The sequence below is a fragment of the Nostoc sp. genome, assembly GCF_036916735.1.
Lineage (GTDB): Bacteria > Cyanobacteriota > Cyanobacteriia > Cyanobacteriales > Nostocaceae > Nostoc.
This window is the reverse complement of record NZ_JBALFV010000094.1, coordinates 230686-288356: the sequence shown is the minus strand read 5'-3', so window position 1 is coordinate 288356 and position 57671 is coordinate 230686. Positions and strand designations below refer to the sequence as shown.

At 41.8% G+C, this 57671-nt stretch carries 47 protein-coding genes, 1 tRNA gene and 1 riboswitch (2 of these 49 only partly in view); of the genes, 26 read left to right on the top strand and 22 right to left on the bottom strand.

The window, feature by feature from the left end; genetic code table 11:
• From V7L20_RS21495 to V7L20_RS21485, 3 genes are all read right to left on the bottom strand, one after another.
• A protein-coding gene (locus V7L20_RS21495; protein ID WP_334746022.1) for an iron-siderophore ABC transporter substrate-binding protein crosses the window boundary here: on the bottom strand, positions 1-362 show its 5' end (the start). 475 nt of this gene lie to the left of the window's left edge; 362 of the gene's 837 nt are visible here — the first part of the coding sequence; it begins with the start codon at positions 360-362; its stop codon lies beyond the left edge, outside the window.
• 166 nt (positions 363-528) lie between these two features.
• On the bottom strand, positions 529-3213 hold the full coding sequence (locus tag V7L20_RS21490) for a TonB-dependent siderophore receptor (RefSeq protein WP_334746021.1): 2685 nt from the start codon (positions 3211-3213) through the stop codon (positions 529-531).
• Between the two features lie 999 nt (positions 3214-4212).
• A tRNA-Val gene (locus V7L20_RS21485) sits at positions 4213-4286 on the bottom strand.
• 107 nt (positions 4287-4393) lie between these two features.
• Positions 4394-4551, top strand: a riboswitch (cobalamin riboswitch).
• Positions 4552-4573: 22 nt separating this feature from the next.
• Here V7L20_RS21485 and V7L20_RS21480 point away from each other — a divergent pair.
• Together V7L20_RS21480 and V7L20_RS21475 are read left to right on the top strand one after the other, a co-directional pair.
• Entirely contained in the window at positions 4574-4990 is a 417-nt protein-coding gene (locus V7L20_RS21480) for a DUF1636 family protein (RefSeq protein ID WP_334746020.1), read from the top strand.
• Between the two features lie 2 nt (positions 4991-4992).
• Positions 4993-5736 (top strand): cobalt-precorrin-6A reductase, encoded by a 744-nt coding sequence (locus V7L20_RS21475; RefSeq protein WP_334746041.1) that lies wholly within the window; start codon positions 4993-4995, stop codon positions 5734-5736.
• A gap of 66 nt (positions 5737-5802) precedes the next feature.
• Here V7L20_RS21475 and V7L20_RS21470 read toward each other — a convergent pair whose 3' ends face one another.
• From V7L20_RS21470 to V7L20_RS21460, 3 genes are all read right to left on the bottom strand, one after another.
• Positions 5803-6945, bottom strand: a complete 1143-nt coding sequence (locus V7L20_RS21470; RefSeq protein WP_334746019.1) for a BMP family ABC transporter substrate-binding protein — start codon at positions 6943-6945, stop codon at positions 5803-5805.
• Between the two features lie 1067 nt (positions 6946-8012).
• Entirely contained in the window at positions 8013-8789 is a 777-nt protein-coding gene (locus V7L20_RS21465) for a WecB/TagA/CpsF family glycosyltransferase (RefSeq protein ID WP_334746018.1), read from the bottom strand.
• Positions 8790-8840: 51 nt separating this feature from the next.
• Positions 8841-9917: a glycosyltransferase family 4 protein gene (locus V7L20_RS21460; protein WP_334746017.1), complete on the bottom strand. Its 1077-nt coding sequence runs from the start codon at positions 9915-9917 to the stop codon at positions 8841-8843.
• Positions 9918-10141: 224 nt separating this feature from the next.
• Here V7L20_RS21460 and V7L20_RS21455 point away from each other — a divergent pair, with 224 nt between their 5' ends.
• A complete protein-coding gene (locus tag V7L20_RS21455; RefSeq protein WP_334746016.1) occupies positions 10142-11644 on the top strand; it encodes an acyl--CoA ligase in 1503 nt (500 codons plus the stop codon).
• A 49-nt stretch (positions 11645-11693) separates the two neighbouring features.
• Here the strand turns inward: V7L20_RS21455 and V7L20_RS21450 are convergent, their stop codons facing one another.
• A complete protein-coding gene (locus tag V7L20_RS21450; protein ID WP_334746015.1) occupies positions 11694-12485 on the bottom strand; it encodes a DUF3598 family protein in 792 nt (263 codons plus the stop codon).
• A gap of 92 nt (positions 12486-12577) precedes the next feature.
• Between V7L20_RS21450 and V7L20_RS21445 the strand changes: the two genes are divergently transcribed.
• On the top strand, positions 12578-12808 hold the full coding sequence (locus V7L20_RS21445) for a hypothetical protein (protein ID WP_334746014.1): 231 nt from the start codon (positions 12578-12580) through the stop codon (positions 12806-12808).
• Between the two features lie 99 nt (positions 12809-12907).
• The gene (locus V7L20_RS21440; RefSeq protein ID WP_334746013.1) at positions 12908-13297 is read left to right on the top strand and encodes a hypothetical protein; all 390 of its coding nucleotides are present in this window, start codon (positions 12908-12910) and stop codon (positions 13295-13297) included.
• A 55-nt stretch (positions 13298-13352) separates the two neighbouring features.
• Here the strand turns inward: V7L20_RS21440 and V7L20_RS21435 are convergent, their stop codons facing one another.
• A complete protein-coding gene (locus V7L20_RS21435) occupies positions 13353-13592 on the bottom strand; it encodes a helix-turn-helix domain-containing protein (RefSeq protein WP_334746012.1) in 240 nt (79 codons plus the stop codon).
• Between the two features lie 120 nt (positions 13593-13712).
• On the opposite strand from V7L20_RS21435, the gene V7L20_RS21430 reads away from it, so the two are divergent.
• Positions 13713-13925, top strand: a complete 213-nt coding sequence (locus V7L20_RS21430) for a hypothetical protein (RefSeq protein ID WP_334746011.1) — start codon at positions 13713-13715, stop codon at positions 13923-13925.
• A 208-nt stretch (positions 13926-14133) separates the two neighbouring features.
• A complete protein-coding gene (locus V7L20_RS21425) occupies positions 14134-15243 on the top strand; it encodes a DNA-methyltransferase (RefSeq protein ID WP_334746010.1) in 1110 nt (369 codons plus the stop codon).
• Positions 15244-15254: 11 nt separating this feature from the next.
• Here V7L20_RS21425 and V7L20_RS21420 read toward each other — a convergent pair whose 3' ends face one another.
• Both V7L20_RS21420 and V7L20_RS21415 read right to left on the bottom strand, forming a co-directional pair.
• A complete protein-coding gene (locus V7L20_RS21420; RefSeq protein WP_334746040.1) occupies positions 15255-15881 on the bottom strand; it encodes a restriction endonuclease in 627 nt (208 codons plus the stop codon).
• 44 nt (positions 15882-15925) lie between these two features.
• Positions 15926-16180, bottom strand: coding sequence for a helix-turn-helix domain-containing protein (locus tag V7L20_RS21415; RefSeq protein ID WP_334746009.1), 255 nt, complete (start codon positions 16178-16180; stop codon positions 15926-15928).
• Between the two features lie 170 nt (positions 16181-16350).
• Here V7L20_RS21415 and cobJ point away from each other — a divergent pair, with 170 nt between their 5' ends.
• Both cobJ and V7L20_RS21405 read left to right on the top strand, forming a co-directional pair.
• On the top strand, positions 16351-18078 hold the full coding sequence (gene cobJ, locus V7L20_RS21410; protein ID WP_334746008.1) for a precorrin-3B C(17)-methyltransferase: 1728 nt from the start codon (positions 16351-16353) through the stop codon (positions 18076-18078).
• A 171-nt stretch (positions 18079-18249) separates the two neighbouring features.
• Positions 18250-18741 carry a DUF4174 domain-containing protein gene (locus V7L20_RS21405; RefSeq protein WP_334746007.1) on the top strand — a complete coding sequence of 164 codons (492 nt, stop codon included), beginning with the start codon at positions 18250-18252 and terminating at the stop codon, positions 18739-18741.
• A 530-nt stretch (positions 18742-19271) separates the two neighbouring features.
• Here the strand turns inward: V7L20_RS21405 and V7L20_RS21400 are convergent.
• The 6 genes from V7L20_RS21400 to ssuD all read right to left on the bottom strand — a co-directional run bounded on the left by V7L20_RS21400 (position 19272) and on the right by ssuD (position 28570).
• Positions 19272-19619: a cupin domain-containing protein gene (locus V7L20_RS21400; protein WP_334746006.1), complete on the bottom strand. Its 348-nt coding sequence runs from the start codon at positions 19617-19619 to the stop codon at positions 19272-19274.
• Positions 19616-22510: a glycerol-3-phosphate acyltransferase gene (locus V7L20_RS21395; RefSeq protein ID WP_334746005.1), complete on the bottom strand. Its 2895-nt coding sequence runs from the start codon at positions 22508-22510 to the stop codon at positions 19616-19618. The genes V7L20_RS21400 and V7L20_RS21395 overlap by 4 nt, the downstream gene beginning before the upstream one ends.
• 720 nt (positions 22511-23230) lie before the next feature.
• Entirely contained in the window at positions 23231-24181 is a 951-nt protein-coding gene (locus V7L20_RS21390) for a D-2-hydroxyacid dehydrogenase (protein ID WP_334746004.1), read from the bottom strand.
• A 1320-nt stretch (positions 24182-25501) separates the two neighbouring features.
• On the bottom strand, positions 25502-26272 hold the full coding sequence (locus V7L20_RS21385) for an ATP-binding cassette domain-containing protein (RefSeq protein WP_334746003.1): 771 nt from the start codon (positions 26270-26272) through the stop codon (positions 25502-25504).
• A gap of 124 nt (positions 26273-26396) precedes the next feature.
• Positions 26397-27224 carry an ABC transporter permease subunit gene (locus tag V7L20_RS21380; RefSeq protein ID WP_334746002.1) on the bottom strand — a complete coding sequence of 276 codons (828 nt, stop codon included), beginning with the start codon at positions 27222-27224 and terminating at the stop codon, positions 26397-26399.
• 197 nt (positions 27225-27421) lie between these two features.
• Positions 27422-28570, bottom strand: coding sequence for an FMNH2-dependent alkanesulfonate monooxygenase (ssuD, locus tag V7L20_RS21375; protein ID WP_334746001.1), 1149 nt, complete (start codon positions 28568-28570; stop codon positions 27422-27424).
• Between the two features lie 240 nt (positions 28571-28810).
• Between ssuD and V7L20_RS21370 the strand changes: the two genes are divergently transcribed.
• The 3 genes from V7L20_RS21370 (at position 28811) to V7L20_RS21360 (ending at position 33238) form a co-directional block, all read left to right on the top strand.
• Entirely contained in the window at positions 28811-29521 is a 711-nt protein-coding gene (locus tag V7L20_RS21370; RefSeq protein ID WP_334746000.1) for a TVP38/TMEM64 family protein, read from the top strand.
• Between the two features lie 90 nt (positions 29522-29611).
• On the top strand, positions 29612-30628 hold the full coding sequence (locus V7L20_RS21365) for a glycosyltransferase family 2 protein (protein WP_334745999.1): 1017 nt from the start codon (positions 29612-29614) through the stop codon (positions 30626-30628).
• A 795-nt stretch (positions 30629-31423) separates the two neighbouring features.
• Positions 31424-33238 (top strand): iron uptake porin, encoded by a 1815-nt coding sequence (locus V7L20_RS21360; protein WP_334745998.1) that lies wholly within the window; start codon positions 31424-31426, stop codon positions 33236-33238.
• 216 nt (positions 33239-33454) lie between these two features.
• On the opposite strand, the gene V7L20_RS21355 is transcribed toward V7L20_RS21360, so the two are convergent.
• Entirely contained in the window at positions 33455-33688 is a 234-nt protein-coding gene (locus tag V7L20_RS21355; RefSeq protein WP_334745997.1) for a hypothetical protein, read from the bottom strand.
• 670 nt (positions 33689-34358) lie between these two features.
• On the opposite strand from V7L20_RS21355, the gene V7L20_RS21350 reads away from it, so the two are divergent.
• Genes V7L20_RS21350 through V7L20_RS21340 form a run of 3 tightly spaced genes read left to right on the top strand, consistent with a single transcriptional unit; the run spans position 34359 to position 37370 of the window.
• Positions 34359-35978: an FAD-binding protein gene (locus tag V7L20_RS21350; protein WP_334745996.1), complete on the top strand. Its 1620-nt coding sequence runs from the start codon at positions 34359-34361 to the stop codon at positions 35976-35978.
• Positions 35975-36304, top strand: a complete 330-nt coding sequence (locus V7L20_RS21345) for a ferredoxin family protein (RefSeq protein ID WP_334745995.1) — start codon at positions 35975-35977, stop codon at positions 36302-36304. The genes V7L20_RS21350 and V7L20_RS21345 overlap by 4 nt, the downstream gene beginning before the upstream one ends.
• A 19-nt stretch (positions 36305-36323) precedes the next feature.
• Positions 36324-37370, top strand: a complete 1047-nt coding sequence (locus tag V7L20_RS21340) for an ABC transporter substrate-binding protein (RefSeq protein ID WP_334745994.1) — start codon at positions 36324-36326, stop codon at positions 37368-37370.
• Here the strand turns inward: V7L20_RS21340 and V7L20_RS21335 are convergent.
• Positions 37341-37958, bottom strand: coding sequence for a hypothetical protein (locus V7L20_RS21335; protein WP_334745993.1), 618 nt, complete (start codon positions 37956-37958; stop codon positions 37341-37343). The genes V7L20_RS21340 and V7L20_RS21335 overlap by 30 nt on opposite strands.
• Before the next feature lie 68 nt (positions 37959-38026).
• Here V7L20_RS21335 and V7L20_RS21330 point away from each other — a divergent pair, with 68 nt between their 5' ends.
• The 5 genes from V7L20_RS21330 to V7L20_RS21310 all read left to right on the top strand — a co-directional run bounded on the left by V7L20_RS21330 (position 38027) and on the right by V7L20_RS21310 (position 43996).
• Entirely contained in the window at positions 38027-39508 is a 1482-nt protein-coding gene (locus tag V7L20_RS21330; protein WP_334745992.1) for an amidohydrolase family protein, read from the top strand.
• A 163-nt stretch (positions 39509-39671) separates the two neighbouring features.
• The gene (locus tag V7L20_RS21325) at positions 39672-40166 is read left to right on the top strand and encodes a hypothetical protein (protein ID WP_334745991.1); all 495 of its coding nucleotides are present in this window, start codon (positions 39672-39674) and stop codon (positions 40164-40166) included.
• Positions 40167-40483: 317 nt separating this feature from the next.
• The gene (locus V7L20_RS21320) at positions 40484-41665 is read left to right on the top strand and encodes an acyl-CoA dehydrogenase family protein (RefSeq protein WP_334745990.1); all 1182 of its coding nucleotides are present in this window, start codon (positions 40484-40486) and stop codon (positions 41663-41665) included.
• Positions 41666-41751: 86 nt separating this feature from the next.
• Positions 41752-42573: a class I SAM-dependent methyltransferase gene (locus tag V7L20_RS21315; RefSeq protein ID WP_334745989.1), complete on the top strand. Its 822-nt coding sequence runs from the start codon at positions 41752-41754 to the stop codon at positions 42571-42573.
• A gap of 316 nt (positions 42574-42889) precedes the next feature.
• Positions 42890-43996 (top strand): aliphatic sulfonate ABC transporter substrate-binding protein, encoded by a 1107-nt coding sequence (locus tag V7L20_RS21310; RefSeq protein WP_334745988.1) that lies wholly within the window; start codon positions 42890-42892, stop codon positions 43994-43996.
• A gap of 312 nt (positions 43997-44308) precedes the next feature.
• Here the strand turns inward: V7L20_RS21310 and V7L20_RS21305 are convergent, their stop codons facing one another.
• Complete coding sequence (locus tag V7L20_RS21305) at positions 44309-48232, bottom strand: PAS domain S-box protein (RefSeq protein WP_334745987.1); 3924 nt, start codon at positions 48230-48232, stop codon at positions 44309-44311.
• 27 nt (positions 48233-48259) lie between these two features.
• Complete coding sequence (locus V7L20_RS21300; protein WP_334745986.1) at positions 48260-48382, bottom strand: hypothetical protein; 123 nt, start codon at positions 48380-48382, stop codon at positions 48260-48262.
• 463 nt (positions 48383-48845) lie between these two features.
• Here V7L20_RS21300 and V7L20_RS21295 point away from each other — a divergent pair, with 463 nt between their 5' ends.
• The 4 genes from V7L20_RS21295 (at position 48846) to rnhA (ending at position 53257) form a co-directional block, all read left to right on the top strand.
• A complete protein-coding gene (locus V7L20_RS21295) occupies positions 48846-49130 on the top strand; it encodes a hypothetical protein (RefSeq protein ID WP_334745985.1) in 285 nt (94 codons plus the stop codon).
• A gap of 152 nt (positions 49131-49282) precedes the next feature.
• Positions 49283-51481 carry a CHASE2 domain-containing serine/threonine-protein kinase gene (locus tag V7L20_RS21290; RefSeq protein ID WP_334745984.1) on the top strand — a complete coding sequence of 733 codons (2199 nt, stop codon included), beginning with the start codon at positions 49283-49285 and terminating at the stop codon, positions 51479-51481.
• Positions 51482-51952: 471 nt separating this feature from the next.
• Positions 51953-52297 (top strand): hypothetical protein, encoded by a 345-nt coding sequence (locus tag V7L20_RS21285; RefSeq protein WP_334745983.1) that lies wholly within the window; start codon positions 51953-51955, stop codon positions 52295-52297.
• 51 nt (positions 52298-52348) lie between these two features.
• Positions 52349-53257, top strand: a complete 909-nt coding sequence (rnhA, locus tag V7L20_RS21280) for a ribonuclease HI (RefSeq protein ID WP_334745982.1) — start codon at positions 52349-52351, stop codon at positions 53255-53257.
• A 75-nt stretch (positions 53258-53332) separates the two neighbouring features.
• Here rnhA and cruG read toward each other — a convergent pair whose 3' ends face one another.
• Positions 53333-54565 (bottom strand): 2'-O-glycosyltransferase CruG, encoded by a 1233-nt coding sequence (gene cruG, locus V7L20_RS21275; protein ID WP_334745981.1) that lies wholly within the window; start codon positions 54563-54565, stop codon positions 53333-53335.
• Positions 54566-54919: 354 nt separating this feature from the next.
• Positions 54920-55831 carry a gamma-carotene 1'-hydroxylase CruF gene (cruF, locus tag V7L20_RS21270; protein ID WP_334745980.1) on the bottom strand — a complete coding sequence of 304 codons (912 nt, stop codon included), beginning with the start codon at positions 55829-55831 and terminating at the stop codon, positions 54920-54922.
• Positions 55832-56254: 423 nt separating this feature from the next.
• On the opposite strand from cruF, the gene V7L20_RS21265 reads away from it, so the two are divergent.
• Together V7L20_RS21265 and V7L20_RS21260 are read left to right on the top strand one after the other, a co-directional pair.
• Positions 56255-57340, top strand: a complete 1086-nt coding sequence (locus V7L20_RS21265) for an ABC transporter substrate-binding protein (protein ID WP_334745979.1) — start codon at positions 56255-56257, stop codon at positions 57338-57340.
• A 95-nt stretch (positions 57341-57435) separates the two neighbouring features.
• On the top strand, positions 57436-57671 hold the 5' portion of the coding sequence (locus V7L20_RS21260) for an ABC transporter permease (RefSeq protein ID WP_334745978.1). Its footprint extends 652 nt past the window's final position; only the first 236 of its 888 coding nucleotides appear in the window; the start codon lies at positions 57436-57438; its stop codon lies off the right edge, out of view.

The following is a 57671-nucleotide window of genomic DNA, read 5'->3' as shown; positions in this document are numbered from 1 at the left end:
GCTATTTGTTTTGCTTTTTGTGTTTGACCTAATGCTTGGGCTAGTTGCATAAATAATCTTTTCCAGCCTGCTACATCTTTGGTAATTTGGTATACAACAGTAGGCGCAATATGCGACCATAAACTGTAGCTTTCTAAAAAACCGAAATCGATGCTTACGATCAAATCGGGCTTTAAAGAGAGAACTTTCTCAAAGTTAGGTGGCAAGCCAATGTCTACAGCATCAGAACGCCGCAATGATGCTGGTATTTCTCTTTGAGGATAGCCGAAGAGTTTTACTCCCAAGCTAATAGCTACTTCCGTCGATTGGGGATCTAGTGAAATAATCTTTTGGGGGTGCAGGGGAACTGCTGTTTCACCCATTGTATGTTTGACTATGTGAACATCTGCTTGGGATGGTAATTTAAGTAAGGGGTTGTGTAGGTGTGAAAACAAGCTGCAAGCACACAATGACAAAAGGCAAAAAACAGAAATAACGCGGATAAGCATAACTATTGGTAGCGGCTGACCGTTAATTGTCAATGGTCAATCAAAATTTCCATCCCAATGTCAGAGTAACAGTGAATGGACTACCATAAGTCACTGATGTGTTATTACCACTTTCAAAATATGCAAGGTCAAATAAATTCTCGAAGTTGAGGGTTGCATCAAATTTAGAATGACGGTAGAACAAAGCAGCATCAGTTCTGACATAACTGGGTACTTTCAAAGTATTAAGGGTATCGATAAAGCGATCGCCAACATAAAACACCCCAATACCACCCCCTAACCCTTGCAGATTACCCTGGGGAATCGTGTATGTCGTCCAGAGACTAGCTTGATTCAATGGCACTTCGGTTTGTGCTTTGCCGACAGGCGAAGGAGTACTATTATTTTTTGTAATTCGAGGATCGGCGTATGCATAGGAACCAATGACATTCCAGCCTGGTAAAATCTCACCTGTAACAAACAACTCCACACCCTGAGTGTTGACCTCTCCTACGGGGATATAATAATCAGGATTGTTTAGATCGACCGTAGGAACGTTAGATTCAGTTAGCTGAAAAAGAGCTAAGTTAGCTGAAAGTTTATCACCGAGCAAATCAGCTTTGACACCGACTTCGTATTGAGTTCCGCGATCGGGTTTAAACAACTCGTTATTAGCAGTGCGACTAGTCTGGGGAATAAAAGAGCGGCTGTAGCTAGCATAGAGCGAAAGCGGTTTAATCGGTTGATAGACTATACCAAGGTGAGGACTAAAAGCTTCGCTCGCTGATGAATTTGAAGAGGGAGAACCAAATAAGTCAAAGACCGTATAGCTTGTTTGCGATGACCAGTCATAACGACCGCCTAAAACTAGTTTCAGGTTTTCAGACAAGGCAATCAAATCCTGAGCGTATACACCCAAGTTATCCACTTTGGTTCCACTTCCATTGGAACTAAGAAGTTTACCAAGTGTTGTATTCCCATAAACAGGATTGAAAATATCAATAGAAGCGAAATCATACCTGTTTTGAACACCATAAAACTGGTTCCAAGCATACTCTGTCCCGAAAACAACTTGATGTTCAATATTTCCAGTTTTAAACCGCCCTGCAACGTGAGTATCTAAATCATAAACATAGTAGTTGACACCTCCTGGATTAGTAAATACATCTCGTCTTAAGGTTCTGTTGTCTGGTAATAGCTCTATGGGACGTGTTTTCAAATCATTACTATATTTGGTAAAAATTGCTTGGAAAGCATTCTGCAAAGACCAGTTATCATTGAAGCGATGCTCTAGTCTGTAACTCAATCGAGTGTCTGAAGTGTCTTGGTTTTCTTTGTCTGGTTCACCCAAAAATCGAGTTCGAGGGAGTTTACCCAAGGGATTAAAAAACAAAGTTCCTTTTGTAGCTATCCCTTGATAGTAAGCGCTACGACTAAAATCGGCATAGCTTGTATAGAAAGTCAGTTTCGTGTTAGTGCCAATATTCCATGCTAGCGCCCCGGCAATCTGCGATCGCTGCTGGCTATAAAAATCAACAAAACCGTTGGAACTTAGGTAGGAACCATTGAGGCGATACAAAACACTTTTATCGGTTGTCAGCGGTCCAGATAAATCAAGTGTGCCTTGATAAGTGTCGTAATTACCCACAGAAAAAGAAGCTGCATAAAAAGGATCTATTAAAGGCTGCTTGGTGACTAAATTAATTGTTCCGCTTAGGTCTCCTTGTCCGTAAAGTACAGAAGCCGGGCCTCGCAGCACCTCAATTCGCTCAACATTGCCAATGCTAGTTAGGTCTCTGGCCCCAGCAAAATAATTCCTCAAACCGTCGGTAAGAATATTAGTAGTACCAGAGCCTCGAAGAATTAATCTGTCTGACTGAGCAAAAGTACCTCCGCCTACTACACCAGCATTTCTTAACGCTTCCCCAATGGTGAGAGCGCGTTGGTCTTTGATAACCTGTTGAGGAACAACATTAATTGTCTGAGGAATGTCGCGTAGCGGTGCATTAGTTCGAGTTCCCACATTTGCATCAGTAGGGTTGTAGCCTGTATCCGGCGATCCTATCACCTCTAGTTCAATCGGTGCTTGGTTTTCACTATTTGGCGGTTTTTGCTGTGAAGGTATTGGTTGCTGTGCTGTGGATGTGGTACTTGTCACCCCAATAACTAATCCTTCAGGACTGTCAAACAACTCTACTGCTGGTACACCCACTTCACCTGTAACTGTCACCCGTATGGTATTAACATTAATGTTAGTAACAATCACCTCGGTAATTCCTGGTGCTGGCTTTGATTGCCGAAATGTATTACCACTAGTCAAGCGCAACTGAGCATTAGGGATGTCTGCAACATAGGAATTACCCTCAGTTTTTGGAGTTAGCTGCAAGCGTTGGCTGTTGACATCGGTCTGTAAAATCACCTCTAAACCCTTACTTGTACTATTGAACTTCACTGCCGTTACTGGTATAACTTGTGCTTGTTCGGAGGGTATAGGTGACGACTGTACTAACTTTTGGGCATCGGTAAACAGATGCTCTATTTGCTTGAAACTGCGAATTTTTCTGATAGGTACAACTGAGTTTGTGATTGTTTCTTGAGGTAATAGTTGCTGCTGATAATCTGATATTTCTGCCGTTCTAATCGATCCAGCGATCGCAGGTGGAAGTTTCCCTATAAACATTCCCATTACCGAAGTAATTAATAATACAATATATCGAAAAAAATAGTTTAATCTCTGCGGCTTCATTGAAACTTCCTCACACACACTTGCTCATCTATTACTGACTACGCGCTTTGAGTCAAGGTATAAAAGATAAGTGAAAAACCTATCACCCTTTATCCAAAACTCTGTAACAATCTCACTTCAAGATAAATGTTTCTTTAATTGGGGTTGTGACATCAGGTACATTATTGAACTTAGATTGAATATTACCAACAAAGTTGAGAAAAATCTAAAAAAGATTTTTGCTTTCAATCTCAACAAATCTTCTGGCTACACAGACGATAACTGTTTATGTACTTGCTAAAATCACGGAATCAAGCTACTTGCAATGATTTTCATCAAGTCAACTACTATTTGATAGGAGCAAGTGCTTTGTCAGAGTATCTTTACCAAGGACAGGACAAACTAGCCAATATTATTGGTAATATCATCGCATATAACTTACATCTCTATTTGTAAGGTGATGTCTACGACAAGCCTTTACGGTCTACGCCATTCGTGAGGAGGAAACAAAGCCATGCGATCGCTCCAAAGTTCAACTTTTAAAGCGGCGTTGCTAGCAAAGACCGCTTTGTAGCTATGATTTTGCGATTAATTATCCTTGCGTTGATAAAGCTCTTATGGAGAATATAGCTCTTAAAACCCAACATCTGGTCCAGATTTCTCACCACATCTCTCAAAGTCTGCGCTTATGCTCTTCAGCAGGGGAGAGTTATTGTACAAGTTCTTTTTCCCCTCAAGCTTGTGAGAAATGCAGGAATACCTTTTAGAAGCTCGTGTGTCTGAAATAATGGCTCATCCTGGATATCTCCGTTACAAACAAGTTCGTGCCGCTTTAAATGAAACACGACGTGAAATTGGAGTGTAAAGCCATTAAACTTAAAAGGGCAGACTTAGTTAGCTTCTTTCTCTACAGATGTAGAATTAGAAGCATAACTTTGCCGCCCCTTATTGGAACAATAAGGGGCGGCAAAGTTACGGGCAAAGTCACAATGACAAATAATTAGCACTCTACAGCAAAAATGGACGTAACTGGATTCGAACCAGTGACCTCTACGATGTCAACGTAGCGCTCTAACCAACTGAGCTATACGTCCTTAACCACACAATTATCTATAATAACACATACTTTCTTGATAAAGCAAGATAAAGTGTGTAAATCCATCTTATAAGAGAAGTACCATTCGACTAGGGTGTATGATCGATAAGGTTATTCGGTTCTGGTGGGGAGCAGCTACCAGAGGTAACCCTTAAAGTTCGGTGTAAATCCGGCGCTGTCCCGCAACTGTAAACCCATTTGAGATGCCATCTAAAATCCCAAATTGAGTAAGTCAGGATGCCTGCCGAGATAGATTTATCAGTTCCACATATCTGCGAGGTACAGATGACTACTACTGTAAATATTTCCCCGACTAGTCCCTTGGGTGTTGCTGACCATACTTTATTTGTTTGCAAAACTTGTGCTAGCGTTTGGCAAGATAGAAAACGCTTAGGTGAAAGTGGCGGTCAAAAACTTCTATCTCAACTTCAGCAGCTTGCACAAGATTGGGACTTACGAGATCAATTTCCAATTCAGGAAGTTGAATGCATGAGTGCTTGTAATCGTTCCTGTGTAGTTGCTTTTGCTGCCAAGGGCAAATTAACATATTTATTTGGTGATTTAGCTGTCGATGACAGTGCATCTGCGATACTAGAATGTGCTAGTCAATACTATGCCAAAGCAAATGGTTTACTGCCTTGGTCAGAGCGTCCTGAAGCGCTGAAAAAGGGCATTTTGGCAAAAATTCCACCTTTATCTTAATGATGCGCGTTTTGATTCTGGGTGGAACGGGAGATGCCGCAGAACTAGCTGCTAAAGTGGCGACTATCCAAAGGTTAGAAGCAATCACGTCTCTAGCTGGGCGCACCCGTGAACCATCAGTACCGTTAGGCGATTTACGGGTTGGAGGCTTCGGTGGTGTGGCTGGATTGGCTAGCTATTTGCGTCAAATGCAAATCGACTTATTAATTGATGCAACCCATCCTTTTGCTACTCAGATTTCTTTCAATGCGGCAGATGCTGCAACCGAAGTCGGAGTACCCCGTCTGATGTTAATACGCCGCCCTTGGGAAAAAGGAAGTGGCGATCGCTGGATTGAAGTTAACAGTGTTGAAGCCGCAGCCGCATCTGTGCAAAACCATGCACAGCGAGTATTTTTGACAGTTGGCAGGCAAGAACTCGCCGCCTTTGCTCACCTAGATAAAATTTGGTTTCTGATGCGGATGATTGACCCTCCTAGTGATGATGCTTTAGTGCCACTAGGAATGATATTGTGCGATCGCGGACCCTTTACCCTCAATAATGAAAGGCAAATCCTGATTCATAACAAGATTGATACCATAGTAAGTAAAAATAGCGGTGGCGATGCAACAAAAGCCAAGATTATTGCAGCGCGAGAACTCGGCGTAAACGTTGTTATGGTAAATCGTCCAGCCATACCACCAGGAGAGCAGGTTACTGATGTTAATGGTGCTTTGGCATGGCTATTTGACAAGTTGCACCACTAGTGAGGTAAGGCAAAAGTCAACCCCAACTCTTGGAGACGCTACACAAATGGGGAATTCAAAGCAGTACTAAGATTTTCCTTTTGGAATTGACCCTTCAATTCCCTCAACATACCAATCCATCGCCAGTTGTCTCTGGTCCTCCAAAACTTTACCTTTTGGCACTCGCACCACCCCATTTTGATCTTTCACTGGGCCATCAAAAGGATGTGCAGTACCCTGAATAAACTCATCGCGCTTCGCATTCACAAGTTGTTGCACATCCTCTGGAATTTCCTGATTCATTGGGGAAATATCCACCATTCCTTGACCAATACCATCCCAAACCTCTTGTGACTTCCAAGTATTAGTCATTACAGCCAAGGCTTTATCTGTATAGAATTTGCCCCATTTGTTAATAGCTGATGTCAGGTGGGCTTTTTGACCAAACTTACTCATATCAGTGTTGTAGCCAAAAGCATAAATACCTTTTTCTTGTGCCAGTTGGACAACAGCACTAGAGTCGGTATGCTGTGTCAGTACATCTGCACCTAAATTCACCAAAGCTTGAGCCGCTTCTTTTTCTCTAGCTGGATCGTACCAACTTTGTACCCAAAGTACCTTAACTTTTGCTTGAGGATTTGTTAACCTTACTCCTTGGGTGAATGCACTGATTCCCCGAATTACTTCTGGTATTGGGTATGCGCCAATAAAACCAACTATATTTGATTTTGTCATTTTGCCAGCAATCATGCCGGTTAAGTAACGCGGTTCTTCAAAGCGTCCCAGATAAGTGCCGACATTGGCAGCACGTTTGTATCCTCTACAGTGTTCAAATACAACATCATTGAAGTCTTTGGCAACTTTAATTGTTGGGTTCATGTACCCGAAGGAAGTTGTAAAAATCAATTTATTACCATCTAATGCAAGTTGGCGAATCACTCTTTGGGCGTCAGTACCTTCGTTGACATTTTCTACAAAGGTAGTTTTTACCTTATCTTGAAGATTAGCTTCCATGTCTCTGCGACCTAAATCATGGGCATAAGTCCAGCCAAAATCACCCACAGGGCCGGCATAAACAAATCCCACCTTAAGAGGTTCATTTACCGCAACAGGCGATGCTGAGGGAAATACTTCACTCTGCGCTCTGGAATTTTTGCCTTGAGAACAACTAGTTAAGGTAAAGCTAGATCCTGCTAAAGTGACATACTTTAGAAAATTCCGACGATCCATATTTTATTAATAGGTTTACCTGTTAATAAGATTTTTATGATTGCTGATAATGGCAAACATGGTTTAGATTAGCTATTTACTTAATTTTAACTTTTTATTGAAAGCGACGGGAAACTCCATCCCCGGACTTCATCTTGCTACGCACTCCGTGGGTGGACGAGGTTGTTCTCCCCGTCGCTTAGGCCAAGCAGGGTATAGTGGCAGTACGATCTTCCCCATGCCCAAAAACTCCACGCCACTTGCGGAATGGAGTTTTTTATTTCTGTCGTCAACTTACTTGAGAAAAAAGGCGATTAATGATATGTTATACTAGATACTCACTACATTTTTCATAAAGCGGATATTTAAAGCCAGGTTTTTGATAAAACCGCGATCGCAGACCGATAAAGTTTGATTGGCTGACAAGCAAAAGTGAATAAAAAAGGGAGAGAGCAGCAATAAACTGTTTCCAAAGACTATTGCACAAAAAATGTTCTTCGGTTGATGCAAGTTCTTAGCAATTGGGTTGTAGAAATAACTAAAGCTAACTCAGAGCAGAGTCAGGACCGGATAATCAAGGTCGTTGGCGATTCTACAAGCCTGATCATGTCTCAGAGGATGCAATGCAAGCTGAAGTTTGCACTAACATTGGTCTTGGTGGTGCGAGTTGGCGCTGTCCTCGCCAGAAGATTAAGGTAGAAGTGGATAACAGACCCTAAAATTAAGGGTTTGGAATACTTGACTGTCTTATCGCTCTTTCATCACTCTGGTCAAAGAAAAATTTCAGCCAACTTTTAAACAAGGCACAGAAACTGGGTTTGTCGCTTTATTTTCTAACATTATGGCTAAAATCATATCTTTTGTCTGAAAGCTCTATTAGTGCTTCGTTGTCAGAAACTGATGACACAGCATGATTTTATCTCTGGTCTAACTTACTACCGCTAGTGGCCAAAAACAAGGGCATCTTAATTATAAGTGATTATCCGAACTTGATATTACTTATACCCTGAGCAAATAATTATTAATTCATAATTAATAAATGGGTAGCGCAGTCTACACTCAATTATCAATTATGAATTATATTTTTTTTAGCGATTTGCTACCAATTTTTGAGCGATTTTTTGCTTAAATAGACGATAAAAAAACAATGGATTACCTATAATATAACGATCCCATAGACGAGTCGGTTCGGTAACTAAGCGTGTTAACCACTCGAAGCCACTATTCGTTAGCCATTCTGGACCACGATATGTAGAATTAGTATAAAAATCTAGACATGCGCCTAAGGGTAAAAATACACGAGCTTCAATTTTATTGAAGTTATCTAAAATCCACCGCTCCTGTAATGGCATACCAAAACCAATATATAAAATATCGGGTCGAAAATTATTAATTTTTTCTATAATTAAATCATTTTCTTTTCCTGATTTCTCAAAGTAACCATGATGCCCACCTATCCGAAGGTTTGGTGCAATTGATCCTAACTTTGTAATTGCTTCATCCACTACGCCGGGTTTTCCAGCTAATAAAAATAAAGAAACATTTTCTTTTTCACATTTTAATGCTAAATCTTCTATATAATCTGGTGCTGTCATCCGATGTGCAGAATTCAGCGAATAACCGCTTAAGTTAGCTGCTAACAATACACCAAATCCATCGCAAAATACTAAATCTGCATTATTTAAAAAATCTCGATACCAAGATTTTTCATAAGCGAAATTCATCGCTCTAATATTCACATTTTCGACAATTGTCTTCTTAGGACTTTTGACTGCTTCTACTAAATAATCGATTAATTCTTGTACTTTAACTTTATGGAATCTTGTATCAAACAACTTTATTTCAGGGAAAGTTTTAGTATGCATTGTTATTTCCTTTTTGTTTAATTTAGACAAGCTTTTTTCAGAATATGGCTCTTAACCTACGACTGATGCATAAATATATTTTAAGGATGCAAGATAATTGTTTATATCCAAATGTTTAACACTTATCCGTGCATTATTTCCTAGAGATATTCTCAAATTTTTATCGGCAATTAAAGATTGTATTGCCTCTGACAACTGTTGAATATCACCCGGATTAAGTAATAAACCATTCTGATTTTGAGTCACTACTTCCGGTATTCCTCCTACTTTAGTAGTTATGACAGCTAAACCCCAGCTCATTGCTTCTAGTAGTGCCATTGGTAAACCTTCGTTGTAAGAAGGTAAAACAAATACATCAGCTTTAGCTAAAAGCTCGTCGCGTTTTTCTTTGTCTACCCAGTCAAGGATAGTGATGTAGTCAACAAGATTTAGACTTTGAATCAAACTACGAGCTTTTTCTACCTCTCCATCCCCTGCCATAACCAACTTTGCTTTACTTTTCTCTTGGGCAGGTATAGAAGCGAATGCGTTAATTAAATCAAATGCACCTTTGCGCTGACCAATACGCCCTAGAAATAAGAAAAATACTTGGTCTGAATCTATACGTTGTGGAATTTGGGCAGGAATTCTTACCGCGTTAGGAAGAACAATAACTTGCTCTGGCTTTAAACCAAGATTTTCAATATAGAATTTTTTCCAGCTATCTGATAAAACGATAAAACGGGTACATTTACTAAAAGACCAACTGAGCCATTGCTTAAGCAATTGAGGAAGCTCAGAGTAAAAAAGATGAAAGTCAGCACTATGAGCATGAATAATTAGCGGTTTTTGAAATAGCCAACTAACAAGACTAGTGATTGAGTGACGAAAAGCACTACCTCTCTCTGAAACATGAACGTGGATTAAGTCGGCTTTTTTATTTAATAAATTCCAAAATAACTCCCCTATTGCCTGCACAAACACCAATATTTTCTGGAGGGCAGAGCCATTCGGTAAAGTAGTTATATGTGTAAATTTAATATCAGAAGTAGCTTCAGTAGCTTCTTCAAGGATGAGCTTTTGCACGGAAACTATTCCACCTTGCCGCTCCAAGCCTTCGCCTAACATAGTAATCTTTATAGGACTCATAACAAAAGAGCTTATTTAGGGTAGATAAATTTATCAAATATTTATGTGCCGCACACCCTATTTAAACTATGATTAAGTTATGTATTTGTCAATGATAGTAATTAAAAGTTTTAATGTAATAAAGATTACCATGTTGCAAAGGACGGGCTAAACGTTGTTTACCCGTGGCGTGTACTTTATTCTTAAAACTGATTGAATCATTTGTTGACAGACCGAAAAAACTAATGAACATATTTGAGCTTTTAGCAGGGGAAGACAATCATTTAGCCCTTGTTACACCTGAGGGGCGATCGCTAACCTATAAGCAATTGCGCGAGAATATTGTTGGACTGGTATCCCAACTCAATAGCTTTGGATTGAAACGGGGCGAACGCATTGCCATTGCCATGACTAACGGTTCACCAATGGCTATTACTTTTTTGGCTGTCGCCCTGTGTGGCACTGCTGCACCCTTAAATCCCAAATACAAACAAGAAGAATTTGCCTTCTACTACGAAGATATCCAAGCAAAAGCACTGATTACGTTGTCTGAGTCGCCAAAAGCAGCCATTGCCGCCATCACACTCGACATGATGCTGATTAATGTCAAGGTAAACACTGACGGTACACTGAGCTTTGAATTAGTTAAAACAGGCTCAGAACCAGCAGAATCCTCGAATCCCATAGCCCCCAATGCCGATAATCTGGCGATGATTCTCCACACTAGCGGCACTACCAGCCGTCCCAAACGTGTGCCGATTCGTCATCGCAACTTAATCGCCTCAGCCAACAACATCATTGGTGCTTACTCACTCACAGCAGCTGACACTACACTTTGCCTAATGCCCCTGTTCCACATTCACGGATTGGTGGGCTGTCTGCTGGCAACTCTAGCATCCGGCGGCACATTAATTTGTCCCAATGGTTTTAATGCCCTGGAGTTTTGGAAACTGGTAGATACTTACAAACCTACCTGGTACTCCGCAGCGCCAACCATGCACCAGACAATTTTGGCCCGCGCTAGCCGCAACACAGAAATTGTCAAAGCTAATCGCTTTCGCTTCATTCGTTCTAGTAGCGCTCCCTTGCCCCCAATTATTATTGAACAACTAGAGGCAACTCTTAATGCTCCCGTGGTGGAATCTTACAGCATGACTGAAGCATCTCACTTAATGACCACCAACCCCCTACCGCCAAAAGTGCGGAAACCAGGTACTGTAGGTTATGGCTTTGGTGTGGAAGTCGGCATTATGGACTCTGAAGGCAACTTATTATCTCAAGGAAGCTTGGGCGAGGTGGTGGTAAAAGCACCCAATGTCATAGATGGCTACGAAAACAACCCAGAAGCTAACGCCACAGCTTTTGTAAACGGTTGGTTCCGCACAGGCGATCAGGGTACACTGGATGCAGACAGCTACCTCCGCTTGACTGGACGCATTAAAGAATTGATTAACCGGGGCGGGGAAAAAATTTCTCCTTTAGAAGTAGATGATGTTTTGCTGCGCCATCCCGCCGTCGCCGAAGCCTTAGCCTTTGCCGTCCCCCACAAATCTTTAGGAGAAGATATCCATGCTGCTGTTGTCCTCAAAGCAGAAGTCGGCGAAAAAGAACTTTTAGCTTATTGTTCAACCATGCTGGCAGACTTCAAAGTTCCTAAGCAAATTCACATTTTGGATCAACTACCTCGTGGTGCTACCGGCAAACTGCAACGGTTGGGTATGGCGAAATTGCTGAATATAGGGCAGTAGGGAGATGAGCCTTTGAGATTGAAAGTTGAGGCTTGACCCTTGTTTGGTTTTATTGTTTTTGTAGCCTAAAAATTTCGGAAATCAACATGGCGAATGCTCCTAAATTATCATATTTAGCTGTCAGTCTTCTATACTCGTTTTTCGTAACCAGCTTACCAGATACTATCTCAATTTCTTTTCCAATATTCACCTTTTCAGGTACATTGACAGTAATATCATTTGGGAAATATATCGTCTTATTTTTTTGTTCTGTTGGCTCTAACACAAGCTCTTGATTTTCTGCTGAAGCCGATATTTGTAAATCACTATTCATATACTCTTTTTGTCCGCTCCATTTTCCAGACAACTTTTCTATTTCTGCTTTGGCTGGTCTATTGGAAAAGCTATTTAGATGCTCGCTAATTATCGTAATTTTCTCTAAATCGCCGCTCTCAGCATAGATAATAGCTACACTAGTTCGCCAATCTTGATATCGGAAAAATAACTCTGTAGCAAATTTTTTTCCAGCTTCCAGTTTTTTTGATACCCAGGCACTGTTACCCTCACCAAAGGACACTGCCCTCATAGACAAAAATGTTGGGTAAATGACTCCATCAGGTTGACTACAAATTTGCTTTTCTATCTGCCAGGTTTTTTCTGATTCGCTTCCATCAGAATAGCTGTATTTATTAGTTTGGGTAATCAATGTTTTCTCTTGATTAGCTTGAAATTTTCTGATAGCTTTAAATGAATTTAGAACTTCTTTATCTGGAGAATACACCGTCCATATTCCGTGCCAAGCACCACCTTCTGTCGTGATATGTCCAAATAAATTTTCCCAGTTTTTATCTTGTGAATTCATCGTTTTTCTAATTGATAAGTTGACAAAAGCTTTTTAGTATTCCTATTCTACGATGTCTACAGGCGTTAGATATTCCTTCGCTCTCATCAGGGGTGTGGTGGACTGCGATCGCCCCTGATGCTCTCCACACTGCTACCTCTTTCAAAATCGCCTACAATGCTCCTCATTCTCACCAATGGATGGCTACCTTTTCCTTGACATCGATTTTGGGCATTGGTGCGATCGCAACGACAGCAAGCTACGCAAGTGATGGACGCGAGAAAATCGCCACGTTTCTTTTCCTACGAACCCTTGTTTACCGTTGTGGATGGGACCATTTTTAACAGTTCGAGAAGAGGCACAAATGAGGCAGGCTGTTATAAGATAAGTAATTTTGCCAAAAGTAAGCGATACACTAAGAGAAATTCCTTGAGGAAGCTTTGATGGCACGGTCAAACGGGGTTAAAACTGAAATGTCTGCACAGGAATTGCCTACAATATCAGATGAAGATACAGTGACAATTGAAGATTTACCGGAAGCAGTAGAGGATGTGCAGGATATTGATGACATCTTGAACTCACTCAAAACCTTACTGAGTAGCCTAGAAAAACTCCAAAAAGTCCGCCAGGAAGTGGGCGACATCAAACCGTTAATTGGGCGAATGCTGGATGGTGAACTGGTTGCTGGTGAAGAACTTGAGCAACTCAAGACAGGTGTGAGCAGTCTTTCTCGCCTTGTTCGGGCTTATAATGACCATCAAATAGCGTTGGCTAAAGCACAATCTGCTAGAAACTTGCTAGATCAAGTCCTTAAAGAGCGTAAAGCTAATTGAAACAAGAAGCGATCGCATTTTTTTTGAAGAGGCGATCGCTATATACATCCTCAAATTACGACTGTTCCTCGTCTAAATCTCCCCAGAACAGCTTGACAAACTCCTCAGCCGCAGCAGGCTCAATTTCCTGTAGTGCTTTGCGAATTTTTACTACTGTATCACCTGGTGGATCTGCAACCTCATTCACCCACCCAAAAACACTAGAACGATTGACTTTCATAACTACAGCCAATCGATTTTGGGTGATCCTATAAATTTCTAGAACCTGTTTGAGGGCTTTTCCTGCTTTTGCCATGCCTCCGATTTTGTCAGAGGCTTATAACCAAGTAAATGTTTGTAATTACGAACAAGATGGTAAGCTAGTTATGTTTGTAATCACGAACATAACTTTTAGTAACAATTTGGGTCAACTCTAATGAACAAAAGCTCTGTACCTTCCATACAAATAGATTCAGACCGAGAACCTGTTAGTTTTCTTGTTATTGGTTTGCGCCAGACTGTAACCAATACTATCAACACACTCTATAAAATCGGTTTTGCACAAATTAGTGAGTGGAGTCCACTTTTACCTGCTTCTGAACCAGGCAAAGTGATGAAGATTTTAACCCGAAGCGTTCCAACAGTGTGATAATTGTATTTATAATTGTGTTGCGTTAGCGTAGCTCACCGTAGGTATCACCTTGAAATATGTCCACGGCAGCAAGATAGATCATTAAAGTAAATAGAGAGGGTATTGTACTCTACTTACTATTAATATTTTGCTGAATAATTGGTCAATAACCTAAAATAGGTTATGCTCACTTAATTCTAGTATTACTTGTAAGGTAGGTATCGTAATGAAGACTAATAAAGAGAATCTACCCTTAGACCAGATTCTCTTAGAGGATAGTTTACAACTGCTTAGTAATCTGCCAGATGAATGTGTTGACTTAATTGTATCCTCTCCACCTTATAATCTAGGCAAAGAATACGAATCAAGGCAGGCTCTTGAGATTTATTTGGCAGAACAAACAGCCGTTTTGCTTGAATGTAGCCGGATTCTCAAAAATACAGGTTCGCTATTTTGGCAAGTTGGTGCTTTTTCTGACCGAGGAATGCTGATTCCTCTGGATATTCGCTTTTTTCCGATTTTAGAGTTATGCAGATTAATTCCTCGCAACAGAATTATATGGGCTAGGCAACATGGTCTTCATGCCCAAAAAAAGTTTTCTTGTAGACATGAAACTATTCTTTGGTTTACTAAATCGAATAACTATAAATTTCATCTAGATGCTATTAGAGTTCCGCAGAAGTATCAAAATAAGAAACATTATCAGGGAAATCGGAAAGGTGAACTTTCATGCAATCCAGAAGGGAAAAATCCTGGTGATATTTGGCTATTTCGGAATGTTAAACACAACCATGAAGAACAGACTATACATCCCTGCCAATTTCCAGAAGACTTAGTAGCTCGAATTATATTAGCTACAACTAACAAAAATGATATTGTTTTAGATCCATTTATAGGTTCTGGTACTGTGGCAGTGGTTGCGAGAGATCATGAACGCCATTTTATTGGGTCAGAAATTGAACCAAAATATCATCAAGTTGCGTTGCATCGTCTTAGTGGCAATCCAGATAAAAATGGTTGTTTTCCAAATTTAAAAACCTTGCGCGATTATGTTGAAAAAACTGGTCAATCTATTGATAAATTTAAGTTTGATGTGCAAGTAGGAAATAAAGCTTCAGAACGCAGCAAAGCAAAAATTTATCCAGAAGAGCATCACTTGCAAGAAATGGAAGATAGATTAATCTATGAAGAATCTGCTTTTACAGCTAATCTAAGAGGTGAAGAAATTCCAGTAGATCCAAAGCTTAATGGGAATGGCAAAAAAACCTCTTTACAAAATCAAATAGTAAAACCAGTAGAAGATGTAGAACAAATTGAATTGAGATTATGGAGTTAATAGATTAATTCTTACAATAAGTTAAGTAGACAACGACTACGGGCTGAACGTCCAGCAACAATTTGACATTGGCGATTAACTCTAGTATTCACCGTTCGAGAATATCTTTTAGACGAATACTCAGTCCAGATGATAGGCACTATTGTATTTTGTTGTTCAAATAATCCAACCAGTCTGATTGGTACATCAAAAACTTGGTATTTAGTCAAAGCTGTTAACTGATTAACAGCTTGCTCGTAATAAAGAGTGCTGTTGGAAGCAGGAAACATCAGAGCCTTTGTCACCAGAATTACCAGATTAGTTGGGTATCCAACAAATTCAGTTTTAGCTTTGAAGAACAATTCTGAGCGCAAAGTGTTATTCAGTAGGAAGGGATAATTAGAAAATTGAATTTCAATGATAATGCCAGCTTTGGCAAAATCAACCTCTGTACCCAAAAATCTGTAAGCTACTGGAATAGGTATATTTGATTGCCAACCATCATGAATAAAGGCAGCTTTAATGTATTCGTTTGTACCTACTGGATCGAATATTGCATTACCCTGAATTCCAGCTTGATCTGAAGCCTTGATGTGCAAAGGCATTCTAGTGAGAGTAGTAATAATCTCATGCCATTCGTTCTGGTATTGGGTATTAATGATTGTATCTGCTGTGTTAAAGTCAATATATTGAATAATGATTATTATGTCTCCTTTTGGTATTTCAGCAGTTCTTCGATAAAAGCAAGCGGGTCTATTTCAAAGACTTGAGCAACTTGTAAAAATTCAATCACGTCAAGACGACGCTCTCCACGTTCATACTTTGATACATAGGATTGCGGAAGCTCTAACTTTGCCGACAACTCTGCTTGAGTGAGCTTGGCAGCTTTCCGGGCTTCGATAAGTAGCTGGCGAAACCAATTGTACTCTTCGCTGAAAACTGATTTAGGCACTTTCACTTGCCTTTTTTCTGGCGATGGTTTATTCGATCTCAATGGGAGTTATGAAATATTGCTGAACTCAGTTAAATTCTGAAACCTAATATGGGATAAACCCAAAATAGGTTTTTGAGCAGATTTAAATCTGTGCTTTCATTTGAAGGATATCAAATTTTGCAAGATATCTACTTATGTTGATGAACGTTGCACCCGCCATTGTAATACTAGGTCAAAATAGCGTGACAGTAGCACGCAAAATCATCACAGTCCTACCAGGGGCGACATTATACGGTCTAGCGGGTCGCACATCGGGAGTTGATGTCAGCTTTACTAACTTTGGCGAAACGTTGCGCAAGTTATTTGCCCAAGGAACGCCGCTAATTGGGATTTGTGCCGCCGGCATTTTAATTAGGACGCTAGCTCCCATACTCTCAGATAAACAACAGGAACCACCAGTGTTAGCTGTGGCTGAAGATGGTAGTGCTGTTGTCCCTCTGTTGGGCGGACTTGGTGGGGTAAACGATTTGGCCCGTCGCATTGCCGAAGCGCTTGATGTCAAACCTGCAATCACGACCACAGGCGATTTACGTTTGGGCACAACGCTGTTATCTCCTCCCCCCGGATACCATTTAGCAAACCCAGACGATGCTAAGAAATTTATCTCAGATTTGCTAGCCGGGGCACAAGTCAAACTAGAAGGTATAGCATCTTGGTTGAGCGATAGTAAACTGCCCATAAATCCAAAGGGAGATTTGACCATCCAAGTTACGGAACGTTTGGTGATTCCTACAGCCAACTGCCTTGTCTACCACCCAGCAACTATAGTGATCGCAATTAGTGACATCATTGATGATGCAGTAACTTTAGTACAGCAGCTACTAGCTGATGCTGCACTAGAAAGAGCATCAGTCGCCGGGATATTTGCACCCATCACCGCCGCAGCCGATCCCGCAATCCACGCCGTAGCTAGCGCCTTGGGAGTGCCTGCCCGCTTTTTTACCCCAAATCAGCTAGAAAGTCTGTTATCACAAGGTTATAGCCTCGCCCAAGCAGCTGCGATCGCCGCCACAGGCACATCCCCCATTACTTCCTCATCTCCCGATATAGCGATCGCCATTGCCCCCCAACCAATTGACCCCAACACCATCGGTCAACCACGCGGACGGTTAGCGATTATTGGCACGGGTCCTGGTGGATCGCAGTGGATGTCTCCAGAAGTGAAGGAGATACTCAAGTCGGCAACTGACCTAGTGGGTTATAAAACTTATTTAGATTTAGTCGGTTCTCTGGCTGATGGTAAGCAACGGCATGAGTCTGACAACCGCCAAGAAGAAGCACGGGCAAAAATGGCCCTTGATTTGGCAGCATCTGGGCGATATGTAGCTGTAATTTCATCTGGCGACCCAGGTATCTATGCAATGGCAACAGCAGTTTTTGAAGTATGCGATCGCTATGCCTTACCCGAATGGAACACTATCGACATTCATGTAGCACCAGGTATTTCAGCCATGCAGGCAGCCGCCGCCGCCATTGGTGCGCCCCTTGGACATGACTTCTGTGCTATTTCCCTCTCTGACATCTTAAAGCCTTGGTCTATGATCGAACAACGAATTGCTGCTGCTGCTGAGGCTGATTTCGTAATTGCTTTCTACAATCCTGTTTCCAAAGAGCGTACCTGGCAACTGGCAGAAGCGAGAAATATTTTGCTGCGACATAGAACACCGGATACCCCAGTAGTGTTGGCCCGGAATCTCGGTAGACCAGGACAGACAGTAAGAGTGATTACACTTGACCAGTTAGCACTAGCAAGCGCTGATATGCGGACAATTATTCTCGTTGGTTCCACAAAAACCCAAACCATCAAGCGCAGCGATGGAAATATCTGGGTTTATACGCCGCGTCGCTATACCGAACAGTAAGCTAACAAAATGTTTGGCGTGATTAAGAAGTGTAATTTTGATAAACTATCAGGCTGCTATAATTTGAGTAATTCTCACCGACCTACTTACCTAATACTAAACCATCAACAGATAGAGAAAAATTGGGGATAATGATAGGTTGAGAGGATAGAAAACAAATAAGAACGCATTGTGAATAATTCAGTATTAATTGCCCTGACCCTATTAGTGTGTATAGTCCTGTCGCCAGTTAGCAAAGCTGATACTGTCCAAGGTTCAACCAATCATGCTATCAAAATGTCTTCATTCAACCTCAGTTCCCAAAAATGGAAAAACCGTGTGCTACTAGTCTTTGCACCATCTGTTGATAACCATATCTATCAGCAGCAAATGCAACTATTGCAAAAGCATAACAAGGATTTTGCAGATCGGGATTTAGTTCTCGTTCAGGTTTTGGCAACAGATGAAAGTTATGCCAACAGACAGCCAATAGATGACTCTTCTGCTGCCAAGTTGCGCGATCGCTTTGGGGTTGACAAAGAAAATTTCCGTGTGATTTTGGTGGGTAAAGATGGTGGGGTTAAGCGCAGTGATGCTACACCAGTGCAGGCGACAGCAATTTTTAAGGAAATCGATGCTATGCCCATGCGTCAGCAAGAAATGCAAGAGCGACGCAGAAAGTAAGCTGTTAGGCAAATAAAATTGTATATTTACTCGTAAGAGTTGTCATTAGTCAAAAGTCACTTGTACTGACTTGTACGCTCGCTTGTCTTGAGCGACTTGTACTCTTGGTAGTCGAAGTAAGTCGAAAGGTGCAGCCGAAGTAGCGTAGTCGAAGTATTAGTCATTTGTATTTAAAAGGACAGATGACCATTGACTGCATGAGAGTCTTAACAATTGCAATGTACAATCTAGACGCGCATCAGTTTAACTAGTACTATGTCAAGCCAAAATTGATGGTCGAGGCAGGTAGGGGAAGCATATTCCTGATAAAGGCTCCCATGCTGGAGTTCAATGATGAAGAAAGCAATGTGGCAATCAACTTATTTGGCTGCGATTGTCCTGCTTGTATAAATTCTTTACGTCAAATGCGCGGCGCGACACCCTTGGTATATTAGGATTGTACAAATTTATCTTTGTTTATAAGCAACATCCGAAACTTTTATGAGAGCATAACAATTTTGTGCCCTCACTCTATCTTGTATTCCAAATAATTACGCTGATTTTTCCACTCGCAAACCAAAGTAGGTTAAAACAAGCTCAGTTGAGCCACTATTAACAACTTCATGTACTTCTCCCGGTTCTATCGCTACGCAGATCCCTGGAAGCAAGGGATATTGTGTACCATCAATATGAATTACTCCCGAACCAGCTTCCACAAAGAATATTTCGCACATATCTTGATGCGCGTGTGCTGGTGCGGTTTGTCCAGGAGCAAAACGTGCTTGAGAAAAGTTAGTTAGGTGAGGCAAATCACCGAAGCGTAGCATCACCTTTTTCTTGATTTCGGCATTGTGAGAAACAAATTCTTCTGGTAGGTCTTTGAGAGAAGTGGTAATCATTCGGGTCTTAAATCGTTAGATAATTCCACAATACCTCTAGAGCCATCAATCCTTACCCGTTGACCATCTTGCAGTAGCCATGTAGCACCTCGAACATCCATTATTGCGGGAATTCCATACTCACGAGCAACGATCGCACCGTGAGAAAGCCGTCCACCAGCTTCGGCAATTAATCCTCCAGCCCTTAATAACAAAGGTGCCCAGCCGGAATCTGTGTAAGGTACTACCAGAATCGTATCTCGATCAATTTCCGGCACGTTTTGTAAATTTCGCAACACTTTTATCCTGCCTTCAGCTTGTCCCTGGCTGGCTCCAATCCCTTGTAATATTTGGTCAGAGTAAAGTTCAGAGGGAGCTAAGGGGTGAGGGGGTGTATTGCCGTAGACTAAAAGGGGTACTTGAATGATCTCACTATCTTGGGCAAATTGCGATCGCCTCAATTCCACTAACTCATCTAACTCCTCAATTAACCTAGAATCGTCATCCACAATTAAACGCCGTACTTGATCAAATTCTAGAAAAAAGATATCTCCTGTTTTCTTGAGTAAACCTGACTTTAACCAAATCTTCTCTAAAGCTACAAAACTCCACCGCAATTCAGCCAAAAGCCGTGAATAAACTTCGCTAACTCGTCCCTTGATATCCACACGCCGTTGCACAAATCCACGTTTGCGTTTACCAGCAAAAATGCTATTAATTGCGTCTTTAGCGCCTGATTGTGGTTCGTTCCCTTGCATTAACTGCACAAACATCTGCTTAATCATCTGGGGATTTTCCCGCCAAGTAGGAACGGAAATATCTGTTCCCACTTCACTTAAATAACCGTAATCCTGAAGCAATTCGTCAAATTCTCGCAGGATCTTTTCTCCCTCTGGGGTTTGCTTTAATTGCTTAAATACTTGTTGTGGCTCAAACTCAACCAATACTTGCTTGGCATCTGTTGCTAAAGCACTTAGCGATCGCAATGCCGCTACCTCTGGAGTAACGCTATTATCAATTTGCCCATCCTTCACCCGAAAAATCCCCTGGCGGAGGGCAGCACTCAAGGGAGCTAAAATACTGTAATATGTTCCATGACGTAGCAACTCTAGAATAAAGTCAATTCTTTTTAGCAGCTTGGCTGGTTCCCAGTTATCTATATCTTCCTCGGCTAACTGCGACAATCCAGGAATGAAACGTTTGTGATAATCCTGCTTGAAGTCTTTTTCTAAACTTAATTCCTGCCTGAGCAACTTCCCTAGTCCTGGCAAATTCTGCAAAGTTGACTGTAAGGATGGTTTACTTAATTTAGCTCCTCTGGTTAAAAATTCCAAACTTTCCGGCGGCAATCCCATGCGGAGAAAAATATCTCCTAAGAGGGATGCATTAAAGTAGGCTCTGGAATAATGCAGAGTTGCTGTTTCTGTGAAATCTAATCCTAAAGCGCGTTCGCCTAAAACTAGAGTAAAAAATTCTCCCCAAACTCCACAAGTTAAAGGACGATTAATCGACCATGTTAAGGGATGAATTACTCCAGGAATCACTTCGGCGGCAATTTTGCGTGTCCAGATGGGTAGTAGAGTGGTGATCGGTCGAGATTGCAACACCCAGAGTGTTTGACCGTCATAACTCCATTCGATATCTTGAGGAGTGCCATGATAACGTTTTTCGAGTCGATAAGCTAAGTATGCAACTTGCTTAATTAATGCTTGTGGGACTCGTCCTTGACCCTCTAGTTGTACAGAGGAAGAATTTTCTGTTTCAATTACAAAAGCGCGATATTGTTCTGGTGTGACTTTTCCCGAAACGACTTGCGTGGGGCTACCTGGAAGGGCTTCAATAACGATCGCATCACCTTGCTGAGTAATGGGATCGCGGCTGAAAGCTACGCCAGAATATACACTCTGGACTTGTTGTTGAATCAACACAGCCATTGCTGTATCATTTAAGCTGCGATTGCGCCGATATTGCACGGCAGATGGTTGATTGTAGGAAGCTTGAACTTGAGCGATCGCTGATTGTAATGCCTCTGGACTGGTAACATTTAAAACTGTTTCATACTGTCCAGCCGCAGAAGCTTGAAATGAATCTTCTCCAATGGCAGAAGAACGCACCACCAAGGGAGATAATTCTGATGGCTGGAGAAATTCTATCAACACTTGGGGATCGTCGATTGGGGCGAGTACCCATCCCTTAGGGACTGGATAGCCCCAGCGCTTAATTTGAGATAATATAGCGGCCTTTTCTCCGACAATGGCAGCATCTAACTCTTCATCTAGAGAAACCATCGCGCGATCGCCGCGTAAAAATTCCAACATCGCAAGAGATTCTGTTTGTGCCTCTTGGGTTGGCAGATTCATATCATCAGGAATTTTAGTATAAATCCAGCCCATTAAACCAGCTAAGGCTATAGCAGCAACCATTCTGGGGATATCACTAATGTGGAGAAGTGCCACAAACAGAGGAAAGAGAAGCAAAACTCCAAATTTTACTACCTTTCTTGATTGCAGAATTGTAAAGCTAATTCCTGCAAAGAAGGATACAAATATTGCCACAAGAGGATCATGTACGACAAATCCCCAGACTACATTTGTCGTACCTGCCCCTCTACCTATCCAGTATCTACCTATTACCAGAGCGATCAGGGCGATCAATTCCCAAGACGATCCCTCTGGGAAGAAAACGCGGCTGAGTAAAACTGCCGCAACTCCTTTAAAAGCTTCTGACAAGACTGCCAGAATTCCTACAAATTTACCACCATGATAAAAGGCAGCTGATACACTAATGTTTTTTGTACCAACTTGTGATAATTGCTTGCCTGTTAGCGTGTAAGTGATCCATGCAATCAGGGGTAATCCGCCCAAGAGGGGGCAGACAATTAAAATAACTAAGACACCCCAAGGTTCAAACATTCTGGATTTTGGACTTTAGATTTAAATTTTCCATCTAAAACCTTAAATCTAAAATCTAAAGTTTTTCTAAATTTTTAATAATAATTAGGGCGTTTTTATCAAAAAGAATAAAGGCGCCAGTCGTCAGAATTCAGAATGGATTAGAGTATGCCTAAGAGATGAACACAGGGGTTTTCAGCGCTCCAAATTATAGATTTAGAAGTCTACAATTAGGTGTTGATTTGAATCCCCAAAGGAAAAGTATTCTGGATTCTGGATTCTAGATTCTGGATTCTTATTCAATTACTAGTTGCTGAATGGACACTTGGCTACGACGGCAACCGTTTTTGCCAGTGTCCTTCTAAGCTACTAATGGTTTTAGTTTAGCGCATAGGCCGCTTGCAGCGCCCAGATTATGAGAGCAGCGATCGATCCCAGAAGCAACACGGTAGAGATAGTGACTACTTTTGGGGAATCTGCACCATCAAATTTCATAATTCCGCGATTTAAGTCGGACATAGCTTTGTAATCCTCTTATATTGGAGCATGAAACATTTGTCCGTTTTGATTGTAGTCCTTCTCTTTGCGGATGATGTTAAATTCCTAATATTATTTTGTTTCAGCTTGGCAATTTTTCCATCACCAAAATTGCTTACTTCTTTAGAGATATTTAGTCTTATTTATACAAATGTGGGGACTGGGGACTGGGAAAGAGTTTCTCAATCCCCAATCCCCCATATTTTAGTATCCTGCTTGCTTGTCTACAACATTCTGCAAGGGCTGACCAGTTTGGTAGCGTTTGAGATTCTCGATAAATAGTTGTGCTATTCGCTCTTTGAGGCGTGGCGAAAGGGCTGAACAATGGGGGGTGATAAAGGCGTTTGGCAACGACCACAAGGGACTTTCCGGCGGCAGAGGTTCTGTAGCTACTGTATCTAATCCAGCACCCGCAATCCATCCCTCACGTAGTGCAGTGAGTAATGCGGCTTCATCTACGATCGCACCACGAGCGATGTTAATTAAGTAAGCAGACTGACGCATAGAGCGCAATGCAGCTTCATCGATCAAGCCTTTGGTTTCTGGAGTTAATGGTGTAGCAATAACTACATAATCTGCTGCTGGGAGCAGTGATCGCCACTCATCAGCACCCACAATTTTGTCAAAATTTGCTAGGGGTTCGGGATGGCGGCGACTACCCCAAACTGTTACTCCAAAGGCTTTAGCGCGAGATGCGATCGCTTGACCAATATTTCCAGTGCCGAGAATTAATAAATTTGCGTCTGCCAATTCTTCGAGAAATACTCCTCTTACCCAAGTGTATTCATCTTGCAAAGTTTGCAATTTCCGCAGATTCTTGGCGTGATAGAGCATGAATGCTAATACAAATTCTGAAATTGGAATTGCATGAACCCCTGCGCTATTAGTGAGGATAATGTCCTTTTGCAAAAAAGTTGGGGTAAGGATGTGATTCACCCCAGCACTCGGTGACTGTTGCCAACGTAGCGCGGGTGCTGCTGTGAGTACTTTCTCAAGGGTAGAGGCTTTCAGGTAAAAACCGTTGACATAAACTTCTGCATCATTGGCATCACCATCAAGATTACCTTCACTATCCACCTCCACAACATCTATATCAGATGCTAGGTGTGGCTTAATATCAGCAATGAGATGATCGGATAAAATTAGTTTCACCATTTGCTAGTTCCTAATTCCATTTTCAATTTTCAAAGGGACTGGAGACTGGGTATTACGTATTAGGAAAAGTAATCCCCAATCCCCAGCTCCTAGTCCCTAGTCCCCAGTCGCTAGTATCCTGCTTTTTTGTCCACTACATTTCGTAACGGCTGAAATAAACTTCAGCATCGCTAGCATCGCCGTCTAAATTTGCTTCAATATCTACGCTGACAACTTCTATATCAGGCGGTAGATGAGGCTCAAGTCATTGTAAATTACCTCTTCTTTATTTACAGGGCTATCTTTATAAATTGTCTCTGTTTGATTAAAAAAATGAAATGCCCTTTTTTATTAATCTCGATTATGATTTTCAGTAAAAATTAAGATATTTTTATTTAATCTTTAAACCCATACTAAATCAAAATATTGATGATTAAACTTATATGCCATTTCCTCTATTCTATATATTTGAAATCCCAATAAATAAATTTGTTTTTTAAAAAATTAATTTTAATAATATAAATTAATAATATTTCTACCTCATTGATAGCTTTTGCTCTTTTAATTAATTCATTTAGTAATAATTTACCTATACCTTTTCTTCGATATTATTGTTGAACATATATACTGCTAATATATGCTTTATGCCTGAGTTTTATTCTTGATTCTTGGTAAAACGCAACTATTCCAATTAACTTTTTATCCTCAAAGCAGCCCAAAATAAAGTTATTGTTATTTTCTGGTATTTTATACCGAAATTGTTCTATCGTCTTAATTTTCTCTTCAGAATACGATGTGCCAAATGAATCTGGATTTTTATATAAAACTTCTAATCTGATCTGTCTATAATCTTTTTTATCATACTTTGTTAATTTTATAATTATAATTAAATAAAATATAAATAATTGATGTTTATTTTAAATAAAGCTATGGATATTCATTACTTAGTATGCTAAATCGGTTTCATAAAAAGCATGAAACCCTTGCTAAGGATCAATAGCAGTTGTTATTACTAGGATTTTATACTTATGCTTTAAATTTAGGCTGCTAACCTAGATTTTAAAGTCAAGTTTTGATGTTTAACTAAAGATTCAGCATAACAGGTACGGAATATCCAAAGCTATATAAGTTAACAATTATTATGTTTTACTTTGTCTAGTTTGTGAATATAGAAAAAATCACTCAGAACTGCAGAAAGGAGAGTTGAGAGTTATTTTAAGTATTTATAAATAATTTTCAATTCTTATAGCTGCTTTTTAAAAGGAAGTTTTAATCTCGAAGTAGCCTATTTTACCGCAGCTACCTCAAGCATGATATTAATCAACTAACCAAAGCTAAATCTCAACTACTCAACTGCAACAATTGGTTATTTGGCTGAGTACCTTCATGGCTCATTACTCGCTTGAGAATTGCTTCTCTGATATTGACAAACACTTCGCTACTTCTATCTCGTGGGCGGGAAAGTCTCACAGGCAAATCCAGAGAAATCTGTCCTTCTTCAATCAATATTACTCGATCTGCCAACGCCACAGCCTCTTCCACATCGTGAGTAACCAAAAACGCAGTAAATCTCCGCTCTCGCCATATGTTCTCAATTAAATACTGCATGTCTTGGCGAGTTAGAGCATCTAATGCTCCTAAAGGTTCATCTAACAACAACAAACGCGGTTGACTGACTAATGCTCTTGCTAATGATACCCGTTGCCGTTGTCCACCAGATAAAACATACGGCCACTCATCAGCCCGATCTTTGAGTCCGACTTTACCAAGTGCCCACAAGGCTTTTTCACGCCAATTACCTTCCAAGCCCAACCCCACGTTCTGAACAACATGCTTCCACGGCAGTAAGCGGGGGTCTTGAAACATAACTGTCACAGAGCGGCTGAGTCTATGCAGTGGTTCTCCATCCAGTAGTATTCCGCCTGAAGTTGCTTTGTCTAACCCTGACACAAGACGCAATAAAGTGCTTTTACCACAACCACTACGTCCGACAATAGCAACAAACTCACCTGCTTCAACTTTTAAATTCAAGGAGTTTAAAACAGTTTTCTTACCAAAAGCCTTAGTCAAATCCAAAATACTTAGCTGTGTACCTTGTACATTATAACTCACTTGCAAAATCTCCTTTTTTAGAATCAGCTGGGTTTACTTATTTGATGGAACGTTGAAGAAAACAGATCGCAGTCAAAAGTTAAAATCAAGAGTTTTCAGCTTTTCACTCTGGTGAATTTGGCATTTATGACTTTTGATAATTGGGGTTCCAAGCCAAGAATTTTGTTTCTAATTTTCTGGCAACAGCATCTGCCAATTTACCTAGCAGTGCATAGATTACAATACTCAAGACCACAACATCAGTTTGCATAAACTCACGGGCATTCATTGCCATATAACCAAGGCCGGAATCTGCTGCGATTGTTTCTGCCACAATTAGTGTCAGCCACATAATCCCCAACGAAAAACGGACACCAACGAGAATCGAAGATAAAGCTCCTGGAAAAATGATTTGCCACAGAAGTTGTGGTGTTTTTAACCCATAGACTTTTCCCATTTCAATCAGTCCAGGATCAACACTGCGGATGCCATGAAATGTATTGAGATATATCGGGAAAAATACACCAATAGATACTAGAAATAATCTAGCTTGATCGCCAATACCAAACCAGAGGATCACTAGCGGAATTAATGCTAAATTGGGAATAGTGCGAAGCATTTGCAGAGAACTATCTAATAACTTTTCTGCCAGATGAGAAAAGCCATTGAGTAATCCCAAACCAAGGCCAATACTACCACCAACTATAAAACCAGATATTGCCCGCCCAGCACTAATTCCTATATTTTGAAAAAGTTCTCCGGTAGAGGCTAGTTTAATCGCTGTAGCGATTACGCCACTAGGGGCTGGTAAAATTCTGCTTGAGAGTAAACCAGTTCTGGAAGAAAGTTCCCAAAGTATTAGTAATAGAACAGGCACAATCCAAGGAACTATTTTCTCAATTTGCGGGTTGTCTAACACCTCGCTCAGGGATATATTATTGTTGCGTTTGGTGTGTTTAAAGGTAATAGTCATGGAATTTTAGATTTTAGATTGTTCCAAAGGATGAATCTACAAACATCGCCTACATAACTCGTAATTTGCTCTTTAATTACGAATTACATTAACCGTGTAGCGTCTTGTAGAGAAGCGGTAGCGATACGCTTATACGTCGCTAACGCAATACTTACGAGCGTCGGAACGAGCGTCATTACGAATTACGAATTATTAGGTTATGAAGCACTAGTTAGTTGTTTAGTAAGTTTTTCATTCGTGACTATTTCGCTAATAGTACTCAAGACTGGTGGCGTTAAAGGTGCAGATTCACTTTGCAAAGGTAGGCGTGGAAATAATAATTCAGCAGTGCGATACGCTTCTTCTAAATGGGGATATCCAGAAAACACGAAAGTTTCTATGCCTAAATTGCGATATTCCAGCATCCTAGTCACAATGGTGTCAGGATCTCCTACTAGGGCTGTACCAGCACCACCCCGTACCAATCCAATTCCTGTCCAGAGGTTGGGGCTAATCTCTAAGGTTTTTCGACTACCATTATGTAGTTGACTCATGCGCCTCTGTCCTTCAGAATCAGAACTAGCCAAGTGTTTCTGAGCTTTGGCGATCGCATCCTCATCTACATACTTAATTAGCTCATTGGCAGCATCCCAAGCCGCAGATTCAGTTTCTCGCACAATTACATGCAAGCGAATCCCAAAACGCACTGTTTTACCTTGTTCAGCCGCCAGTCGCTGAACTTCGGCAATCTTTTGGGCTACTTGTTGTGGAGGTTCACCCCAAGTCAGGTAAACATCTATATGTTTAGCAGCAACCCGCTTGGCAGCAGCAGATGAACCACCAAACCACAAGGGTGGATAGGGTTTTTGAACTGGTGGGAATAGGAGTTTACCACCTTTGATATCCAGGTAGTTTCCTTTAAAATCCACTGTTTCCCCACTGACTATACCCCGCCAAACTGTGAGAAATTCATCGGTTAAATCATAGCGATCATCATGATTGAGATGTAAGCCATCGCCAGCAAGTTGTATCGGATCTCCACCTGTCACCACATTAATCAACAATCTTCCTTTAGAAATCCGATCAAATGTTGCTGCCATCCGAGCAGCAGCACCTGGGGAAGTAATTCCTGGGCGAATTGCTACAAGAAATTTCATCTGCTTGGTGGCAGAGATGAAAGCGGCGGCGGTTATCCAAGCATCTTCACAAGAACTTCCTGTAGGTAACAATGCACCCGTGTACCCTAAATTATCCACAGCTTGGGCAATTTGCTGCAAATAATCAGGTGTGGCAACACGAGAGCCAATATCTGTGCCTAAATAGCGTCCGTCATGAGATCCAGTCGGAATAAACCAGAGAATTTGCATGTTTGTCAGGCTATAAGGAACTCAAACTACGGTAAACTTGTCAAATTACCGTAGTTTATGATCAGCATTTTACAGGAAATTATTTAAAAAACCAGTGTAGATTCATGATTCATAAAGAATAAATGCCCACAAAATTTACTTTTTTGCAGATAATACTGGTAATCATTACACTTTTGAAGCAAAAATGGCTGTCGTTAAGAATACAAGTTTTGTCGTTATAAAAAAAGCAGGAGTATTTTAGTGTGGAACTTGAAAGCTGGTATTTTGGTACTTACGCTAAGTTGCATAATTGCTACTGGTATAGCAGTATATCTGATTGGCGGCATTGAACCAGCACAAATTCAACCTTTGCTAAAATCTTCTGGTATCTGGGCACCTGTTATTTATGTTGCTTTGTACGTTGTGGCAACTATGTTAGTTTTGCCCTCAACAGTGCTAAATTTGACTGGAGGTGCAATTTTTGGCCCTTGGCTGGGTACTTTCTGGACTAGTGTTGGAGCAGTCATTGCGGCAATAATTGCCTTTATTTTTACTCGAACTATTGGACGGCAAACAGTTGCAAAACAACTAGCAGGACGTTGGCAAGCAATGGATGCCCAGGTACGTCGTGGAGGGCTTTTTTATATGTTTGCCATCCGACTAGTACCAATTATGCCTTATGGTTTGGTCAACTTTGTGGCTGGACTGACTTCAATTAGCTTTAAAGATTATGTTCTAGGTACAACACTTGGCACTGTTCCTAGTGTATTACCTTTTGTATTACTAGGTAGTTCTGGTTTGAAGGCAGTCAAAACAGGCGATTTGTTGCCGCTAGTATTCGCCTTGAGCTTAACTGGAACCCTGGTAGCAGGGTCTACTTGGTATCGTCATCGCCGGAGTTTTCCCAAAAAAGCTGTAGAAAGCCTTAAAGAATCAGACTCTTCAGATTACATAAATCCAAAGAATAAATAAATTATCGGAATGGAACTTGAATCTTGCTAGGTATACTAAGAACGCAACCTTGATAATGATGGCTGTTCAAAAATTAAACAAGATTTTTAGATGCTACCAAAGTATTCATTGATTGTTCCAATTTATAATGAAGAAGAAATTATTCCTGAGCTATACCGCAGACTGAGTGCAGTAATGAATCGGCTGGATGGTATTGTCGAATTAATTTTAATCAATGATGGTAGCCGCGATCGCTCCCTAAAACTACTGCGAGAACTCCATCAAAAAGACCCGCGCATTTGCTATCTAAGCTTTGCTCGAAACTTTGGTCATCAAATTGCAGTTACGGCTGGTCTTAATTTTGTCCGGGGTCAAGTTATCATCATCCTTGATGCTGATTTACAAGATCCACCAGAACTAATCCCCGACATGATTGAAAAATGGCGACAGGGCTATCAAGTCGTCTACGCTCAACGCACTCAACGCCTCAAGGAAAGATGGTTTAAGCGTTTTACTGCCTACTTTTTTTATCGCATCCTCAAGAAGCTTGCAGATGTAGAGATTCCTACTGACACTGGTGATTTTTGTTTAATAGATCGGCAGATCGTAGATATTCTCAATTCTATGCCAGAACGCAACCGTTATATCCGTGGTCTGCGTTCTTGGGTTGGTTTTGAGCAAACAGCAATTCGGTTCGAGCGCAACCCCCGCTTTGCTGGGGAAGTTAAATACACTTTCAGCAAATCCTTGGTTCTTGCCATCAATGGTCTAGTATCCTTTTCAATAGTGCCACTGCGTTTATCAACCTACTTAGGGTTAGTAGCGGCGGCGGCGGCCATCTTCATGGCTTTATTAGTCTTATATTGGCGGCTTTTTGTCCCTCATTCGCCTTTAACTGGGTTTACGATTATTTTGATGGCAATCTTCTTTCTCGGATCTGTGCAGTTAGTCAGTGTTGGCATCTTGGGCGAATATATAGGGCGGATCTATGAAGAAGTTAAAGCTAGGCCCCTTTATACTTTGGCAGAGGTAGGTGGCTTCTATGGCAAATCTTCCAACTCAACGAAAAATTCTGGCAAACTAGATAATTTAGAAGATGCTACTGCTCAAAATCTAGACAAGTATTGAGCGAAGAAAGGCAGTGTTTCGACTACGCTCAACAACCGGGTAGTTCTTGCTGGAGACAGTAGAGGAAACAATGCGCCTGTGTAGCCCGAATTATCTACAGCTTGGTCATACTGCTTTTCATTCATTTTTACTGACTATTTGCGGCTATTACCTACGATACAGTCAGCGATCGCAGTTGCTGGAGTTAACTTAGCCAAGAATTTTGACATATTTTCGCCTCATGGAAAATTACTGGGTATTGCATTGTAGCAAGCTCTATGCAAAGATAATTTTATAAAGTACGGTAAGTCGATAAAGCTATTGTACTTAATTAACAATTGATGCTGTCAAAATATAGCTGATTACAAATTAGTGTTTTCAGTTAACGTTAATTGGCAAATAATAACTTGCATCCAAATCAAGCCTTGGTTAATGTCAGCAGCCATTGATTAACTTTGTGCAGCCTAACAAAAAAACGCCATTACAATGTCTCAAAAGCATCAGTTTATATAGCATATATTTGAATTCTACTTAAAAAAATAAAAGTCTTTTATAAAGTAGTGAATGTCTCATTGAAGACGTTTATAAGATTTTTTCAAGCGTCAGAATTCATAATTGACTGTGAGTTTTTGGTTGTACATTCAATTGCTTAGTACTGGTTTCGATATTTGTCAGAGTCTGAAATGTCTAAAATGTTTGAATTTTGTTAGCGCAGCGTTAGTTCATTCTGGAGCGTGATTTTGAATTGTTAACTTGGTTTGTCTGTCGAATTGAGAGCTAGTTTATTCGTCTTTAAGGTTGAGGAGTTAAGGAGTAATGTCGAATTTTCGCTGGAATTATAGATGCATAGTGTTCCTGCTTTCGTTGCTAGATATTCTAGCTGTCCTGATTTTTTATCCACCCAAAAGTCAGGCTGAACTACCTAAATCTGATGTATCTACTACTGAAGTAGAAAAGAACAAAGCTCCAGAAGCAGTTGTCAATCAAACAGTAGACACTTCAATTGCACCAGTCACTCGTAAAAAAGACCCAAATGATCTTCGAGATCGAGTGACACCTGTCTCGCAATTGTTGCAAGTTACACCACCAACTGACAAAAAAGCTCCAAATAATTCTGCGGGACAAGTAACATCCGTCTCCCAACTGTCAGATGTTAAGCCGACAGATTGGGCATTTCAAGCATTACAGTCTCTAGTTGAGCGCTACGGTGTAATTGCGGGGTATACAGATGGTACATTTAAAGGCGATCGCTCCTTAACGCGCTATGAATTTGCAGCTGGGTTGAATGCAGCTTTAGATCGCCTCAATGAACTAATAGCAACTTCAACAGGAGATTTAGTCAAACGGGAAGACTTGGATACTATCAAAAAACTACAAGAACAATTTTCTCCAGAACTCGCTCAACTTCGAGGACGCTTAGATAGCTTGGAAGCACGAAGTGCGAAGTTAGAATCAACTCAGTTTACGACCACAACCAAACTTATAGGTCGATCTCAGATTGTTTTAGGCGAACTTTTGGCGGGTAATAATGTCGTCACTAAAAGACCAGCACCTCACAATGCCACACTTCAAGGCTTAACTTCTTTACGGTTAAACACCAGTTTTAACGGTAAAGATTCACTAGCTATGACAATAGGAGGTGGAAGTATTGAATCATTGGGACAAACAAGAGCTGGATTATTGGGAACTTATGAGGGGAGAACTGCTGATAACGCCAATATTAGTTTTGCACGCAACACTATTATTCTTAGTGGTCTTCGCTATCGGTTTCTACCTTTTCCAAATACCCAAGTTAACATTTATCCCTTGTCTGACGGAGCTAATGAGATAGGTCTTTCTGGTCCGGTTAACCCATATTTTGAATCGTCTTTTGCGACTGGTGCTAATGGAATTTCACGATTTTCACGGCGGTCTTTGGTCTATAACTATGGAGATAGCGGGCCTGGGATTGCAATACTCCAGGGATTAGGTAAACAGGTTCAATTCGGGATAGCGTACAGCTCACCAAACGGTAACAATCCGACACCTAATAATGGTTTATTTACAGGCAGGTATTTAGCTTTAGCACAGTTAATATATTACTCCGGTAATAGAAATTTTCGAGTGGCTGCAACTTACGTTAATACCTACAGCCCACCAAGGACACTAGGTTTTAATGGGACAAATTTCGGTCCAGCAGTCGGGAGTAACTTGGTAAACAGCACCCTGCCTGAAGTAGCAACTCTAGGCAACCTTTATGGTCTACAAGCGTTCTATCAAGTTAATCCCAAGTTTGCAATCAATGCGTGGGTAAGTTATGGGGTACACCGCTATTTGGGGCGCGGAGATGGCGAAGCTATGGATTGGGCGGTAGGACTGGCATTCCCGGATCTTTTTAGTGAAGGTGCTTTAGGGGGGATTTTGGTTGGTATGGAACCAAAACTGATCAGTCTTAGTAGGAATATAGATTTGGGAAAAGGTCTAGGACAAGCGGACAAAGATACTTCCCTGCACGTTGAAGCATTCTACCAATATAAAATTGGAGATAATATTGAGGTTACACCGGGTTTAATCTGGATTACTGCACCGGACTCTGATGCTAGCAATCCTGATAGTTTATTTGCTTGGGTTCGTACTGTCTTTAGGTTTTAACCGAATGGCACTCCCCGGACTGAATAAAATTTGCTTACATCTGTTTAATTAAAAGTCTGGGGATTCTTGAGTCTTAAGGGGAATATCACTAAGATAAGGCAGAAGGGAATGAAAGTAAAATGCACTCCTTTGCTTGTGGTCAAAGGATTTTATAACTCCTGCCTCACCCTAATAAAGAGCTAAACTTAGTACAGCATTTCATTAATTTGTAGCGAATTAAAGAAAGGCAATACTTTGCAATGCCATTGCATCCCAATACAATGTTGATGCGTGCCCCTGCAATGCCATTGCATCCCAATACAATATTAATGCGTCCTTCTGCAATGCGATTGCATCCCAATACAATGTTAATGCGTGCCCCTGCAATGCAATTGCATCCCGATACAATGCCAATGCATCCCCCTGCATTAAAAACGCTACGCTTTTACGCAAAATTGTACTTAGTGCCATTGGGTACAAGTCATGAAATTATTTATAGAAAATAAAAAAATGTGTTTCGAGACATGCAGTGTAAGAAATACAGCGCAAAGCTGGAGCCGCTTTGCCTCCGGTCCTCTAACTCAAGCCCCCGAAATTTATTTTGGTGGTTCTTACTTTTGACTTTTGACTTTTGATATCAAGTCCGACCAATTAGTTATGATTCCCGAATCTATGCAGAAACCTAAAAACCCTTCCCCTCTGCTCCTGAAGCCTCCCTGCCCCTCTGCTGCCTTAATCGATAAGTCTTTAACCGGACATGATATGACTTCCCCGTTCGCCCAGCGTCCCGTAGGGAAGGGGCTGACAAGCATTTCCAGCCAGAGGCTGAAAACGAGGTTTGAAAAGGAGTTTTAGCTTAAGTTGACACCCATGCCTCCTGCCTCACCCCAACAAAGTTGATTTTACATAAATTTACCTTTGAAGTTGTTTGATAAAATGCTTGCTTTTTGTCGAAAACTGTGAAAAACTTTATTATGCTTAAACTACGGTTTACCGATAAAGATAAAGTAATTAATAGTATCAAGCTGGTGAGAACCTGTATTAAGGGATCGCAATTTCTAGATTTTTAAATATTTATTTTGCAGCATGGATGGAGTAAAGACTTGACGCTTAAGACTTTATAAATAGGGGGAAATGGTAGATGCTGAAGACGTTAACAAACGATTTTGAACTCGACTTAGAAGTAGATGTGCTTGTAATTGGAGGTGGGCCAGCTGGAACTTGGGCGGCATGGAGTGCTGCATCAAATGGAGCTAAGGCGATCCTTGTAGATAAAGGGTATTGCGGCACAACTGGATGCGCTGCTGCATCTGGAAATGGTGTGTGGTATGTGCCACCCGATCCAGAAGCACGGGAAACAGCAAAGGCGAGTCGGGAATCGTTGGGTGGGTTTTTAGCCGATCGCAATTGGATGGATCGAGTACTGAATCAGACCTATATCAACGTTAATCAGTTAGCAGAGTGGGGTTATCCCTTCCCTACCGACGATGAAGGTAAACCCTATCGGCGATCGCTGCAAGGGCCGGAGTATATGCGGCTGATGCGGCGGCAAATTCAACGCGCTGGAGTCAAGATTTTAGACAACAGCCCCGCCTTAGAATTGCTAGTAGATGACGATGGTGCTGTTGCTGGTGCAACAGGTGTAAATCGTCAGACTGGTGAGAAATGGATAGTGCGATCGCAGTCCACAATTATCGCAACTGGCGGCTGTGCGTTTCTCAGTAAAGCGTTAGGATGCAACGTCCTGACGGGGGATGGTTATCTAATGGCGGCAGAAGCAGGAGCCGAGATGTCTGGTATGGAATTTTCTAATGCTTATGGCATCTCTCCCGCCTTTTCTTCAGTTACCAAAACCCTGTTTTATAATTGGGCAACTTTCACCTACGAAGACGGTACTGTAATTCCGGGGGCAAGTTCTCATAGACGGTCAATAATTGCCCAGACATTACTGCAACAGCCAGTTTACGCCATCATCGACAAAGCAGCAGAATCGATGCGGCCATCTATGCGTTTAGCACAGCCCAACTTCTTTTTACCCTTTGACCGTGCAGGTATCGATCCATTTACTCAACGTTTCCCTGTAACTCTGCGCCTAGAAGGAACTGTACGTGGTACGGGAGGAATTCGGATTGTCGATGAGACTTGTGCGAGTTCTGTACGGGGACTGTATGCGGCGGGAGATGCCGCCACACGGGAACTCATTTGTGGCGGATTCACTGGCGGCGGTAGTCATAATGCCGCTTGGGCAATATCTTCTGGCTATTGGTCGGGGAAATCGGCTGCTGAATATAGTCGCACTCTCAGAGAATACAAAACTCAAGGACAAGTTAGGGGTGTTGGAGAGGTAGGATTACAGAGTGGGAGCGATCGCTCCTTAGCGACTGATGAAGTAATTCAGGCAGTCCAAGCTGAAGTATTTCCCTACGAAAAGAACTATTTCCGTACAGAAAAAGGCTTAACCGAGTCTTTGAGTAAGCTAAATCATCTTTGGCAAGAACTTCGTAGTAGCCAAGTAACATCAGGTAAAGAGCTAATCCGGGGGCGAGAAGCTGCGGCGATGGTAGCCACAGCACGATGGATGTACAGCAGTGCCATTGAACGTAAAGAAACTCGTGGGATGCACAAACATCAAGACTATCCAGAACAAGATGCCAATCAGCAACATCACCTAATTAGTGGCGGATTAAATCGAGTCTGGGTGAAGAGTCAGCCGCTAAATATTACAGAAAAGCCTTTATCTAAAATAGGAGCAGCAGTGTGATTGAGTTGGTCAGCGAGTCGCGGTGCATAAAATGTAATATCTGCGTGAATATTTGTCCAACCAACGTATTTGACAGAGTACCTGATGCGCCGCCAACTATTGCCCGACAGAGTGACTGTCAAACCTGTTATATGTGCGAATTGTATTGTCCAGTTGATGCGCTTTACGTTGCACCAGAGAGCGATGTAACGACTTCAGTTAACGAAGCAGAATTGGCAGAAGTTGGACTACTGGGTAGTTATCGGGAAAACGTTGGTTGGGGACATAAACGCACTTCAACAGCAAAAGCCGATCAAACATTCCAGATTCTGAAGCAGATTAAATAGTGCGACGGAGAAAATAGTCATGCTGTCGTTCAAAGTAGGAACAAGTTCTATTAGTAAAAATAAATTTACTTCTAGATTATCAACTTCAGTGGCTTGTGTCCTACTGCTACTAACTACAGCATGTAGCCAAGGCGAAACTAAATCTGCTCAATCCATTGAGGCTGTTAATGTCAATAACACTGATTCCAATAACATTTCTACCCTACGAATAGGTTATGTAGGTAGTGCAGAACCTACAGGATCGCTTGGTTGGGCAAAGAAAAAGGGAATTTTAAATCGAGAGTTGCAAAAAGTGGGATTTAAAAACATTACTTTTGCCAGATTTCCTAACGGACCGGATCTCAATGAGGCGCTTGTTGCCGGACAATTAGATGTTGGTTCTTTAGGCGATACACCAGCCATAGTTTTGAGAGCTAAGGGTGTCGAAACGCGACTGCTGCGGATCAGTCAATTTAATACAACCGCCTGGTTAGTAGCGAAAAAGAATGGCCCGCGATCGCTTGCTGAACTTAAGGGTCAGAAAATAGCTACCCAAAAAGGTTCTTATATGCATCGATACCTCCTGGGTCTATTAGCTGAAGCTAAAATTCCCAAGGATGTAAAAATTGTTCACTTGATGACTACTGAGGCAAAAGCGGCTTTAGAACGTGGTGATGTAGCAGCTTATGCAACCTCAAGCGATTTGGGGCCTTATTTGAAATCACAAGGGTTTCCAGTGATTGATTCTTCGGCAAATCATCAAGGTTTGTCAGGGACATCATTAGTTGTCGCAACTGAAAGCTTTCTGGCAAAACAGCCTGATTTTCCCCAGAAATTTAATGCAATTCTCACAGAAGCAGCCAAGGATTTAAAAGCCAATTCTGAAGAATATTATCAGTACCATGCCCAAACTACTAAATATCCCATCGATATTATCAAAGTATCGTTCCCCCTCAAACAGGTATCAGAAGAACCATTACCAGCCGAGGGAGTGAAACTTTTAGAAGGAACAAAGAAATTTTTAGTCTTGCAGGGGTTAGCAAAATCGGACTTTAAATTAACAAACTGGGTTGCTGAAGAAAAATAGGAGTGGAGACTGGGGGAGATAAGGCAATACGCTTGGGTTAAGCATTTCTTCCTTATCTTTGCGACGGCAGTCGCTCATGGAGGAGACCCCCAAGACCGCGCTGCCTTCCCTTCGCGTCCTTGGCGGTTCGTTAAAAAAATTGACTTTAACAAAGAGTTTTAGCCTTAACTGAACCGTATTGGGAGAAAAGGAGGCAGAAATCAGTAACTTTTCTGAACAAGAAAAACAAATTTCTGTAATTAAGTCTTTCAAAGGTGCAACTTTCAAGCTCAAAGGTGCAACTTTCAAGCTCAAAGGTGCAACTTCCAAGCTCAAAGGTGCAACTTCCAAGCTCAAAGGTGCAACTTCCAAGCTCAAAGGTGCAACTTCCAAGCTCAAAGGTGCAACTTCCAAGTTCAAAGGTGCAACTTCCAAGCTCAAAGGTGCAACTTCCAGGCTCAAAGGTGCAACTTCCAGGCTCAAAGGCTCAACTTCCAGGCTCAAAGGTGCAACTTCCAAGCTCAAAGGCTCAACTTCCAGGCTCAAAGGTGCAACTTCCAAGCTCAAAGGCTCAACTTCCAAGCTCAAAGGCTCAACTTTCAGGTTCAAAGGCTTTTTGTTTTCCTCCCGGCTCCTGCCTTTTGACAAAATTTATCTAAAAATTCAGGTAAAATGCTATGACTATTGCACTAAACCGTCCACAGAAAACCAAGTCTGCTCAAATTCGGCAAAAACTGGGTTATCCGATCATTGACACCGATGTACATACCCAAGAATTTCCCCCAGCATTCTTGGACTATTTAGAGCAAGTTGGTGGAACTGCGATCGCACAGCGTTTTCAAGAACACTTACCCGGTGCATCTCGCTCTAAATGGTTCAACCAATCTTGGGAAGAACGCCGTACTTACCGCACCGCTCGCCCTCCGTTTTGGACTCGTCCCACGAACGACGCTTTAAATTTAGCTACCGTTAGTTTGCCAAAGTTGTTGCACGAACGCTTACAAGAAGCTGGTACAGACTTTGCTGTTGTGTATCCTAACTTGGCAACAATGGCACCACACATTGGTAATGAAGAAATGCGGCGGGCTGTTTGTCGTGCAGCTAATACTTACCACGCTGATATTTTCCGTCCTTATAGCGATCGCTTAACACCCATTGCTGCTATTCCCATGCATACGCCCGAAGAAGCGATCGCAGAATTGGAATATGCGGTGAAAGTGCTGGGACTCAAAGCAATTCAAATCCCCGGACATATCCGCCGCCCGATTCCCGCGTTCGAGAAGTATGGCGAAGAAGTAGCCAACGAAGCCATTTGGATAGATACCTTTGGCTTGGATAGTAAATATGATTACGATCCCTTCTGGGCGAAGTGCGTAGAACTGAAAGTTGTACCTACCACCCACTCTTCCGGTATGGGCTGGATCAATCGGCGTTCGATTAGCAATTACCAATACAACCATATTGGTCACTTTGCATCGGCTGGGGAAGCACTATGTAAATCTTTATTCTTTGGTGGTGTAACTCACCGCTTTCCCACACTCAAGTTTGCCTTTTTAGAAGGAGGTGCAGCTTGGGGTGCTAGTTTGTACACCGATTTGATTTGGCACTGGGATACCCGCAATAAAGACCATTTGGTGGAAAACAACAATCCCGCCAATATTAATTATAAAGAACTACTAGAATTGTATACCCGCTATGGTGGTGAACTAGTACATGGTCGTTTGGATCAACTAGGGAGTGGTTTAGGTTTCCACGCTGACTTAGTATCTCCCTTAGAACCAGGTGATTTGGATGAATTCGCCTTAGCAGGAGTTACAAAGCCAGAGGATATCCGCGATCGCTTCTTGAATCACTTTTACTTCGGCACAGAATCAGATGATACCCGTGTTGCTCAAGCCTTTAACCGTAAAGCTAATCCTTATGGCGATTGCGTTAAAGCATTCTTAGGTTCCGATTCTGGTCACTGGGACGTACCTGATATTACTGCGATCGCTGCTAATACCTATTCAATGGTAGAACGCAAGATTATCACCGAAGAAGATTTGCAATATTTCCTGTCAATTCATCCTTTGGAGTTGTACACCGGCCTGAATCGTGACTTCTTCAAAGGTACGGCTGTGGAGAAAGCAGCAGATGAATTTTTGGCTGCCAAAAGGTAAGAGACGCGATGAATCGCCGTCTCTACAAAGGATTGTTTCTCGTAAAGACGGCGATTTATCGCGTCTTTGCCAATACCTATAAACATTTGATGAGGGTAAAATATCATGACGATCGCTCTAGACCGCCCACAAAAAACCAGGTCTGCTCAAATTCGAGAAAAACTTGGTTATCCGATCATTGACACCGATGTACATACTTAAGAATTTGAACCAGCAAATTGGTGACGGCTTAGGATTCCACCATCAACTATTAGCACCAGAAAATCCAGGCGAACTCGACGAATTTGAACTAGCAAGAATAGAGAAGCCAGAAGATGTGCGCGATCGCTTCTTGAATTACTTCTACTTCGGTACAGAATCAGATGATACCCGTGTAAGCCAAGCATTTAACCGTGCCGCTAATCCCTTTGGGGACAGAATTAAAGCCTTCTTAGGTTCCGATTCCGGTCACTGGGATGTGCCTGATATCACTGCTGTTACTGCCAACGCCTACTCAATGGCAGAACACGAAATCATTACCGAAGAAGACCTCCGCTACTTCCTCTCAATCCATCCTTTAGAGTTGTACACCAGTCTTAATCAAGACTTCTTCAAAGGTACAGGTGTTGAGAAAGCCGCAAACGAATATCTGTCATTAGTCATTAGTCACTTGTACTGAGCTTGTCCTCTTGGTAGTCGAAGGGCGTAGTCGTAAAGCCTGCGGCATAGCTACGCTTAAGGCGCAGCCTAAGAAGAGAAGTATTGGTCATTTGCAAAGGACAAATGACTAATGACAAAGGACAATTTTTACAACGTTCCATGTTCCATTTCCTCTGTTCACTTGTAGCGTGGGCCTTGCCCACTCTACATTTCTCTTAAATTCTGCATTAAGAAAGGATGTTTTGTCTCACAATCACAGAGCAACGAATTAGAAACTGCTTGTATTAATTGTCTTTGTCTTAATTACGAATTACGAATTATAAGGATGATTTGATTATGGTGCTAGATATTACAAAACCAAAAGACTATATTGACTTAGCAGCTTCTTTATCCAAAGAACTTGCTCAATCCGCAGTTGAAAGGGATGCCAAAGCTGGAGTTCCAGAAGAGGAAATTAATAGACTGCGTGAGACTGGCTTGCTACCACTGATTGTGCCCAAGCAATATGGTGGCATTGGAGCAACTTGGATTGATGCCTTAAAAATTGTCAGAAAGCTATCAAAAGCAGATGGATCAATTGGTCAATTATATGGTAATCATCTCAATTTAACAGCTTTGGGTCATGTTTCCGGCACGCCGTCCCAAAAGGAAAAATATTATAGAGAAACTGCTAAAAATAACTTATTTTGGGCAAATGCCATCAATACAAAAGACACTAGACTGAAAATCAATCCAGAAGGTGAGAACTTTCGGGTTAATGGTGTTAAAAGCTTTGGTACAGGTATTTCTGTTGCAGATTATCGGGTATTCTCCGCTTTGGAAGATGGCGTAGAATTCCCCTTCATATTCATAATTCCCAAAGAAAGGGAAGGGTTAGTTTCCAATCAAGATTGGCACAACGTTGGGCAACGTCGCACTGATAGCAGTAGTTACACATTTAATAATGTCCTAGTAGAAAAAGATGAGATTTTAGGGCCACCAAATCCTCCTGATAATGCCTTCTCAACTTTTCTTGGCATTATTGCCCAGCTAACAAAAACCAACGTTTATCTGGGAATTACTAAAGGAGCCTTCGCCGCCGCTCGTGAATATACTAAAACTACTACTAAACCGTGGATTACATCAGGAGTAGATAGTGCTACTCAAGATCCATATATTCTGCATCATTACGGTGACTTTTGGGTGGAAATTCAAGCTGCGATCGCTTTAGCTGACCAAGGAGCCGAGAAAGTACAAGCAGCGTGGGACAAAGATACAGAACTGACTCATCAAGAAAGGGGAGAAGTTGCGATCGCAGTTTCCGCAGCCAAAGCATTAGCGACGCGTGTAGGTATAGATATTAGCAACCGTATCTTTGAAGTTACCGGAACTCGCGCCACTGCAACCAAATATGGATTTGATCGTTACTGGCGAGATTTGCGAACCTTTACCCTGCACGATCCTGTGGACTACAAATTGAAAGCGATCGGCGATTGGGTACTTAACGAGCAGCTACCTGTAATCACCCAATATTCTTAGATCATTGATTATTTCTCTCTCCACCTTTATCCTCAAAGACGCGATGAATCGCGTCTCTACTTACCAATCTAAAATTCAAAATTGATATGACTCAATTAAAAACACTTCCTACCTACGACCCAAGTTTATTTGAGGGAGCCGCAGAAGGCTACGCTCAATATAGAACCAAATACCCACCGATTGTATTCGACAAACTAGCCGAAATATTTCATCTCAATGGTCAAGGACGACTCCTTGATTTAGGTACTGGCCCAGGATTAATTTCAATTGGTCTGCGAACCAGATTTGAAGAAGTTGTGGCGATCGATCCCGATCCCGACATGATTGCAGAAGCCAAACGGCAAGCAGCAGCAGTCGGAGCAAATAATATCACTTGGTTACAACAAGGAGCCGAATTTATCGACTCTAGTTTAGGGACATTTAAGTTAGCCACTATTGGTAGAGCCTTCCACTGGATGGAACGTGAATTAGTACTTAAGAGCCTTTATGAATTGCTTACTGATGATGGTGGATTAGCACTGCTTCAAACTGGTGATAATCCTTGGGAAAGCAATTTACCTTGGAAACAAGCTGCTGTTGGAGTAGTGAAAAAATGGTTAGGTGAAGAACGCCGAACTGGTTTACGAGGACAAGGCATTCGTAAGCCAGTCGATCCTCCCCATGAAGTCGTAATTGGCAATTCGGCTTTTGCTCGTCAAGAAACCTATGAAGTACCATTTGAAAAATCTTGGACTGTCGATAGCTATCTTGGCTACTTATACACAACAGCTTTCTCTCTGAAAATTTTTTATGGTGATAACGCCCCAGCATTTGAAAAGGATCTTAAAGAAGCGCTACTAGCAGTTGAGCCGTCTGGACATTTTATAGAAGAACTCAAAGCTACAATCCGAGTCGCTTGGAAGCACTAGCAAAATTACACGCAAATAAAATAGAGTTCTATTCACAAATTTAAATTTTCCACTAGCACAACATTGGAGTGGGTCTTTCTCACTCCACTTCCTAAATTTTTGCCTCCTAACTCTTAAATTCTCAGTTCCTCGAGTCGTTTCAGGGTGGGTTATACCCACTCTCTTTATTAATTTAATAGATAAAGTCTAAAAACTAAAAATTGTAAAATATTTGTTTTAATTTTTAAACAAATTAATGAAAACTTTTTTGATTTTTTAATATTGCAATTAATCATCACTGTTTTTACCACCTAGAGGAAAATCAATAAAACAACCCATGCCAGCTTTAAAACGAAAGTTTGAATTTAGAAAAAGCCCAAGAAAAACACGTCGTTCTTTATTATTTACTTTGGGCTACTGCTTAATGTTATGGACAGCCATATCAAGTTGTGGTGAAGCCAAAAATAACGCTCAACAGTCAACAGTTTCTCCTGAATCTGTAGTTTCATCTAGCACTACAGAGAAGTCAACAAAGAAGCAAATAGTGCGGATTGTACGTTCAAAACAACTTACCGCTTTAGCAGTTCTAGAAAAACAGGGTTCCTTAGAAAAGCGATTAGAGCCTCTAGGTTTTAAAGTACAGTGGGCTGAGTTTGCGGCTGGCCCACAACAGCTAGAAGCCGTGAATGCAAATGGACTAGATATCGCATTGACAGCCGAATCGCCTCCTGTATTTTCCCAAGCAGCAGGAGCGCCTCTTGTTTATCTAGCTACTACACACCCTAGTGGTAAATCTATTTCACTTTTAGTTCCTGTAAACTCTCCGATTAAAACTGTTAGCGATTTGAAGGGTAAAAAAGTGGCTTTTCAGAAAGCTTCCATTGGTCACTACCTATTAGTTAAAGCATTAGAAGATGCAGGGTTGAAACTGAGCGATGTCCAATCAGTTTTTTTACCACCGGCAGATGCAAATGCGGCATTCAGTCAGAATAAAGTAGATGCTTGGTATATTTGGGAGCCATTTGGTACTAGAAATGTACAAAATAAAATCGCTCGTGTTTTAGCAGATGGCGGAAAGTTGAGGGATACGGGTAACTTTTACTCAACCTCGCGCCAATTTTATCAGGCTCATCCTGATGTAATCAAAGTGTTTTTAGAGGAGCTAGAAAAGACAGAAATCTGGACTAAGGATCATCCCAAAGAAGTAGCACAACTGCTTGCTCCTGTAACTCAGCTAGATCCGCCGACTCTAGAAATAATGCATAAGAAATATGATTATGGACTAGTACCAATTACCGAGAAAGTGATTAACAAGCAACAGGAAGTTGCAGATAAGTGGTACAGCCTCGGACTTATCCCCAAAAAGGTAAATGTTAGAGATGGCTTTTTAACGCCTAAAGAGTACACCAAAATTACTCCCTCTGACGTTCTAGCGAATAAGTAATTATCTGAAGAAAACTGCCCCCAGCAAGAACTGCTGTCTTAATGATAAGTCTTTCACCGGACACGATATAACTTGGCTAGCTATTACACTATAGCGAAAGTTTGCCTAACTTTAACAAGGGGCTTAACAAGTTGCTCAACTAACTTGTTAAGCCTATTGTCTGGTTAAGTAAAAATCGAGGAAGGAACAAGTGATCGCAAATCTTTTTACAGATATATGATTTGGGATAGACAATTAGTTTTGACTAAAATGTTCCAGTAATGAAAATCACACTTCAACGTATCAAGTAACGGTGAACAGGTAGAGGCAGGTTTATTCAGCGATTAAGTTGGCGATCGCATCTACTAACTCGCTTGGCTCTAATGGTTTGGCAATATGCTTGTTAAATCCGGCTTTTAGCACCTGTTGAACGTTCATTTCTCCAGCATAGGCGGTAAGTGCGATCGCTCGAATTTGCCCTCCCTGCTCTGGTGGGAGTGTTCTCAACTGTCGCATGAACATACATCCATCCACGTCTGGCATCCCAATATCGCTTAAAAGTATATCTGGCAAGGATTGGGCTAAAGTAGCTAGGGCTTCATTGGCTGATGTTACTGCTGTTACATTTGCCCCATATTGCTCTAGTAAGAAGGTAATAAATTCTCGCGTATCTGTATCATCATCCACTACTAAAATTTTCACGCCATTCAAATTTGAGGATATCTCTGAGTCGCTACTTTCCTGTTTAATTTCTAATTGATTTTGGATCAGTGGGAATTTGACGGTAAAAGTTGCCCCCATATCTTCACCTTCGCTTTCTACCTGCACTGTCCCGCCATGCAGTTCGACTAAGTGACGGACGATAGCTAACCCTAACCCCAGTCCACCAAACTTTCTGGTGGTGCTGCTGTTCTCTTGGCGAAAATATTCAAATACATAAGGCAGAAAATTAGGATCGATGCCCTTGCCAGTGTCGCTGACTGCAATCTGAGCATAAAATAGAGGATTGTTTTCTGTACTCTCTACCCTCTGTAGTCGAATATCAACGCGTCCCCCCGCAGGTGTAAACTTAACTGCATTTGAGAGCAGGTTCCAGACTACTTGCTGCAATCGGCCAGAATCACCTAAAACTTGTCCTAAGTGTGGTTCTAGGCTGATGTGCATTTCAATTGACTTAGCTTCTGCTGATAGCCGCACTGTTTCCATTGCTGCCAAAATCACAGATGCCAAATCAACTGGGTAGATATTTAAGCTGAGTTTACCTTGTAAAATTCGGGAGATATCGAGCAAATCTTCAATCAGTTGAGCCTGTAACCTAGCATTTCGCTCAATAGTCTTTAGCGCTTGGGGAATTGTCTTTTCATCAAGTTTTTTGGTTTGGAGTAGCTTAGACCATCCTAAAATTGGGTTGAGTGGCGATCGCAATTCATGAGAAAGAACTGCTAAAAACTCGTCTTTAATCCGGTTAGCGTTTTCTGCTGCTTCCCGTGCCGTTTGCTCTGCCTCGTATAGGCGGGCCCGTTCCATCGCTTGAGCGCACTGCTGTGTTAGTGCCAGGATGAAGGGTTGGTCATCTTGGTTAAACTCCTGAATTTCGGCAAAAGCTAAAGACATTCCGCCTATGGCTCGTCCCTCAACGATCAATGGAATCGAAATCCAAGCTCTGTAATTATACCGTGCATACTCCTGAGCTAGATGTGAGTAACGAGCAACCCTTGTTGTTGTTGGCTCTTGCCAGATAGGCTGCTTGGTTCGTACTGCTTCTGCTAGTGGTACGGATGTATAAATAGAGAATCGACGCCATGAATCTACCGCTTCCTGTTCATAACCTACTGCACGGACAATTTCTAGTTCAGTGCCGCTTTTAGTCACTAGTGCTACTAAAGCAGAACTAGCTCCCAAAGCTGCCATACCTTGCTCTACAATTACTTCGGCAACCTGTGCCGGAGTCAGAGATTCAGAAAGTGCGGCGGTAATGGCTTGCAGACGCGTAGTGCGAGATGCTGCCTGTAAAGCCGCCTGTTGAGATTGCTGTGTTTCTGTATAGAGTCGGGCATTATCAACGGCTACGGCAGCACGGCGAGCTAACTCCTCAGCTAACATTAGGCTTTTGGTAGGGTAGCGACGATCTGAACAAGATACCAAAGTCATAGCTCCCAGCACCTTTCCCCGAACTATGAGCGGTACACTAATGCCAGATGTCGGATTTAGTTTTTGCAAAATTTTTAGATGACTGGCATTATGGCTTACCGTTTGTATCTGTTCATCAGAAATAAAATGAGTAATTTGTGATTTACCTGTCCGTATTACCTCAGCAATACCTTCTTTTCGTGTCAAATCAGGTGGATAATTTTCTAACTGTTCTACCAATTCTTGTTTCACTGGATTGGCATGGGCGGCTGCAACCCGGTGAACCAATTGATTGTCACAAATAATATCAACTAAGCACCAATCAGCTATTTCAGGCACTGCCAAACGTGCTAAACTAGCTAAGGTTGTGTCGTAGTCTAATGATGCAGCCAAAATCTTACTAGCTTTAGCTAGAAAACGCTGCTCCTCCTCTACCTGTTTGCGCTCTGTAATATCCCGCGAAGACGCCTGCATCTCTAAAATTTCTTTAGTTTGGCGATCGCGGATAGCTCGAAGAGTTGTTTCTAACCAGATATAACGTCCGTCTTGATGACGAGCGCGGTGATTAATAGTATAAATATCTGGTAAATTGGTTTTAACTGGATAATTCCTAGCAATCTGTGCTAAATCGTCAGGGTGAACTAACTCATGGCTGGAACGACCTACTAGTTCCTCTGGTTGATACCCCAATACTGTGTAGCAAGCTGGTGAAATGTACAGAAGAATTCCATCTACTGTATGGCGTGAAATAATATCAGTTGAATTCTCAGCCAGGAGCCGAAAACACGCCTCACTCTCGCGCACTTTTGCCTCTGCCTGTTTGCGTACATTAATATTACGGAAATAAAGTGATAAGCCTGCGGGTGAAGGATAGGCGCGAACCGCAAACCATGCATCAAAGGGTGGGTAATAATCTTCAAGCTCAAGAGGCGTTCCTAGAGTAACTGCCCTTTGATAAAGTTGACCAAAACTAGTATCAGCCAGTTCTGGAAACTCCTCCCACAAATTTTTTCCGAGCAAATCCTTACAGGAACGCCCTAGAGTTCTGCTTCCCTGATGATTGAGGTAGGTGAAGCGCCACTCATTATCAAAGGCAACAAAGCCATCAGTGATACTCTCCAAAATCTTAGTAACTTGCTCTTGTGCAGCTTCAGCCTCAACACGAGCCGCTTGTTCCCGCTCAAATAGCTGTTGACGCTCGATTTCTGCTTGCTTGCGATCTGTGATTTCTTCACAGATTGCGCCCACCCAAGTAATATCACCTGGTAGTTTAATCGGATAATAATTTACCGACCAGTGCCGCAGCTTTCCAGGCGCGGCGGGTGTCTCTCCACTGGCCTCTTGGGCAATAGATTCTCCCGTCTCGAGCACATGGTGAAAAGCTTCCATGACCATAGAATCTAGCCCAGGTAGCAATTGGGCGACGGTCTTACCGATATGCACCTCTTGGGGAAAACCGTTAATTTCAGCTAAAGCGTCATTCAACCTAACGTATCTTAATTTCTCATCCCATAGACCAATACCTATAGGTGCATTATTGAACAGGGTATCAAGCAAAACATTAGCCTTAACTAAGCGAGTCTGTTCTGTTTTCAGTAGCGCCAGTAATTGCTCACGTTCTGCCTCAGCTTGCTTGCGTTCACTGATATCTACGCACATTCCTACCCATTCCTCGATTTCGCCTGTTTCATCGAGTATAGGCACACCACGTATCTTCATATAACGGTATTCGCCGTCATGTCGCAAAACGCGATACTCGGCAACTGCAACGCTGCGTCCAAAAAAAGCCTGTCTCCAAATAGCAGCTACAGATGTACGGTCATCTGGGTGCAGTGCCTCAATCCAACCCCATCCTTTGTATTGTTCAAGAGTTTGCCCAGTGAACGCCTCCCAAGTTGGAATCTCGTCAACAACGTTGCCCCAAGGGCCCGCACTCCAAACAATCGATGCGCTTGCTTCTGCCAGTGAGCGGTAGCGTGCTTCACTATGACGCAGATTTTCTTCTACTTGCTCCTGTTCACCCAAATATTGCCGCAAATCTGTAACCTCTTGAGCTTTTAGATGATCAATTAAATCTTTAACAAAGGGAAAATTTTCTTTTTCAATTGAGACACCTAATATTTCCAAAATCCGGTGAGATTTTTCCTCACTTTCTTACTGTAACGACAAATTTCGTTGCTGCTCAATGAATTGATCAATCTGAGTGGCGATCGCACTCATCATTTGGAGTAAATTAGTGTCAGGCTCTAAAAGTTGGTTGCTAAAAAATTTGAGCACACCTAATATTTTATTGTCCCCTGCCTCCTGCCTCTTTAATCACAGTCTCTGCTCCTCATTTTTTCAAGTATCTGGCTAAAAGCGCTTCGCCGGGTTCTCCCATTTAGTGTAATAGCTCTTTAATTTATTTCATAGCCAGTGGCTAAGGTCGTGTCCGTCCGTTTTGCCAGCGGTTTATACTGTAGAACGAAACTCCTAACATCGTTGCCAGTTTTACTTGTGAAAGTTTGAGGCAATGCCAAGTCTAACGAACCAACTGTGCAATCCTTAGCTGTTCGATTGAGGCATAAGCTAAATATATTTTTATTTTTCTAGTAGATATTGGAATCTAGCAGATACTATAACTCTCACTACATCTATCTATAGTTATAGAGGTTGTAAGTTGCTGATTATGTACTACATCAACTATTATCCAAGCTATTTAAGCTAGTAATAGAGTTGTTTCAATCGAGAGAATAAAAATATGAGGGTTTGGCTTGCCTGCTTTTTTGTGTTATTTGCCTTAGCAGAACTGTTTGACTGGTTGCAAGAATTTAATTTGCCATTACCTATCTATATTCTGGGTGGCGCTTTTTTAGCTGTTGCTTCTAACTATGATAAAATATTTGACTCCTATTTTGCTGATTCAAGCATCGAGGCATCACTCGAACAACCCCAGTTAGATTCACTAACCCCATCTACTAATCCTATTTCTTTCCCAATTGCCAGTCCTGTTGAAGATGCTCAAACATCTCAAAGGGATGATTAGCTGCATAGCGCAATCGCTTGTCTAGTCTCTAAGCAGCAAGTAAATTGCTACATTAATATAGAAACTCTGATTAATTAGCTTTTAACTTAGAGTCAGAAAATTAACTTCTGTACCTGCAACATCTACCGAATTCAGGCTACCGCCGCAACGCCGTGATTAGTGGACTATTAGAAAAACTCCGTGTTCCCTTTGTCAAAGTTCAGGATTCTCGTGACACTTCCAAGAGCAAAAGCTCGTTGCAAATTATTTTAGTTATCAGTGTAGGAGTCACCGCCTTGATCTGGGGAGTTCGTGAACTCAAATGGTTGCAGCCTTGGGAGTTGAGAGTTTATGACCAGATGTTGCGATCGCGTCCACCAGAAGCACCTGAACGGCGGATTTTGCTAGTAAAAATCACTGACGAGGATCTTAAACCAGACAAAGGGATTATATCAGATCGTAGAATCAATCAGCTGTTAAAGAAAATAGAGTCTTATCGACCGCGAATTGTTGGTTTATCTCTTTTCCAGCCAGAAAACAACTATTTAGCGGCTAATTTGCCAAATCAAGATAACATCTTCAGCACCTGTTTGTTTAATACCTTGGGTAAAGATGAAATCCCACCACCACCAAATTTCCCTATAGAGAATGTTGGGTTTAGCAATGTGGTTGCTGACAATGAAAACGACCAAATTCTCCGCCGCAGTTTGTTATTTGTTCACTCTCCAGAAAAAAAATGTACAACATCATTTGCATTTGGTGCGCTTATAGCAATTAATTATCTGGATAAACAAGGCATTGAATATAACTTTACTAGTAAAGGAGATTTTCAGTTAGGTAAAACCGTATTCCCGCGTTTACAAGCTAATTCTGGTAGTTACGAACATCTGGATGCAGATGGCTATCAAATATTATTAAATTATCGTCATCCCAACAGCATCGCTGACCAAGTAACCCTCACACAAGTCCTCAGTGGACAAGTCAACCCCAATTTAGTCAAAGATCGCCTTGTAATTATTGGCACTACAGCAGCTAATTTTCCTCAAGGTAGCTTTTATACACCTTACAGCGCTTTGCCAGATCAACCAGCCAGAATGCCGGCTCTGTTTATTCATGCACAGATAGCAAGTCAACTCATCAGTACAGTGTTAGATGGGCGACCTCTAATTTGGTATTGGCCCGACTTGGCGGAACTTATTTGGATGTGGGGCTGGTCGCTTTTAGGTGCATTCATAGCATGGCGGTGGCAAAATCCGTTGCTGTTGCTAGTGGTGGAAGGGACAACTCTACTTGGCTTAATAGGAATCTGCATTGCTTTGTTTTTGCAAGGCGGATGGATACCATTAGTTCCCTGTGGTTTGGCTTTGGTGATTAGTAGTATCTGTGTGATTACTTATACTAGTTACCAAAATCAACGACAAACTCAGGTGATTATTCTGCAAGTTGAAAAACAACAAGAAGCGATCGCTCAATTAAATGTACTTTTAGAAGATAAAACAGCACTTCCCGACTCATATCTTGATTTTACTCCCCCAGTTGATTCACGAGAAATAAAATCAGGTGATTTGCTTTTGGGTGGACGCTACAAAATCTCTCAAGTTCTTGGTGCTGGTGGGTTTGGCCGCACTTATTTAGCACAGGATACTCAACGCCCAGGTAATCCGATTTGCGTAGTTAAAAAGTTAATGCCAGCCCGTCAAGATACACGATTTTTGCAAGTTGCTCGTAGGTTGTTTAATAGTGAAGCTGAAATATTACAATGTTTAGGTAAACATGATCAGATTCCCGAACTACTTGCTTATTTGGAAGATGACCAAGAATTTTATTTAATTCAAGAATATATTGAGGGACATACCCTAAGTGAAGAATTACCACCTGTGCGGAATGTGCAGAATGAATCATTTGCGATTGAGATGCTTAAACAAATTTTAGAAGTTTTAGAATTTGTTCATCAGCATCGAGTGATTCATCGTGATATCAAACCGGCTAATATTATTAGATGCGCTCAAGATAATCGACTGGTATTGATTGACTTTGGTGCTGTGAAATTGATGCAACCACCGAGTAGTGAGCAAACAGAATTAGCCACAGTAGCCATCGGGACGCGGGGTTATACACCTCCAGAACAATTTGCCGGTCATCCGCGCTTATGCAGTGACATTTACGCTTTAGGCATGATTGCCATTCAAGCCATAACTGGAATACCACCGCAAGACCTCCACCCAGATCCAGAAACAGGTAATATTATGTGGCGGCAAACGGTGCAAGTGAGTGGAGAATTGGCGGCAATTTTAGATAAAATGGTTTGCTATCATTTTAGCGATCGCTATCAATCAGCCGCCGCAGTTTTACAAGATTTGAAACGGATCTAGCCCTGGCAATTAGAAATCGCGGCTATGCAAACTTTCGTTTGCCTAGTTGGACGTGCTTATTATTTCATGTTAGTTACAAATATCGTGATGTTAAAGACGAATATCGTGATGTTAAGGACGAATATCGCGATATCGATAAGTAAAATCGTGATGTTAAAGATGAATATCGCGAGGTTGCTTATTGATGTCACGATGTTAAGGATAAATATTGCGATATCAATAAGTAAAATCGTGATGTTAAGGATGAATATCGCAAGGTTGCTTATAAATGTCGCGATGTTAAGGATGAATATCGCGATGGAGTTACTTAAAAAGGTGAAATATTATAGTGATCGAGTCGCCAAGGCTTAAGTTGACACCAATGAGCATTGCTGTGCCCCTACAAAATATCAGGTTAATCAAGTAAAAATTCCCAATAAAAAGCGGCTAGAGAAGATTTCACGAGAAAATAGCAACAGCTAGCTAGAATTTATGCGACAATTCAGCGAATTTAGTGCTGATAAATATCTCCTGCAACTAGAGATAGATTACATCAATCTTAGCCCAGGCTTGACCCTGCTACAAAATTTAATTAGTACAATTCAAGGTACTATTGACATCTACCAAGCAAAAAGCGATCGCAACCTAGAAAACTTCATGGGTAGCGCAGGTATCGGATTAGCAACCAGCCAAATCGCATCTTCAGTGTTGGTTGCTCAATATCCACCGAATAGCAAAACACCATTTTTCCTCACAACAGCCTTCGGTTGGAGCGTTGTTGCTGAAGTGCTTACTAGTAGAATAGCCTGGATATTGTTTAAAAAAATTCGCCTCTAATAACTCTTCCCTTCGCGTCCTTTGCGTTCTTTGCAGTTCGATATCTTAACCATGTCCACTCAACCCACAATCGAAAACATATATACCGATGGTGCTTGCACCGGAAACCCTGGCCCTGGCGGTTGGGGAGTTGTCGTTTACTTTAGCGATGGCTCAATCCACGAAATGGGCGATGCATCTGTTCATACCACTAATAATAAAATGGAAATGCAAGCTGCGATCGCAGCCCTGCAATTTTTGCAAACATCTCAACAAACCCAACCCATCATCCTTCATACCGATAGCGAATACCTAATTAACTGCGTTACCAAGTGGGTAAAAGGCTGGAAAAAGAACGGCTGGAAAAAGTCAGATGGTAAACCCGTCCAAAACCAAGACCTTTTGGAAACTCTCGATGAACTTAATACCCAACAGATAAAATGGCAATACGTCAGGGGACATTCTGGTAACATAGGTAACGAGCGTTGTGATGTGATCGCTCGCACATACGCCAGTGGTAAAATTCCTTCGCTACAACAATTAACTCCTGCAAATTTTTATAAATCTTTACCTTCCAAAAATGACGTAAATGTAGCAAAAGTAGCTGATTATGAAAAAAACTCTCGAATAATTAACCAAAGTCCGCAAGAAATCAGTACTTCTGCACCAGAAATAACCGTTATGGAACTATCTACTGGGCCAGCTGCGGCCACAACCAATGAAAAACCGCCAGAAATGAGGGTTTCGCAACTCCGCAGTTTGGTCGAAACTCTGCGTATCGCCGACGAAATTTCAGAAAAAGGCTACTTAATTACCAGTTCTGAGTTAGCAGACTTGATGGATGTCCACGCCAGTGCTGTTACCAGTCGGGGAGATCAATGGCGCTGGCGAAACTGGATAGTGTCACGGGTACGCCGTGAAGGAAATCAAATTCTTTGGGAACTGGAACGCGGGGATCAAGTAGGAGGTGAAGAGGAGTAGGGAGTTTAGAGTAGGGAGTAAGGAGTAAGGAGTTAGGAGTGAAGAGTTGAAAATTTATAACTCATAACTCATAACTCATAACTCACCACTATATTTCCGTCCCCGCCACTCGCGTGGCTTGCGGAACGCAGATAAGAAGATTCGTAGCACAGCTAAAGGATCGGCAAAAGGGGAAAGCCAGAATAACCAACTGGCTTTTGCGCTTTTGCGATCATAAGAAGGTGCGATCGCAATTAGCATAGCAAAGCGAATTACTACTAAGAATAAATTTAGTCCTAGCAGAAGAAGTAGAAAAGTGGGTAGAGATGCGATTAATCGCGTCTGTAGCGAGTACGAGAGTGGAGGAGAAATCAACAAAAAACTGAGGACAATTAAAAGAGGTAGACCTTGAACAGATGTGAGTAGCCACAAATCTCCCCACAACTGCGACCGAGAAGTTGCATCTTTGAGGTCGAGACTCCGCCCCCATTCCTTCCACGTCTCCATCGCCCCTTCATACATCCGTACCTTTAGCACCTTTGCGCCATCTAAAAAGCCTACCTTATACCCTTGAGCAGCAATATTTCGTGCCAAAGTGACATCATCACAAAAAGAACCACTCGCACTGCTATAGCCACCCACAGCAGCTAAAACAGAGCGGCGACACAAAAAACACTGTCCATTTGCCATCACCCGTTCTGGATGCTCTGTATTGATCCCAGCCGGGTCAAATCGGTAAAGCAAAGTCATCAACAAAGCCGGTTGTAGCCAGCACTCTCCCGGATATTTGAGGATGAACTGGGGTGAAAGGGAAACGAGATCGTACCCCTGTGCTTCGGCCGTTTTCACCAAACCAGCAACCAAACCAGGATGCGGTTGAATATCAGCATCCAGCCCCAGAAACCACTGACTACCCTCAGAGCTAAATAGAAAACCGTTATGCAATGCCCAAGGACGCCCTACCCAACCAGAGGGTAAGGGGTCATCTGTCATCACACGAAAGCGCGGATCTTTCTGCTGTGTCGCTTTTACCAAGTCGGGGGTACCATCAGCAGATTTGCTATCTACAACAATAATTTCCCGAACTTCGTAGCTTTGCTGACTTAAACCAGCCAACAGAGGGCTAATGCGAAGCGCCTCGTTCAGCGTGGGAACGACGACGCTAACCTTACCCAAAAGCTCTGGTGTCGGCTGTTGCGGTTCTATTGGAGGAAGCCGTCTTGGCCCCTTTAGCAAGCGCGAAAACAGGATTGCTGTTGCTGGTACTTGGATAAGTAGCAATAAAAGGCAGATGGCGCTTTCTACTATCAAAGCGTTGTCATTAGTCATTAGTCACTTGTACTGAGCGAACGCGAGTGCGTCTCGTAGAGAAGCCGAAGTATTGGTCATTAGTCATTAGGCATGGGGCATTGGGAAAGAGGAGGCAGTTCTTTCTGGAGGCAGAAGGCAGAAGTTCTAAAATCTTTGAATTTTGTTAGCGGAGCGTAAAGCCTTCTCTTCTCCTATCGGAGACGCTGCGCGAACGAGAGGCAACGCCTTCGGCATGGCTTCTCTACGAGACGCACTCGCGTTCGCTTAGAGCGAGTCCGCGTTCGCTTTTAGCGTCTTGTAGAGAGCGTCATTTTGAATTTTGAATTGATTTCTCCCCCTGCTCCCTCATCCCCCACTCCCCGCTCTACAGACTTATTTCAAGGCAACTTTAACGCTTCTTGCCACCGAGACTTCATTGTTTGCTGGTTCAACAGCAACTGGAGTGGGAGTGGTTGAACTGCTTAACCACAGCGCCACAGCAGGAGCTACACCAAGGAATAAGCCGAGTAACACAGGAATAGAGAACCCAGCGGCCAAGCTTAGTCCGGCAGCGAAGGCAAAGTTAGTTAAATAAACGACTAAGGGTAGATTAAGTTGCGCTCGCTCTAATTTAATCGAAGCGTTTCTCCACAACAATCCTGCCACAGTCATAAACAAGGCACTAGTGCCAAACCAACCTGCATAGTTCTGGTAAGGTGTGCCAAAGAAAGCTCCTGGATGTTCCCAATACCAAAAAGGCAGAGAAGTTTGACTCATCGCTGGCTCAAGGGCAAAATCCCAGCAAGTGAAGAGTAAAGCACCAACGGCTATAGCCGCAATATGGCGTCCCCAACTAGATTTTTGTGCCACTTTCAAACCAGTTCTCGCAATTAAATAAGACGACAGCCCAACATAGAACCAAGATAAAGGAATTGTGAAAGGAACTAGCCCCGCAATCTTATAACCCAAGCCACTCAAGTAGCTATAATCACCAAATGGAAAACCTGTGCTGGTTCCCAGTAGTTCACTACCCAAGGAGATAAACATAGCCGGCAGCATAAATGCTAGCCAAGTTCCCAATCCCAGCGTCCGGTAGGCATAAATAGAGACAGCTATTGTCCCCAAGATGATATCAACTACACCGCCACCTGCCATACTTAACTGCATGGCAGTTTCTCCAACCTGCGATAAGTTTAAAATTATTTCGGCATTAGGTACGACCAGTAGCATCCCTACCAGTCCAAAGGCTTTTGACACGATATGACCAATCAGGCATACGCGTTCAGCAATAACAAGTTGTCTCATGATAATTCCTTAACAAGATGTGACACGCGGCTACTCGGCTGCTAACAGTTTACAAATCTTTAACAACATATTTAACTACTTTGTGCCGCAATTCTCTACAAACTTGTTTGGCTTTTTTGGGAAGAGCATAACAGCCTATTGATTGAAGCTATAAGAAATATGATGATAGATTTACTAGTCTAAGCTATATAGTCAAAATCTACATAATTTCATCTGTAAAAACTTCTGGTTTTTTGTCCCACTGATACCCGTATGATGAAGAACTCCTTCCATGCAAGGATCTCTTTGAGACAGGACAACTACCATAGATTAAGCAAGCTCTACAGTAAGTGTGAAGATTGACACATTTATCCCTAAAAATCACGGCAGGGGTTACTAGGTATACCGTAATCTAGAGGTTGTTGATAAACAGCTTCTAACTTAATGACTAACAGACGCCAATTTTTAAAAGGGGTGGCAGGGCTTTCTGGCTCATCTTTAGCTGGTTGTGGCTGGAGGCTAGCTGAAGTACGTGCTAATTCTAATACTTCGGGTCAACGTGACCAACTTTATATCTTTACCTGGACGCAATATACTGACAACCAATTATTGAAAACCTTTAGCACCCAAACCGCCATGAAAGTGCTAGCGGATGTCTATGATTCCAATGATGTCATGTTGGCTAAATTGCAAGCTGGAGGCGGTGGGACTTACAGCATCATCTACCCATCAGATTACATGGTGCAGAAGATGGTAAAGAAAGGTTTATTAACAGAAATAGATCGTGATCGCTTAATCGGTTTAGAGAATTTATTCCCTCGGTTTCAGAATCCTAGCTATGACCCCCATAACCGATATAGCATCCCTTTTAACTGGGGAACAACAGGTTTACTTTACAATTCTGAAAAAATCAAAGATCCACCACAAGACTGGGATTACCTTTGGCAACATCAAAAGCAACTTAATCAGCAAATGACCTTGCTCAATGATGTTCGAGAAGTGATGGGTGCGACGTTACGGATGCTAGGTTACTCTTACAACTCAAAAAATGAACAAGAAATCAAACAAGCTTATGAAAAATTGAAGATTCTAAAACCTGCGATCGCACGTTTTGACACCGACGCTTGGCAAAATCAAATTCTGGCAGGAGATTTACTATTGGCAATGTGCTATTCAGCAGATGCGGTGAGAATTTCTCAAGAAAACCCTAAACTCAAATATGTAATTCCTCGCAGTGGTTCTTCATTATGGACAGACACTATTGTAATTCCTAAAACAGCCCCCAATTTAGCTGGAGCCTATGCTTGGATCAACATGATTTTGCAACCAGAATTAGCAGCCCAAATTAGTCAACGCCTAAATATTTCTACACCTAATAGTGCTGGATTTGAGCAATTACCAAAAACAATCCAAAATAATCCTAATTTATTTCCCTCAGAGGCACTTTTAGCAAATTGTGAACGTGTTACTCCTGTAGGAGAATTTGAAGAGGTTTATGATCGCTATTGGACACAATTAACTAGCGGCTAAAATAGTTAGGAGATGCGATTAATCGCGTCTGTACAGGAGTTAGGAGTAGAGACGCGATTAACCCTTGTCTGTACAGGAGTTAGGAGTTATAAGTGGTGAATTTTCAAAAAAGTGATATTTCTAAAATAGAAGAATTGCATCGCCCCCTCAGTAATTGGCTGCAACCTTTGGTATTACTTGCACCATCTGGAATTTGGTTATTACTTTTGTTGGTGCTACCAACTTTGATAATTTTCGAGTTAAGTTTAGTTGCAGACATCCGGCCAGGAGATTTGGTCAATCCCAACGGATTCAAAAACTACATTAGAATATTTGACCCCCTTTATGTGCA

Coding starts and splice junctions, on each gene's coding strand:
- V7L20_RS21460 (WP_334746017.1), bottom strand. CDS start 9,917: ATGAGTCCTATAAAGATTACTATGTTAGGCGAAGGCTTGGAGCGGCAA.
- V7L20_RS21395 (WP_334746005.1), bottom strand. CDS start 22,510: ATGTTTGAACCTTGGGGTGTCTTAGTTATTTTAATTGTCTGCCCCCTC.
- V7L20_RS21400 (WP_334746006.1), bottom strand. CDS start 19,619: ATGATTACCACTTCTCTCAAAGACCTACCAGAAGAATTTGTTTCTCAC.
- cruF (WP_334745980.1), bottom strand. CDS start 55,831: ATGAGACAACTTGTTATTGCTGAACGCGTATGCCTGATTGGTCATATC.
- ssuD (WP_334746001.1), bottom strand. CDS start 28,570: ATGCAAATTCTCTGGTTTATTCCGACTGGATCTCATGACGGACGCTAT.
- cobJ (WP_334746008.1), top strand. CDS start 16,351: ATGTTGATGAACGTTGCACCCGCCATTGTAATACTAGGTCAAAATAGC.
- V7L20_RS21470 (WP_334746019.1), bottom strand. CDS start 6,945: ATGGATCGTCGGAATTTTCTAAAGTATGTCACTTTAGCAGGATCTAGC.
- V7L20_RS21430 (WP_334746011.1), top strand. CDS start 13,713: ATGAACAAAAGCTCTGTACCTTCCATACAAATAGATTCAGACCGAGAA.
- rnhA (WP_334745982.1), top strand. CDS start 52,349: ATGTCCACTCAACCCACAATCGAAAACATATATACCGATGGTGCTTGC.
- cruG (WP_334745981.1), bottom strand. CDS start 54,565: ATGACTAATGACAACGCTTTGATAGTAGAAAGCGCCATCTGCCTTTTA.
- V7L20_RS21380 (WP_334746002.1), bottom strand. CDS start 27,224: ATGACTATTACCTTTAAACACACCAAACGCAACAATAATATATCCCTG.
- V7L20_RS21475 (WP_334746041.1), top strand. CDS start 4,993: ATGCGCGTTTTGATTCTGGGTGGAACGGGAGATGCCGCAGAACTAGCT.
- V7L20_RS21295 (WP_334745985.1), top strand. CDS start 48,846: ATGAGGGTTTGGCTTGCCTGCTTTTTTGTGTTATTTGCCTTAGCAGAA.
- V7L20_RS21310 (WP_334745988.1), top strand. CDS start 42,890: ATGCCAGCTTTAAAACGAAAGTTTGAATTTAGAAAAAGCCCAAGAAAA.
- V7L20_RS21265 (WP_334745979.1), top strand. CDS start 56,255: ATGACTAACAGACGCCAATTTTTAAAAGGGGTGGCAGGGCTTTCTGGC.
- V7L20_RS21490 (WP_334746021.1), bottom strand. CDS start 3,213: ATGAAGCCGCAGAGATTAAACTATTTTTTTCGATATATTGTATTATTA.
- V7L20_RS21320 (WP_334745990.1), top strand. CDS start 40,484: ATGGTGCTAGATATTACAAAACCAAAAGACTATATTGACTTAGCAGCT.
- V7L20_RS21435 (WP_334746012.1), bottom strand. CDS start 13,592: ATGGCAAAAGCAGGAAAAGCCCTCAAACAGGTTCTAGAAATTTATAGG.
- V7L20_RS21350 (WP_334745996.1), top strand. CDS start 34,359: ATGCTGAAGACGTTAACAAACGATTTTGAACTCGACTTAGAAGTAGAT.
- V7L20_RS21330 (WP_334745992.1), top strand. CDS start 38,027: ATGACTATTGCACTAAACCGTCCACAGAAAACCAAGTCTGCTCAAATT.
- V7L20_RS21365 (WP_334745999.1), top strand. CDS start 29,612: ATGCTACCAAAGTATTCATTGATTGTTCCAATTTATAATGAAGAAGAA.
- V7L20_RS21465 (WP_334746018.1), bottom strand. CDS start 8,789: ATGCATACTAAAACTTTCCCTGAAATAAAGTTGTTTGATACAAGATTC.
- V7L20_RS21285 (WP_334745983.1), top strand. CDS start 51,953: ATGCGACAATTCAGCGAATTTAGTGCTGATAAATATCTCCTGCAACTA.
- V7L20_RS21440 (WP_334746013.1), top strand. CDS start 12,908: ATGGCACGGTCAAACGGGGTTAAAACTGAAATGTCTGCACAGGAATTG.
- V7L20_RS21390 (WP_334746004.1), bottom strand. CDS start 24,181: ATGGTGAAACTAATTTTATCCGATCATCTCATTGCTGATATTAAGCCA.
- V7L20_RS21480 (WP_334746020.1), top strand. CDS start 4,574: ATGACTACTACTGTAAATATTTCCCCGACTAGTCCCTTGGGTGTTGCT.
- V7L20_RS21340 (WP_334745994.1), top strand. CDS start 36,324: ATGCTGTCGTTCAAAGTAGGAACAAGTTCTATTAGTAAAAATAAATTT.
- V7L20_RS21355 (WP_334745997.1), bottom strand. CDS start 33,688: ATGGCACTAAGTACAATTTTGCGTAAAAGCGTAGCGTTTTTAATGCAG.
- V7L20_RS21315 (WP_334745989.1), top strand. CDS start 41,752: ATGACTCAATTAAAAACACTTCCTACCTACGACCCAAGTTTATTTGAG.
- V7L20_RS21450 (WP_334746015.1), bottom strand. CDS start 12,485: ATGAATTCACAAGATAAAAACTGGGAAAATTTATTTGGACATATCACG.
- V7L20_RS21455 (WP_334746016.1), top strand. CDS start 10,142: ATGAACATATTTGAGCTTTTAGCAGGGGAAGACAATCATTTAGCCCTT.
- V7L20_RS21425 (WP_334746010.1), top strand. CDS start 14,134: ATGAAGACTAATAAAGAGAATCTACCCTTAGACCAGATTCTCTTAGAG.
- V7L20_RS21360 (WP_334745998.1), top strand. CDS start 31,424: ATGTCGAATTTTCGCTGGAATTATAGATGCATAGTGTTCCTGCTTTCG.